The sequence below is a fragment of the Moraxella canis genome, assembly GCF_034424565.1.
Taxonomy (GTDB): Bacteria; Pseudomonadota; Gammaproteobacteria; order Pseudomonadales; family Moraxellaceae; genus Moraxella; species Moraxella canis.
This window is the reverse complement of sequence record NZ_CP139961.1, coordinates 346,029-403,699: the sequence shown is the minus strand read 5'-3', so window position 1 is coordinate 403,699 and position 57,671 is coordinate 346,029. Positions and strand designations below refer to the sequence as shown.

47 protein-coding genes (2 of these 47 cut by a window edge) are annotated in these 57,671 nt (G+C 46.6%); 28 read left to right on the top strand and 19 right to left on the bottom strand.

Annotated elements, in window-relative coordinates; translation table 11 throughout:
• The 4 genes from U0021_RS01730 to U0021_RS01715 form a co-directional block, all read left to right on the top strand.
• Positions 1–407 carry the final stretch of an FAD-dependent monooxygenase gene (locus U0021_RS01730; RefSeq protein WP_114800091.1) on the top strand. 850 nt of this gene lie to the left of the window's left edge, so the window shows 407 of its 1,257 coding nt (coding positions 851–1,257); the start codon falls outside the window, past its left edge; its stop codon occupies positions 405–407.
• A 40-nt stretch (positions 408–447) separates the two neighbouring features.
• Positions 448–825: a CidA/LrgA family protein gene (locus U0021_RS01725; RefSeq protein ID WP_078255648.1), complete on the top strand. Its 378-nt coding sequence runs from the start codon at positions 448–450 to the stop codon at positions 823–825.
• A 5-nt stretch (positions 826–830) separates the two neighbouring features.
• Positions 831–1,544 carry an LrgB family protein gene (locus U0021_RS01720; protein ID WP_114800090.1) on the top strand — a complete coding sequence of 238 codons (714 nt, stop codon included), beginning with the start codon at positions 831–833 and terminating at the stop codon, positions 1,542–1,544.
• A gap of 79 nt (positions 1,545–1,623) precedes the next feature.
• Positions 1,624–3,189, top strand: a complete 1,566-nt coding sequence (locus tag U0021_RS01715; RefSeq protein ID WP_114800089.1) for a Na/Pi cotransporter family protein — start codon at positions 1,624–1,626, stop codon at positions 3,187–3,189.
• Between the two features lie 48 nt (positions 3,190–3,237).
• Here U0021_RS01715 and U0021_RS01710 read toward each other — a convergent pair whose 3' ends face one another.
• Both U0021_RS01710 and U0021_RS01705 read right to left on the bottom strand, forming a co-directional pair.
• Positions 3,238–3,846 carry a 3'-5' exonuclease gene (locus U0021_RS01710; protein ID WP_049235716.1) on the bottom strand — a complete coding sequence of 203 codons (609 nt, stop codon included), beginning with the start codon at positions 3,844–3,846 and terminating at the stop codon, positions 3,238–3,240.
• Between the two features lie 8 nt (positions 3,847–3,854).
• On the bottom strand, positions 3,855–5,669 hold the full coding sequence (locus U0021_RS01705) for a DUF294 nucleotidyltransferase-like domain-containing protein (protein WP_114800088.1): 1,815 nt from the start codon (positions 5,667–5,669) through the stop codon (positions 3,855–3,857).
• A 209-nt stretch (positions 5,670–5,878) separates the two neighbouring features.
• Between U0021_RS01705 and dcd the strand changes: the two genes are divergently transcribed.
• The 3 genes from dcd to U0021_RS01690 all read left to right on the top strand — a co-directional run bounded on the left by dcd (position 5,879) and on the right by U0021_RS01690 (position 7,546).
• Complete coding sequence (gene dcd, locus U0021_RS01700) at positions 5,879–6,454, top strand: dCTP deaminase (RefSeq protein ID WP_078255651.1); 576 nt, start codon at positions 5,879–5,881, stop codon at positions 6,452–6,454.
• A 216-nt stretch (positions 6,455–6,670) separates the two neighbouring features.
• Positions 6,671–6,964 (top strand): polyhydroxyalkanoic acid system family protein, encoded by a 294-nt coding sequence (locus tag U0021_RS01695; protein ID WP_114800087.1) that lies wholly within the window; start codon positions 6,671–6,673, stop codon positions 6,962–6,964.
• Between the two features lie 30 nt (positions 6,965–6,994).
• On the top strand, positions 6,995–7,546 hold the full coding sequence (locus U0021_RS01690) for a DUF4126 domain-containing protein (protein ID WP_264756293.1): 552 nt from the start codon (positions 6,995–6,997) through the stop codon (positions 7,544–7,546).
• A gap of 55 nt (positions 7,547–7,601) precedes the next feature.
• On the opposite strand, the gene truD is transcribed toward U0021_RS01690, so the two are convergent.
• A complete protein-coding gene (gene truD / locus U0021_RS01685; RefSeq protein WP_114800085.1) occupies positions 7,602–8,687 on the bottom strand; it encodes a tRNA pseudouridine(13) synthase TruD in 1,086 nt (361 codons plus the stop codon).
• A 32-nt stretch (positions 8,688–8,719) separates the two neighbouring features.
• Positions 8,720–9,319, bottom strand: a complete 600-nt coding sequence (locus U0021_RS01680) for a DUF1543 domain-containing protein (protein ID WP_205276499.1) — start codon at positions 9,317–9,319, stop codon at positions 8,720–8,722.
• 189 nt (positions 9,320–9,508) lie between these two features.
• On the opposite strand from U0021_RS01680, the gene metH reads away from it, so the two are divergent.
• The gene (gene metH / locus U0021_RS01675) at positions 9,509–13,270 is read left to right on the top strand and encodes a methionine synthase (RefSeq protein ID WP_114800083.1); all 3,762 of its coding nucleotides are present in this window, start codon (positions 9,509–9,511) and stop codon (positions 13,268–13,270) included.
• A 94-nt stretch (positions 13,271–13,364) separates the two neighbouring features.
• Here metH and U0021_RS01670 read toward each other — a convergent pair whose 3' ends face one another.
• On the bottom strand, positions 13,365–14,819 hold the full coding sequence (locus U0021_RS01670) for an NAD(P)H-hydrate dehydratase (protein ID WP_114800082.1): 1,455 nt from the start codon (positions 14,817–14,819) through the stop codon (positions 13,365–13,367).
• Positions 14,820–14,840: 21 nt separating this feature from the next.
• Positions 14,841–15,566 (bottom strand): tRNA-(ms[2]io[6]A)-hydroxylase, encoded by a 726-nt coding sequence (miaE, locus tag U0021_RS01665; protein WP_407666569.1) that lies wholly within the window; start codon positions 15,564–15,566, stop codon positions 14,841–14,843.
• 667 nt (positions 15,567–16,233) lie between these two features.
• On the opposite strand from miaE, the gene U0021_RS01660 reads away from it, so the two are divergent.
• Positions 16,234–17,343, top strand: coding sequence for a porin (locus U0021_RS01660; protein WP_114800081.1), 1,110 nt, complete (start codon positions 16,234–16,236; stop codon positions 17,341–17,343).
• Between the two features lie 100 nt (positions 17,344–17,443).
• Here U0021_RS01660 and U0021_RS01655 read toward each other — a convergent pair whose 3' ends face one another.
• The 6 genes from U0021_RS01655 to rsmD form a co-directional block, all read right to left on the bottom strand.
• On the bottom strand, positions 17,444–18,106 hold the full coding sequence (locus U0021_RS01655; protein WP_114800080.1) for an alpha/beta fold hydrolase: 663 nt from the start codon (positions 18,104–18,106) through the stop codon (positions 17,444–17,446).
• A gap of 132 nt (positions 18,107–18,238) precedes the next feature.
• Entirely contained in the window at positions 18,239–18,460 is a 222-nt protein-coding gene (gene infA / locus U0021_RS01650) for a translation initiation factor IF-1 (protein WP_003657459.1), read from the bottom strand.
• Between the two features lie 112 nt (positions 18,461–18,572).
• On the bottom strand, positions 18,573–19,379 hold the full coding sequence (truA, locus tag U0021_RS01645) for a tRNA pseudouridine(38-40) synthase TruA (RefSeq protein ID WP_114800079.1): 807 nt from the start codon (positions 19,377–19,379) through the stop codon (positions 18,573–18,575).
• Entirely contained in the window at positions 19,376–20,365 is a 990-nt protein-coding gene (locus U0021_RS01640) for an asparaginase domain-containing protein (protein WP_114800078.1), read from the bottom strand. The genes truA and U0021_RS01640 overlap by 4 nt, the downstream gene beginning before the upstream one ends.
• A 150-nt stretch (positions 20,366–20,515) precedes the next feature.
• Complete coding sequence (gene asd, locus U0021_RS01635) at positions 20,516–21,637, bottom strand: aspartate-semialdehyde dehydrogenase (RefSeq protein ID WP_114800110.1); 1,122 nt, start codon at positions 21,635–21,637, stop codon at positions 20,516–20,518.
• 257 nt (positions 21,638–21,894) lie between these two features.
• Positions 21,895–22,512 carry a 16S rRNA (guanine(966)-N(2))-methyltransferase RsmD gene (gene rsmD, locus U0021_RS01630; protein ID WP_114800077.1) on the bottom strand — a complete coding sequence of 206 codons (618 nt, stop codon included), beginning with the start codon at positions 22,510–22,512 and terminating at the stop codon, positions 21,895–21,897.
• 206 nt (positions 22,513–22,718) lie between these two features.
• Between rsmD and U0021_RS01625 the strand changes: the two genes are divergently transcribed.
• The 6 genes from U0021_RS01625 (at position 22,719) to adk (ending at position 29,583) form a co-directional block, all read left to right on the top strand.
• Positions 22,719–24,041, top strand: coding sequence for a hypothetical protein (locus tag U0021_RS01625; RefSeq protein WP_078255663.1), 1,323 nt, complete (start codon positions 22,719–22,721; stop codon positions 24,039–24,041).
• Between the two features lie 236 nt (positions 24,042–24,277).
• A complete protein-coding gene (locus tag U0021_RS01620) occupies positions 24,278–26,287 on the top strand; it encodes a heme lyase CcmF/NrfE family subunit (RefSeq protein ID WP_114800076.1) in 2,010 nt (669 codons plus the stop codon).
• 2 nt (positions 26,288–26,289) lie between these two features.
• Positions 26,290–26,880: a DsbE family thiol:disulfide interchange protein gene (locus U0021_RS01615; RefSeq protein WP_078255665.1), complete on the top strand. Its 591-nt coding sequence runs from the start codon at positions 26,290–26,292 to the stop codon at positions 26,878–26,880.
• Positions 26,877–27,383 (top strand): cytochrome c-type biogenesis protein, encoded by a 507-nt coding sequence (locus U0021_RS01610; RefSeq protein ID WP_078255666.1) that lies wholly within the window; start codon positions 26,877–26,879, stop codon positions 27,381–27,383. Before U0021_RS01615 ends, U0021_RS01610 begins: the two co-directional genes overlap by 4 nt.
• Before the next feature lie 12 nt (positions 27,384–27,395).
• A complete protein-coding gene (gene ccmI / locus U0021_RS01605; protein WP_078255667.1) occupies positions 27,396–28,655 on the top strand; it encodes a c-type cytochrome biogenesis protein CcmI in 1,260 nt (419 codons plus the stop codon).
• 271 nt (positions 28,656–28,926) lie between these two features.
• Entirely contained in the window at positions 28,927–29,583 is a 657-nt protein-coding gene (adk, locus tag U0021_RS01600) for an adenylate kinase (protein WP_049235823.1), read from the top strand.
• 85 nt (positions 29,584–29,668) lie between these two features.
• Here the strand turns inward: adk and U0021_RS01595 are convergent, their stop codons facing one another.
• From U0021_RS01595 to U0021_RS01585, 3 genes are all read right to left on the bottom strand, one after another.
• A complete protein-coding gene (locus U0021_RS01595; RefSeq protein ID WP_114800075.1) occupies positions 29,669–31,834 on the bottom strand; it encodes a lipase family alpha/beta hydrolase in 2,166 nt (721 codons plus the stop codon).
• Positions 31,835–31,964: 130 nt separating this feature from the next.
• Positions 31,965–32,789: a tetratricopeptide repeat protein gene (locus tag U0021_RS01590; RefSeq protein WP_049235737.1), complete on the bottom strand. Its 825-nt coding sequence runs from the start codon at positions 32,787–32,789 to the stop codon at positions 31,965–31,967.
• A gap of 137 nt (positions 32,790–32,926) precedes the next feature.
• Positions 32,927–34,258, bottom strand: a complete 1,332-nt coding sequence (locus U0021_RS01585; RefSeq protein WP_114800074.1) for an MFS transporter — start codon at positions 34,256–34,258, stop codon at positions 32,927–32,929.
• A 116-nt stretch (positions 34,259–34,374) separates the two neighbouring features.
• Between U0021_RS01585 and U0021_RS01580 the strand changes: the two genes are divergently transcribed.
• Positions 34,375–37,137: an autotransporter assembly complex protein TamA gene (locus U0021_RS01580; protein ID WP_114800073.1), complete on the top strand. Its 2,763-nt coding sequence runs from the start codon at positions 34,375–34,377 to the stop codon at positions 37,135–37,137.
• A gap of 109 nt (positions 37,138–37,246) precedes the next feature.
• Entirely contained in the window at positions 37,247–42,271 is a 5,025-nt protein-coding gene (locus U0021_RS01575; RefSeq protein ID WP_114800072.1) for a translocation/assembly module TamB domain-containing protein, read from the top strand.
• 124 nt (positions 42,272–42,395) lie between these two features.
• Here the strand turns inward: U0021_RS01575 and hemP are convergent, their stop codons facing one another.
• A complete protein-coding gene (hemP, locus tag U0021_RS01570) occupies positions 42,396–42,557 on the bottom strand; it encodes a hemin uptake protein HemP (RefSeq protein ID WP_227507050.1) in 162 nt (53 codons plus the stop codon).
• Positions 42,558–42,826: 269 nt separating this feature from the next.
• Here hemP and U0021_RS01565 point away from each other — a divergent pair, with 269 nt between their 5' ends.
• From U0021_RS01565 to U0021_RS01555, 3 genes are all read left to right on the top strand, one after another.
• Positions 42,827–43,840 carry an NUDIX domain-containing protein gene (locus U0021_RS01565; protein WP_114800071.1) on the top strand — a complete coding sequence of 338 codons (1,014 nt, stop codon included), beginning with the start codon at positions 42,827–42,829 and terminating at the stop codon, positions 43,838–43,840.
• Positions 43,841–44,027: 187 nt separating this feature from the next.
• Positions 44,028–45,371 carry a glyceraldehyde-3-phosphate dehydrogenase gene (locus tag U0021_RS01560; protein ID WP_114800070.1) on the top strand — a complete coding sequence of 448 codons (1,344 nt, stop codon included), beginning with the start codon at positions 44,028–44,030 and terminating at the stop codon, positions 45,369–45,371.
• Positions 45,372–45,476: 105 nt separating this feature from the next.
• Positions 45,477–45,965 (top strand): DUF302 domain-containing protein, encoded by a 489-nt coding sequence (locus U0021_RS01555; RefSeq protein WP_114800069.1) that lies wholly within the window; start codon positions 45,477–45,479, stop codon positions 45,963–45,965.
• Positions 45,966–46,057: 92 nt separating this feature from the next.
• Here U0021_RS01555 and U0021_RS01550 read toward each other — a convergent pair whose 3' ends face one another.
• Positions 46,058–46,579 (bottom strand): GNAT family N-acetyltransferase, encoded by a 522-nt coding sequence (locus U0021_RS01550; RefSeq protein WP_114800068.1) that lies wholly within the window; start codon positions 46,577–46,579, stop codon positions 46,058–46,060.
• Between the two features lie 130 nt (positions 46,580–46,709).
• Here U0021_RS01550 and cgtA point away from each other — a divergent pair, with 130 nt between their 5' ends.
• The 3 genes from cgtA (at position 46,710) to hemE (ending at position 50,292) form a co-directional block, all read left to right on the top strand.
• Positions 46,710–47,924, top strand: a complete 1,215-nt coding sequence (gene cgtA, locus U0021_RS01545) for an Obg family GTPase CgtA (protein ID WP_114800067.1) — start codon at positions 46,710–46,712, stop codon at positions 47,922–47,924.
• A gap of 90 nt (positions 47,925–48,014) precedes the next feature.
• Positions 48,015–49,127, top strand: coding sequence for a glutamate 5-kinase (gene proB, locus U0021_RS01540; protein WP_407666567.1), 1,113 nt, complete (start codon positions 48,015–48,017; stop codon positions 49,125–49,127).
• A gap of 91 nt (positions 49,128–49,218) precedes the next feature.
• A complete protein-coding gene (hemE, locus tag U0021_RS01535; protein ID WP_114800065.1) occupies positions 49,219–50,292 on the top strand; it encodes a uroporphyrinogen decarboxylase in 1,074 nt (357 codons plus the stop codon).
• Between the two features lie 52 nt (positions 50,293–50,344).
• Here the strand turns inward: hemE and U0021_RS01530 are convergent, their stop codons facing one another.
• Positions 50,345–51,622, bottom strand: coding sequence for an O-acetylhomoserine aminocarboxypropyltransferase/cysteine synthase family protein (locus U0021_RS01530; RefSeq protein WP_114800064.1), 1,278 nt, complete (start codon positions 51,620–51,622; stop codon positions 50,345–50,347).
• 247 nt (positions 51,623–51,869) lie between these two features.
• On the opposite strand from U0021_RS01530, the gene argC reads away from it, so the two are divergent.
• The 5 genes from argC to U0021_RS01505 all read left to right on the top strand — a co-directional run bounded on the left by argC (position 51,870) and on the right by U0021_RS01505 (position 57,148).
• Entirely contained in the window at positions 51,870–52,952 is a 1,083-nt protein-coding gene (gene argC / locus U0021_RS01525; protein WP_114800063.1) for an N-acetyl-gamma-glutamyl-phosphate reductase, read from the top strand.
• Between the two features lie 184 nt (positions 52,953–53,136).
• Positions 53,137–54,435, top strand: a complete 1,299-nt coding sequence (locus U0021_RS01520) for a S1C family serine protease (protein ID WP_327037531.1) — start codon at positions 53,137–53,139, stop codon at positions 54,433–54,435.
• 223 nt (positions 54,436–54,658) lie between these two features.
• Positions 54,659–55,411, top strand: coding sequence for an ABC transporter permease (locus U0021_RS01515; protein ID WP_078255684.1), 753 nt, complete (start codon positions 54,659–54,661; stop codon positions 55,409–55,411).
• Between the two features lie 2 nt (positions 55,412–55,413).
• Complete coding sequence (locus U0021_RS01510; RefSeq protein ID WP_114801089.1) at positions 55,414–56,397, top strand: ABC transporter substrate-binding protein; 984 nt, start codon at positions 55,414–55,416, stop codon at positions 56,395–56,397.
• A 10-nt stretch (positions 56,398–56,407) separates the two neighbouring features.
• On the top strand, positions 56,408–57,148 hold the full coding sequence (locus tag U0021_RS01505; RefSeq protein WP_114801088.1) for an ABC transporter ATP-binding protein: 741 nt from the start codon (positions 56,408–56,410) through the stop codon (positions 57,146–57,148).
• Positions 57,149–57,246: 98 nt separating this feature from the next.
• Here U0021_RS01505 and U0021_RS01500 read toward each other — a convergent pair whose 3' ends face one another.
• A protein-coding gene (locus tag U0021_RS01500) for a septal ring lytic transglycosylase RlpA family protein (RefSeq protein ID WP_114801087.1) crosses the window boundary here: on the bottom strand, positions 57,247–57,671 show its 3' portion. It continues 145 nt past the right edge of the window; only the last 425 of its 570 coding nucleotides appear in the window; its start codon lies off the right edge, out of view — the gene reads right to left on this strand; its stop codon occupies positions 57,247–57,249.

The window sequence follows — 57,671 nt, the reverse complement described above, 5'->3', positions numbered from 1 at the left end:
CAGGCAAGCGCGGCGCCTATCCACTGACCAAAGTACTGGCGCATCGTCAGGTGTCGGGTCGCTTCGTCATCATGGGTAATGCTGCTCATACCCTGCATCCTGTGGCAGGTCAAGGATTTAATCTGTGCCTAAGAGATGCGTATGCACTGGCAAATATGCTGGCAAACGCAGTCGCCAAAGAAGGCAATCAGGTGGATTTGGGTCAATATGATCGCTTAATCCGTTATGAAAATGCTCGCCAAAAAGACCAAAAACGCGTCATCAAATTCTGCGATACCGTCGTTGGCAGCTTTTGTCACCCCAATCCTGTGATGAAGTTTGCGCGTAATGTGGGCTTGATTTGTTTTGATAAAGTGCCAGGCATCAAGCCTTTGGTGGCAACTTATGCCATGGGGCTTAAGTCTTGATTTTTATCAGCCATACAGCGATACAGTATAAGGATGTGTCATGGTCTTAAAAGCGATAATGATTGTATTTGGGTGCTTATTTTTGGGTCAGGTCATCGTGGGTTTATTTGATTTGCCGCTGCCGCCGAGTGTGATTGGGCTGATTTTGCTATTTTTGGCGCTGCAGACAGGATTGGTCAAGCTGACCACCATCGAAAAACTTGCCAAAGTATTGATGGATTATTTGGTGCTGCTTGTCGTGCCTGCTTGTATTTCCATCATGCAATATCTGGATATCATTCGTGATGATTTTTGGGTGCTGATCATCGGCGTGAGCGTCAGCACGATCTTGGTGCTGCTGACTTCGGCAGGCTCATATACTTGGCTAAGAAAGCGTCAAAAATCCCACGCTCAAGCCATCAAAAAACAAGGTAGATAAGTCTGATGAATCAATTGATGACGCTGTATCCGACGCTGTCTACCAGCCCATTTTTATTACTGATGCTTTTGATGGGGGTGTTTGAGCTATCAGTTTGGGCAAGAGCACGCCTTAATCAGCCTTTGATTAACCCGACTTTGGTGACCACCATTGTTGTTATCTTGATCTTAAAATTTGCTGATATTGAGTGGCAAGCGTTTGATAAAGCCAGTAGCTATATCACCTTTTGGCTTCAGCCTGTGGTGGTCTGTTTGGCGGTGCCTTTGTATATTCAGTGGCAAAAAATTCGTGCGCAGTGGCTGCCGATTTTGGTGTCTCAATTTGTAGCGAGTGTTGTGGGCATTGTCTCGGGCGTGTGGATCGTGCGGGCACTGGGCGGCAGTCATGACAGTATGATCGCGACGGCGGCGAAGTCTGTGACGATGCCGATTGCCATTGAAGTGACCGAAGCTTTGGGCGGGATCATTGGCATCACAGCGGCAACTGTACTGATTGCAGGCGTGGTGGGTCAGATTTTTGGTGTTTGGATACTTTATCGATCAGGCATGAGATTGCCGATGGGTATGGGGCTGTCGCTTGGTTCGGCATCACATGCGCTTGGCACAGTGCGCTCAATGCAGCTGGGCGGGCGTTATGTGGCTTATGCCACGCTGGGTTTGATTCTAAATGGCATTATGACGGCATTTTTGGCGCCGCTGCTGGTGCCTTGGCTGGTATAGTGCATATAAAACACTTTTTATTTTAAACCGAAAAGCAGTGCAACTGCCTTTGATTCTCATCCATAAACTTAAGAAAATTATGCAACAAATCATCATTCAGCTGTGTGGCGGGATTGGGCTATTTTTGCTTGGCATGAGTCTGATGACGGACAGCCTAAAGGCGATGGCGGGCGAAAGCTTGCGCGCATGGCTTGGGCGTTTTACTGGTTCGCCGACTAAGGCGATGCTATCGGGCATTGGCTTTACGCTGGTAGTGCAGTCGTCGACCGCCACCACTTTGGCAACCATTGGCTTTGTTAGTGCAGGCGTTTTGTCGTTTGCTCAAGCCATCGGCGTGATCATCGGCGCCAATATCGGTACGACCAGCACAGGCTGGATGGTGGCTTTGCTTGGGCTGAAATTTTCGGTATCGATGGTGGCTTTGCCGATGGTGGGCGTGGGCGCACTGATGAAGCTTTTGGGGCGTAATACCATGGGCTTGTTGGGGCTTGCGTTGGCGGGCTTTGGGCTTTTGTTCATTGGTATTGATTTTTTGCAAGAGTCGATGGCGGGCGTCGCCAATCAGGTGGACTTGGGCAGATTTTCAGGCGATACACTGCTTACTCAGCTGCTATTGGTGCTGGTTGGGATCATTATGACGATCCTGCTTCAGTCATCGAGTGCAGCGATTGCAGCGACTTTGGCTGCGCTGGCAGGCGGGGCGATTGACATGCCACAAGCACTGATTTTGGTGATTGGGCAAAATATTGGTACGGTGGCTACGGCGATATTGGCAGCCATCGGTGCGACAGTGAGTGCTAAGCGTACGGCAGCGGTGCATGTGGTATTTAACCTAGGGACGGCAGTGGTGGCGTTCTTTGTGCTGATGCCTGCGACTTTATGGCTGACCCAAAACTCGTTTTTGGCAACTTGGGATGATGTTTTGGTCATTGCCTTTTTTCATACGGCATTTAGTGCGATGGGTGCGCTGATTTTTATGCCATTTACGCATCAATTTCAACTGCTGCTTGAAAAATTGATCCCTGAAAAAATTGATGCAGGTCACACGCATTATCTGGATGATAGCTTATTTTCGGTGCCCGCTGTCGCCATCGGCGCTGCAAAACATGCGCTGTGTCAGACGACCGCCGAGACTTTTGAGCAATTCATCCAAGCCTGCCGTGGGCAAATCTTAGGCACTCAAATCAGCGTCGGCGCGCTCGATGACAGTCTGGCTCGGGTGGACGAGTATTTACAAAAGATGCCCGTGCCTCAGTCGCAAGCCGATCAAGAAAGGCTGATGGCACTTTTGCAGTTGGTGGTTTATATTCGTGTGATTCGTGATGATTTGCTCAATGGTGCTTATATTGATTTGTTGCGCACGGATTTAGAGGATCATTTGGTGCGTGCGGTGGATCAGTTTGAAGAGCTGACGGCATTTTTGTACAATATGCCAAAACTCTTGCCAAGCCAATTTGTGGACAGCTTCGTGGCGTTTGGCGATAATATGAAAGCCCAAAAAAATGATGTGCGTTTATCAATCATTGAGCAGTCCGCGCAGACGCAGCATCACGCCTCTGATGCGCTTGATATGATCGTGGCGCGACGATGGCTTGATAGACTCGTTAAGCACACCGCCAAGATGGTGATTTTGCTTGGTAAATGATTTGTGAATTAAATGAATTTTATTTTATTAAATTCTACCAAGTTTTAGCTATACTTTTCGATGCTTTAAGGCAAGGTACATCATCGCCACATTGATGGCGTCGTTCAAAGCATCATGCCTTGGTAAATCGGGTATCCCTAAGGATTTGACCATTCCTGCCATGGTCAAATCCACATAGCTGTCATAGTATTTATTTTTGGTTTCTTGGGCATGAAATAGCCGAGAGACTTCAATTTGTGGCTGTGGCAACTTGATACCAAGCATGGGTTTTAAAAACTTATTGACCATCGCCACATCATATTCCAAAAAATATCCCACAAGCGGTCGCCCGCCCACAAATTGTAAAAACTGCTCAATGGCATAGTCCACCTTGACGCCACCGCTCAAGTCCTTAGGTCTTAGCCCGTGAATGGTCACATTTGTTGCTTGCATCATGCCCTCAGGCTTGATTAAAATTTCAAAAGTTTCACTGGTTAAGATGCGATTGCCACGGATTTTGACGGCGCCGATGGAGATGATTTGAGCTTCGGAGACATTGAGACTGGTCGTCTCACAATCAAAGCTGACCAATTCATCAGGATGCGTGTCGTACAAAAATTCATAGCGCTTATCCTTGAGCTGACGGCGATAATATTGATGTATTAACTTGTCAAACATAATACGCCCTATGAATATTGCAGATTGAACTGACTGCTGACATGGTGCTTAAACCGCTTCACAACTTGCAAAGCATCTTTTAATAAATCTCGCTCAAGTGTGGATAAATTTTCAGTATCAATTTGGTTTGGGGTGAGTTCTTGGTTATGCTTGAGCGCTGATAGCCCGTTTTTTAGGCGTGTGTTCATCAGATATGCCAATGCCTCTGAGACATCTTGGCTAAGCTGTTTTTCGATCAAGCCCATCTGTGATAGCCGAGCGATGCGCTCAAAGGTGTTGGTTTCGTTGATTTTTGCCTTGAGCGCCAACGCACGCGCGCCATGCACCACAGGAAATGTCCCCATTTTTTTGATGTCCATTTTGTGCTTTTTTTGACCCAAAATCTGCGCAAAAAATCCGCGCCCATCTTCGTCAAACTGATTCACTGCCCGCGCAAAACTCATCAGCATCCCCACATCGCTGTCTAGATACACATTTAGGTGCGCGCGTACTTCATCAAGCAGTGTTTCGTCACCACTGACACATTTGGCATCCATAAAAATCGCCAAATTCATCATATGGTCAGGCGTCGGATTTTTGCACCAGTTGCCCACCGTCTGCTTAAATTCACTCACCGGCTGACACCATGATGGGTTATTGACCATAATTTTGCCTGGGCAGGGCGGATATCCAAATGCAGCCAAAATGTCAGAAAAGCGCTCGGCATAAGGTCGCACCATCTGCATATCAATGCCATCACGGACGATCAGGGCATTGTCTTGATCGGTCTTTAAAACTTGTTCACCTCGACCTTCAGAACCCATCACAACCAAACAAGAGTTTACCACAAGTTCCGCAGGCGCAATCATTCGCCACGCTTTTTCAAACAGGCGGCTATTGAGCACTTGCATCAGTTGGGCTAATTGTTTGGCTTGCATACCATTGGCGTAGAGTGCTGAGATGGTATGGTTCATTTGTGAAGCTACTTGGGTCAGATCATCTAGACTGGTTGCAACTTCTAATTTTTCGGCAATCAAATGGCTGTGATTGGATAAAAATGCTAAAATATCAATTTGTTCAAGCACGCCAATGGGATCACCGTTAGTGGTGACGACCACGCGCTGAATGCGATGATTCATCATTTTTAGTAGTGCACTGAACATAAAATCATCGGCATCAGCACAGATCAAATCAAAGCGTGCCCACAGATGCGTGGCATCATTGGGATTGAGCGTGTCTGATGAGTGAATGAAGGCATCACGAAATACCGACTCGGTCACTAAGCCGATTTTGCCATCATGATGGATGAGTAAGGATTTGGATTTGTTTGCTTGCATGGTTTTGGCAGCGTCGATCAAGCTGATCGAGCCATCATACAGCTCATCATACGAGCGATAAGCATCACGCACTTTGGCGGTGAATAGCCCCGCCAACTCATTTTCGCGGCGATTACCAGATTGATCTTTGAGCTTATCGGCGATATTGGCAAAAAAGTAAGCGCCAAATTCGCCATTTTCTTCGATGAGCGCACGGATGACAGTTTTGGGGATGGCGTATAATAAACTTTGCTCAACTGCAATAAAGCTGTGCCGATACGACTGCTCAAACAGCGCCCGTGTATCAAAACTGTCCGAAGGGTGATACAGTGCCAACACCTCGCCACTGGCATCAATTTCTTTGACCATGCCTTTGATGACGATATATAACGTATCAATGCTATCTTGCGCTTCAATGATGGCAGCATTGTCATCAAAAAACACAATATCTGTCGATTTTTCAAGTACTTGCCTTTGATGATTGGCAAGCGCATTATAAGGCGCGGTACTAAAATCAAAGCGATTCATTCAAGTTATCCTTTTGAGCAGTTTATCCCTAATCAATTCTTGATATATTAGCAGATATCAAGAATTTCACAAGCATCACACAACAAATTCCCGACAAAAACTGTGGATTAATTGGAAGGGTGCTTGGGCGGATTTGTTCAAATCAGCACTACAAAAGACGGGGTAAATACTCTATAATAAAAAGCAATTTAAACACATAAGAGTGAACAATGTCTATCAAATCAGATCGCTGGATTCGTCAAATGGCTGAAACTCATGGCATGATTGAGCCGTTTGAGCCCCATCAGGTGCGCTATAACGCTCAAGGTCAAAAGCTGGTCAGCTACGGCACCTCAAGCTATGGCTATGATGTACGCTGCGCCAATGAATTTAAGGTATTTACCAATGTACATTCTGCCATCGTTGATCCCAAAAACTTCGATGAGCGCAGTTTTATTGATATCATCGGTGATGAGTGTATCATTCCACCGAACTCATTTGCCTTGGCGCGGACGGTTGAGTACTTTCGTATTCCAAGAGATGTGTTGACCATTTGTTTGGGTAAATCCACCTATGCGCGCTGCGGCATTATCGTCAATGTCACGCCGCTTGAGCCTGAATGGGAAGGGCATGTCACCTTAGAATTTAGTAATACCACCAATTTGCCAGCGCGTATCTATGCTGGTGAAGGCGTGGCACAGATGCTGTTTTTCCAATCGGATGCTGATGATGTGTGCCAAACATCTTATAAAGATCGCGGCGGAAAATATCAAGGTCAAACAGGCGTCACCCTACCAAAAACCTAAACGGCTCACCAATCTGTCATGGGTGTGCAGGCTGTGTGATCAGTGGCACGCCCATTTTTTAGTTTTCATGTTAACAAAACTGCCAAACTGGCTTGGCGCAGCTTGCTGTGTTAGTTTTGAGCGTCTAGTAAGTTACAAAACGCCACCCAATCTTAAGATAAAATACGCTAAAATGACAAGTCAATTGAGTTTATTGACTAAGATAAAAGGTTATTTATGAGTGATATTTATTTTGAGCGTACGCACAGTTTGGATTTTGAGAGCGCGCGAGCTAAGGCGCAAGCATGGCTGCAAGAGGCGGAAAATGAGTTTGGTCTGAATATCAATTACATCAAAGGTGATGATAAAGACAGCGCAAGCATCAATAAAGCAGGTGTGGATGCTCAAGCGACTTTGGACGCTGATAAAATCACCTTTCAAGCCAAACTTGGACTGTTCGCCAAACCGCTAAAAGGTGTGATCAGTTCGGGAATCGAAGAAGGCTTGGATAAATATTTTCCTCAAAGCTAATTTGAGATAATCAATAAGGAAGGGATGAGCATGGAGATGATATTGAGCATCTGCTTGGGCATTGGGCTTGCGGCAAGCACGGGTTTTCGTGTGTTTGTGCCTTTGTTTGGGCTGTCTATTGCAGCGCATTTTGGCATCATCCCACTGAGTGATTCGTGGCAGTGGCTTGGCAGCCTCTCTGCCTTGGTCATCTTAGGCGTGGCGAGCATGGTCGAATCGATGGCTTATCTGATTCCATTTGTGGATAATCTGCTTGATACGATCGCGGTGCCTTTGGCAGGCGTGGCAGGTACTTTGGTTATGGCAAGTACTTTGACTGAATTTAGCCCTGCGATGACTTGGGCGCTTGCCATCGTCGCTGGCGGCGGTGCGGCAGCGACCATCAAGACCACCTCTGCTGCCACCAGAGCCGTATCGACCGCCACAACGGCAGGCAGCGCCAATCCTGCCATCGGCATGGCGGAAACGGGCGCGGCGATTGGGCTTTCGGCGGTGTCTATCTTATTTCCTGTGGTTGGGATGATGATCGCTGTGATCGGCATTATTGCGCTGATTTGGATCATGGTTCGTCTCAAGCGCTAATTTGCCAAATAATCCCAATCTCCGCACCAGGCGATGTATCTGACTTTTTATGATCCTAAGTGTGCTTGGAGTGATACTCTTGGACGATCATACGAATCACAACGGTAGCAAATGTACCCTTGGGTAGTCTAAATTCAAGGCACAGATCATCGCCTGATCGCTCCCAAGTCAGATCATGTACCATCAGACGAAGGGGGCGGTATGCTAATTTGGCACCAATTTTTATCAATCCTTGGCAAAGGGTTTGATAACGATCATCGTCAAGCAGCGTATCATAAAGCGCCCGAGCGGTATCGCGATCACGACGATCGCCAATGCCCATGAGTGGTGCGGTTGGGTGGATGTCGCACTGTTTGACGCGACTTTTGATCTCATCTGTCAGCGCATCTTGAAAAATTGAGCCTGTGCCTTCTAAATTAAACACATCGCCCAAGAGCGCCTGATTCCAGGTGCCATCAGCCACGCGCTTGCCAAGCAAGGCATTAAACAGCGCGCTTCTGGCGGCTGATATCATCAGCCCATCTTTTTCGGCAAGCTTTTTGTTGGGGCGATAGGGCTTATTGCTCATCAGCTGCTTTTCAAAAAAGCGATAAGCCTTATCAAGATTTTTACCCTCAATGCCAAAACGCTGCTCACCAAAATAATTCGGCACACCGCCAGATTTGATGCGCTTAAGCGTCTCATCTATGGCACTGATATCGCCTTCAAGATGACGCAGACGAATGGCGAAATGATTGTATTTGTGCGTGCCTCGGTTGAGTTTGCGATTGTGCCAAGTCAGTTTATTGAGTATGAAAGATTCGCCATCATTCAGATGTGCTTTGGTGAAATTTTCCAAAGAAATATCTGGCATGGTCTGACTGGGCAGGCGAATACTAAACCACTGATGCGTGACCGCGTGCCGATCTTTGAGCCCAGAGTAGCCGACATCTCGCGCAAGCACGCCTGCCCAAGTGGCAAGCAGTTTGGCGACATAAGCGGTGTTTAGATTGATCTTGGTGATGTGCAGCCATAGATGTTCGCCACTGCCTGAATGTTCGATGTCTAATATCTCAGTGACGATAAAGTCTTCAGGCATGCTTTTAAAATCAGCACTTAAGGCAGGCGGCTGCCAAGGCAGTGGTAAAGTTGTTGGGCTCATAACTCACTTTTTGGTTATTTATTGATATCAAACTAAATCAGATCTGAATCAAACAGCTTTTTTGGCAGATAGCCAATCACCATCTCATCATCTTTTGCTGCCTCATCGGCGGTGATGCGCAGCTGATACTGTGTCTTGAAGGCTTTGGGTAGCACATCAGCGACTCGGTGAATCTCATCAATATCCACGCCATATTTATCATCAATATGCGATGTGGCGCGCGTGCCTGTGATATCAAATTGTTGATAAAATTCTGATCGCTTGGCGATGGCGACCGCTTCCGACATGTTATTTGCGACGATGAGCAGTTTGTGATGAAATTCCTCAAAATGATTTGGCAAATAACCGCCCAAATTCACAAAATACAGCTGCTTATTATCACCGTCATCAAAAGCATCGCAAGGCTGATCGGTAGAATGCTGCGCACGCGGCACAACTTCGATGCGATAGCCATTGACAGCAGTGACCGCGCGATATGCATCCAGATGCCAAATGTCCGTGATCTCTGGCCACGCCTGCTCAAAATGCGGAATTAATGATTTGACATCATCAGCAATACCAAAGAAAACATCGTGTTGTTCGATCAAACGACCTTTGGGTGTCGCTCCAATTTTCAGCATAAAAAGTTTCACGGCAAAGTCCTTGGCGATATCCATCTAAAAGGCTAAGTATAGCATGATTTTGGCGATGCTTATAAGCATAACTAGCCATCGGTCGTGGCGGATTTTGGAGTGATTTAAGAGGGGTGGTATCTGCCCCATATTCACCAAGTCAGAATGGTGGTATAATACCTTCATTTTATTTTAGATTTTGGATGACTCATGAGTGTACAGAGCAGCACCAACACCACGCACAAACCGCACAATCCTGACAATTTTATCCTAACACCGCCTGATGATTTTCCTTATAAAGACATCCAAGCGGGGAATAAAGCGCGTCTGACGGACCTGCTAAAAACGCGGATGCTGTTTTTGGATGGGGCGATGGGCACCGAGATCCAAAATTATAAGCTGACCGAAAGCGACTACCGCGGCGCGCGCTTCGCTGATATCGCCAATGATGTGAAGGGTAATAACGATCTACTTGTACTCACGCAGCCTGACATCATCAGCGCCATCCACAAAAGCTATCTGGAGGCTGGCGCGGACATCATCGAGACCAACAGCTTTAATGGTACTCAAATCTCGATGGCTGACTATCGCATGGAGCATTTGGCGTATGAGATCAACAAGCAAGCAGCGCATCTGGCTCGCTTGGCGTGTGATGAATATAACGCCAAAACGCCAGATAAACCAAGGTTTGTGGCGGGCGTGATTGGTCCGACATCTCGCACCTGTTCTATCTCGCCAGATGTCAATGACCCTGCCTTTCGTAATGTTACCTTTGATGAGCTTGTGGATAATTATACCGAATCTGCATTGGCATTGATCGAAGGCGGTGCAGACATTTTGTTGATTGAGACAGTGTTTGATACCCTAAACGCTAAGGCAGCGATTTTTGCGGTGACAGGTGTGTTTGAGAAAATCGGCTTTGAGTTGCCGATTATGATCAGCGGCACGATTACCGATGCTTCTGGTCGCACGCTGTCAGGGCAGACGGCAGAAGCTTTTTATAATTCTGTACGCCATGCCAAGCCCATCTCGATCGGCTTTAACTGTGCCTTGGGGGCAGACGCCCTAAAGCCGCACATCAAATCACTGTCTGATGTGTGCGAAACCTTTGTGTCAGCGCACCCCAACGCAGGTTTACCGAACGAATTTGGCGAATATGACGAAACTGCCATTGAGACCGCCACCATGGTCCAAGGCTTCGCCAAATCAGGCATTGTCAATATCGTGGGCGGCTGCTGCGGCACGACGCCTGAACATATCCAAACGATTGTGGAGATGGTATCGCCTTATCCACCGCGTAAGCTGCCTGAGTATGTGCCTGCTTGTCGACTGTCGGGGCTTGAGCCGTTTAATATCACGCGTGATAGCTTATTTGTCAATGTCGGTGAGCGCACCAACGTCACAGGCTCCAAGAAGTTTTTAAGATTAATTAAAAACGAAGAATACAGCGAGGCTTTGGATGTGGCGCGCGACCAAGTCGAAGGCGGCGCCCAAATTGTGGACATCAACATGGATGAGGCGATGCTTGACTCAAAGCAGGCGATGATCCATTTTGTCAATCTCATCGCCTCTGAGCCTGACATTAGCCGTGTGCCTTTGATGATTGACTCCTCAAAATGGGACATCATCGAAGCAGGTCTAAAATGCACGCAAGGCAAGGCGGTCGTCAACTCCATCTCACTGAAAGAAGGCTATGATGAATTTGTCGAAAAAGCGCGCCTATGTATGCGATATGGTGCGGCGGTGATTGTCATGGCGTTTGATGAAGTGGGTCAAGCTGATACCGAAGCGCGTAAGATTGAGATTTGTCAGCGCTCTTATGATATTTTGGTGAACGAAGTGGGTTTCCCTAGCGAAGATATCATCTTTGACCCGAACATCTTTGCGGTGGCGACAGGCATCGAAGAGCACAGTAACTATGGCGTGGACTTCATTAATGCCACCAAGTGGATCACTGATAATCTGCCCAACGCCATGGTATCAGGCGGTGTGTCGAATGTGTCGTTCAGTTTCCGTGGTAATCCGATTCGTGAAGCGATTCATGCGGTGTTTTTGTATCACGCGATTAATAATGGCATGACGATGGGCATCGTCAATCCTGCCATGCTTGAGCTTTATGATGAGATTGAGCCAAGCGCACGCAATGCCATCGAAGATGTGATCTTAAACCGTAATAATGATAATAACGAAGCCACCGAAAAGCTTTTGGAGGTTGCTGAGCATTATCAGTCAGGCGATAAGAAAAAAGATGCCACTGCTGACTTGGCGTGGCGTGAGCTGCCTGTCGAAAAACGCATCGAGCACGCACTTGTCAAGGGTATCACCACATATATCAATGAAGACACCGAAGAGGCGCGCTTAAAATATCCGCGTCCTTTGGATGTCATCGAAGGTCCTTTGATGGATGGGATGAATGTGGTGGGTGATTTATTTGGGGCAGGAAAAATGTTCTTGCCACAGGTTGTCAAATCAGCGCGCGTCATGAAGCAAGCTGTCGCATGGCTAAACCCATATATCGAAGCTGAAAAAGTCGCCGGCGAAACCAAGGGTAAAGTACTGATGGCGACGGTCAAAGGCGATGTTCACGACATCGGCAAAAACATCGTGGGCGTGGTCTTGGGCTGTAATGGCTATGAAATCATCGATCTTGGCGTGATGGTGCCTTCAGAGAAGATTCTGCAAGTCGCCAAAGATGAAAAAGTGGACATCATCGGTCTGTCAGGGCTTATCACGCCAAGCCTAGATGAGATGGTCTATGTCGCCAAACAAATGCAAGAGCAAAACTTCCATCTGCCGCTACTCATTGGCGGTGCGACGACTTCTAAGGCGCACACTGCCGTCAAGATTGAGCCAAATTATCAAAATGATGTCGTCGTCTATGTGGCAGATGCCAGCCGTGCTGTCGGTGTGGCGACCACATTATTATCCAAGGATAAAAAGGCAGACTTTGTGGCGGACATACGCGCTGAATATACTGAAGTGCGCGAGCGTCTCGCCAATCGTAAGCCAAAAGGGGCGAAGCTTAGCTACGAGCAGTCCATCGCCGAAGGCTTTAAATATGACTGGGATAATTACGCACCGCCTGTACCAAACGCTACGGGGCAGATTATCTTTGATGATTATCCAATTGAGAATTTACTGCCCTACATTGACTGGACGCCGTTTTTTATTTCGTGGGGCTTGGTGGGCAAATACCCAAAAATCTTTGATGATGAGGTGGTCGGCGCAGAAGCCCAAGATTTATTTGCCAATGCCAATGCGATGATTGATAAGCTGATCAAAGAAAAACTCGTCACCGCCAAAGCCGTGCTACGCCTTGAAAAAGCCAAGCGCACCGCTGCCGATACGGTCACCGTGTACGACGATCATGGCAATGCTGCGCACCAGTTTGAGCACTTGCGCCAGCAGTCGGATAAAGTGACTGGCAAGCCAAATTATAGTCTAGCGGACTTTATCTCGCCCAATGGCGATGATTATTTGGGCGGCTTTACGGTGTCTATCTTTGGTGCTGAAGAATTGGCAAATGAATACAAAGCCAAGGGCGATGATTACAATGCCATTATGGTGCAGGCGGTGTGCGACCGCTTTGCCGAAAGCTTCGCTGAAAAACTCCACGAACTGGTGCGTAAAGAGTACTGGGGCTATCAAGCTGACGAAAACCTATCTAATGAAGAGCTGATCCGCGAAAAATATGTCGGCATCCGCCCCGCGCCAGGCTATCCGGCTTGCCCTGAGCACACCGAAAAAGGCAAGCTGTTTGACTGGCTAGACACCACGAATGCCATCGGCACTTACTTGACCGAAAGCTTCGCCATGTGGCCGCCGTCAAGCGTATCGGGCTTTTATTATAGTCATCCTGACAGTACTTATTTTAATGTCGGTAAAATCAGCACTGATCAGCTAGAAGACTATGCACGCCGTAAGGGCTGGGATATCAAGACTGCTGAAAAGTGGCTAAATCCCAATTTATAATCCATTAAACTAAATACTAACAAACCTTTGTCAAACTGATGATTTGGCAAAGGTTTTTTTGATTTGGTATGGTGTTTATGGGCTAATCATCAGATTAAATGGCGCTGGTTTTGAGCAGCTTGGCGGCGATACTACCCATTTCATTGACATCAGCACAGATGCTCTGTTGGCTCAGCATATCGCCGCTTTTGGCATGTAGGGCGACGATCTGAGCGCAGGGCAGGGCGGCATCTTGGGCGAGCAGACCTGCCATCATGCCAGACAGCACATCGCCCATGCCTGCAGTTGCCATGGCGGCGCTGCCGAGAGTGCAGATGCTGATATTGCCTGTGGCGTCAATGCTTAAAGAATTTGCCCCTTTGAGCACCCATTGACCGCCATAACGCAGCTGCAAGCGGCAGATGGCATCCATGCGATCAGCTTCAACTTGTGCAGCGCTGATGCCCAAAAGCCGCCCAGCTTCGGCATGGTGCGGCGTACCGATACAGTGATCAGGTAAGCGACGAGGCTGATCTGCCAGATGCCACAGCGCATCAGCATCGAGTACGGTCGGTATATGATGAGCCATGAGCGCCGCCAGCCATTCTTTGAAGATGCTCTGAGCCCACTCATCACGCCCAAGCCCCATGCCAAAGCATACCGCATTTATTCCAGATAGCCAAGCTTGATCAATCTGATCGATGCGCCCAAGCATCAGATTAGGGCTTCTGCTGATGATGGCGCTATGGTGATTGGGGTGCGTCATGACCGTTACCCGACCTGCACCGACTCGGATGGCGGCTTCAGCGCTCATCAAGGCAGCTCCGCCCATAAGCGCAGAGCCGCCGATGACCGCCACTGACCCAAAGCTACCCTTATGCAGATGACTGCTGCGCTGAGATCTGTCAGGCAGTCTGGGCAGCCGATCATCTGTCATGGCAATGGGAATCAGGTGCTCGTCTTTGGGGATCAAAGGGTGATTGATGAGATGCCCGACATGGCTTTTGGCATGACCCATAAATAATCCAGCTTTATAGCCCATCAGGCACAGTGTCATATCTGCCGTGACTGCGGAGGGCAGGGGCATGCCAGTATCAGGATGCAGCCCCGAAGGAAAATCGATGGCGATTTTGACACCTTTCATGGTATTAAATCGCTCGATGATAGCGCACCAGTCGGCATCAAGCGGACGCGTCAGACCATTGCCAAATAACGCATCGATATGCACATCCGCCTCATTAGGTGACTGCAGTAGAGGCACGCCAGCAGCCAGCGCACAGTCACAAGCACGCACCGCATCGGCGCTGACGGCAGGCAGGGCAGGGTAGATAGACACTTGATAATGCTCTGATAGATACACCCCAAGCAGATAACCATCACCGCCATTATTCCCAGCGCCGCACCAGATACAGACAGAGTCACCAGGCTTGAGATGGGTTTTTAGGGTATTAGCCATCGCCAGTGCTGCTTGCTGCATCAGCCCAAAGCTACTATTACCCAGCCCAAACCAGCGCTTCTCCCACTCTTTGATCGCATTGGCTGAATAGACAGGCGTTGGGAAATCATGCATGATGGACACCTCTAAACTAAGTTAGCTGACTTTGGCAGAGTGATCTTTGGATTGAGTGGCGATTGGTGGGACGCCATTTGCCATCAAAGTATCGCTTGGCGTGCCGCTATGAAACCGCAGCTCATCATCAGGCGACTGTATCAGCTCACGCTCAACGTCCCGAAAAAACGCCACGCGCTCATCAATGCTGTCATCTGTGATAGAACGAGCCAGCATTAAGTAATCTTCATAATGACGGCTTTCTGATTTGAGCAGATACTTATAATAGCGTGCCAACTTTTCATCTTCTATGACATCCGCCAGCGCCCCAAATCGCTCACAAGAACGCGCCTCAATGAACGCTCCAATGATCAGCACATCCACCATCGCAGCAGGCTCATGGGTGCGCTTGTGCTTCAAAAGCCCCTTGGCGTAGCGACCTGCGGGCAGATAATGCCAATCAATGCCACGCTCTTTCATCAATGACAGCACTTGCTCATAGTGTAGCATCTCTTCACGTACCAGCTGCGCTAAACGCTCTTGGAGTGTGCGATGAAATTCATAACGAAAAATGAGATTCATCGCCGTGCCTGCCGCTTTTTTCTCGCAGTTAGCATGGTCTTGGAGTAGTAATGGCAGATGCTCGCGCGCCAGGCTTAGCCAGCGCTCTGAAGTGCGACAGCCCAAAAACTCATGGATATGGCTAATGTCTGTCTTGGCGCGTGCGTGTGTGGTGATGACCGTCAAGTCATCTTCAGAAGTTATCATAGCGTCACTCATATCTTATTCAAACTCTCAAAATCAGCTTATTATATCATAGCTTGATCGCCCAAATGATCGCCAAATGCCCAAGCCCTACATTCAGATATGGGCAGTGATAAGATTTGGGTATTTGATCCAGTAGTTCATAAAATTTAGACTGGTAAGTCAATCCATCTAACCGTCACACTCATGTAACATTATTATGATAGATGCCCAAAATTCAGCTTACATATGTTTCATTTGTCAAGATTTTGAGATGAATAAGCCTGATTAAGTTGTAACAAATTTTTAAATTTTACACCATGAGTGAACCGAATTTTGGATAAAAATAGCATTTTTGGGTATATTTTTATGCTCATCTAAGCAGTTAAATTAAAAATCACAGAAATTTAATATTTCATAAATATAATAAATATCAATAACTTATAAAAATAATTGTAAATGTTACAAAACTTTTCATGTTTAAGGTATTGCAAAATATTTCAAAGTTGGTATCCTATAGTCACAGTATGAAGTTTGGTCGTCCGTATTGCTACAGTATGTAATTTTATGTTACTCTGTGCCATGATGGATTGCCATCATAGTTAGCGATACATCAGCATCCTGCCAGTGTATCTTTTTGACAAGTACTATTGTACTGGGCAACGACGCCCGATTTAAAGTGGAGAAACCCATGAAAAAACTAGTTCTAGCAACAGCAGTCGCTGCTCTGTCGATCACTGCTGCACAAGCTGCACCAACTGTATACGGTAAAGTGTTCCTAACGCTTGATCTTCAAGATGGCGATACTGATTATACGGTAGTAACCAATGCTACTGGTCAAAGAGCTACCGCCTCAGAAGACTGGGATGGTAATGCTACACGCAGTAAATTGAATTCAAACTCTTCACGTATTGGTTTCCGTGGTTCAGAAGCTTTGACTGCTAACACTGACCTAGTTTACCAACTAGAATACGGCGTAAAAGTTGATGACAACTCTCAACAGTTTAAATCACGCGATACTTACCTAGGTCTTTCTAACAAAGAATACGGTACCCTACTTGCTGGTCGTCTAAAGGCAATCGATGGACGCGTTGACTATGCAAACGTAACTCAAGGCGCTGTTATGGGTGGTGATAATGTTCTAGCTTCATTTGATGCCCCACGCGCAAACAACGCATTTGCTTATGTGTCACCAAACTACAATGGCGCAACATTCTCTGCCATGTATGTTATGGATGAATATAATAATGTTAACGCAACATTAGCCCCTTCAGGTTCAACTATTGATAGATTGAGCGACAAAGGTCATCTTGATAAGAAAGACTTAGAAACTGATGTCACTCGTGATGTATTTGGTGTCGCCGCTCAGTTTGAGCCAGCAGGTCAGCCATACCGCGCAGGTATCAGCTACATCCAAGCGGGCGATGCACTAAAAGCAATCCGTGTCAGCGGCGACTATCAGCTATCTGCAGCGACCAAAGTTGGTGCATTGTATCAAAACACCGACTATGATAGCGATAAGAAAGAAAATGCTGTCACTATCAGTGCTAAGCACGCTGTAAATCAAACCCCATGGTCAGTTTACGGTCAGCTTGATCTGGTTGATAACTACTACGGTTTTGATAATTCTGAGAAACAACGTTTTGTTGTTGGTGGTGAATATCGCTTTAACCGAGCAACCACTGGTCACATCTATGGTGCTTACTTAAACGAAGAAGTTGAAGTAAATGATGGTGTCTATACAGCAAATGTCGATACAACTGGTTATGGCATTGGCGCAGGTATCGAATACCGCTTCTAATCCTAGCCTAAAGCTAAAAAGCTCATCCTATGCGATGGGCTTTTTTATTTGATTTGTCACTCAGTGTTCAGATATTGAGCGCATTGAGACGCCAGACATCTCAGCGCCTAAAGGTACCATGATTTAAAAAATACGCGGTTTGGTTTGCGACAGCTTTATCTGTCAATAAGCCCGTATGACTGACAGGGAGTAGTAAATAGTCTGTGGCGTTATGTAAGACCGTTTCGGAGACGAACACGGTGCCATCATTTTGGCTATCAGATGTGCTCAGTCCATGCAAATGGCGGTGCAGCGTCAATAATGGCAATCCAAGCCCAAAAGGGCGATTGCCTGCGATGACACCAATTTCGACACCGTTTGGCAGTTGCGGACAGGTGCCATCGAGCGCGCCCAGATAGGATTGATTGACCAAGAGTCTGAGATATCTGTTGGCATAGTGAGCGGTCTGGCTGCCGCTGTGCGGTGTGCCAAGCGTGACACAGCGATGTACATGCCACTGCGGATAATGCGCCAAAAAATGCCGAATCACCAAACCACCCAAACTGTGCCCCACCAAATTGATGGGTTGGCTGCTGTTATGATGGCGGCTTAGATGCGCATTCAGACCTGCGCTGTGCGCCTGTATCGGCTCTAGCAGGCTGCGATAGCCATAGCGATAAGTCTCTAAGCCTGAGTCATCCAGTCGTTTGGCTAAGGGTTTCATGTACCAAGGGCTTAGGTGTAAGCCGTGGATAAGAATGGTTAAAGGTGTTTGTGTTTCCATGATATTAAGTGGTGATTAAACTGATCACATCTTATCAAATTTATCAGTCATTAAAAATGCCTAACACAAAACGCATACATTCCAAATAACAAAAAACCCAACCGATCGGTTGGGTTTGTAGCATCTGTCAGATCATTTACCACGATAGGTGATACGACCTTTGGTCAAGTCATAAGGTGTCATTTCGACTTTGACTTTATCGCCTGTCAAGATGCGGATATAGTGCTTTCTCATCTTGCCTGAAATGTGAGCGATGATCTCGTGCCCATTGTCTAGGCGGACTTTGAATAAAGTATTTGGCAAAGTGTCAATGACTTCGCCTTCAAATTCGATAATGTCGTCTTTTTTTGCCATAATCTTAAGTAATCAATAATAAATTTGACCTATTATACCTTTTTTTTGCCCAAAAATACAGCGCCAAATGGGGATTTTATATGATTTATCACTAGCGCACCTGATCAGAGCATCAGTCAGGCAAGTTTAGCCATAATGGCGTCAGTGGCATCTGCGGTAAAAGTGATTCAAAGCGTTCTGGATAATAGGCATTGATAAAATAAAGCCCATCGGCGGATGCAGTTGGCGGCGCCAAAGTGCGATCTTTGGCATGCATCAGATCCAAAAGAGCATCCGATGGCATCTCACCGCGTCCGATGGCAAATAAGGTGCCCATGATGTTGCGCACCATGTGATGCAAAAATCCATCGGCTTGGATATCTAGCACCAAGTAGCTGCCATGCCTAAATAAACTGGCATGGGTGACCGTGCGTACTGGCTGATTTGATTGGCAGGCAGCCGCCCGAAAGCTGCTAAAATCATGTGTGCCCACGATGGATTTACTGGCACAAATCATCGCATCGACATCAAGCGGCGCGTATTCATGGGCGACTTGGTGACGCAAGATGGCAGGGCGATAGGGCTGATTGAGTGTGATATAGCGATAGCGCCGAGCGATGGCACTAAAGCGAGCATGAAAATCTGATGGCATGGGCTGAATCCACCTTAGGGCAATGTCATCAGGCAGCATGCTATTGACGCCGCGCAGCCAGTTGTGGGCTGAGCGCTCAGCGTGTGTCACAAAATGCGCGATCATATTGCCAGCATGTACGCCGGCATCGGTACGCCCAGCAGCGATCAGCTCTATCGGCTCATTGGCGATGGTGGATAGAGCTTTTTCGATGACGGCTTGTACGCCGATGACTTCTTCTTGACGCTGCCAACCACGGTAGCGAGTGCCGATGAATTCGATACCGACAGCCAAAGTGTGTGTTTTCATAAGTATTTCCAATGCTGAGCGGTGAGCTTTTGGGAGACAGATAGCCAAAGTATTTGACCATAAATGGCAGGAATGGTCCATGAACCTGACGCCCAAACGCCATGATCATATTGCCATGCGCCTGCGGCATACTGGGCGCTTGTACCGCCATAGGCACACATGGTGGTGCAGATGATGGCAATGCCGCGATCTGTCAATTCCGCTAAAGCGTCGATGATGGCTTGGGACTTGGGCAGATTGCCGGCACCATAGCCAATCAAAATCACCGCGCAAGCATCAGCCGCCGCCAACAGCGCATCAGCCAGCGCATCAGGATCGTTAGGCAGGACATACACTGACCGAATCTTTACCGACTTGGCACGCTCAATTAATGAAGGTAATTGATGCAGCCGAGTGGTGGTATCAATCGATGGCAAGGATTGCTCGTTAAATATCGCCTCTGATCCCACAAAAGCATGATGTGCTTGGCTATGAATTTTTTGGGTGTTCTTGGCATCGAAGGTGTGATGAAAAAACTGTACAAACACGCCCTGATGCTTTGCTGCCACGGTGATTGACTCAGATAAATTATCCCAAGCGTCGCTGTCATAATTGATGGATAGCTCAGCCTGCTGCGGCAATAATAAAGGCTGCATACTGCCAGTAATCACTAGGCTTAAATCAGTCAATTCATCAAACGCACGTGCCAAAAAAGCTGCCAAAAAACTGAGCGTATCTGTGCCCGTGATCAGCACAAAGTTTCGATAACCATCTTGATAAGCAGTCAAAATCAGCTCATAAAATCCCACAAAATCAGATGGCGTCATAAAGCTTGAGTCTTTGATGATCTGATTATCCAAAATCTGCACATGATGATCGGCTGCACCAAGTAGATCGCCAAGCGTCGGCAAAAAAATCTTGGCAGGCAAAGGAGAAAGTGGTGTGCCGTGGCTGCCAAAGGTGCCGCCAGCATAGATGAGACAAATGGGTGATGGGGTGGGTGTCATAATATTAAGCTGTGCTAAGGTTGGTATTAAGTTAAATATACCCTACCAAGATGGGATAAATTTGCTCAATATTATAAATAAAACTACCCAATAAAGCCATAAAAAAGGTGCGCCAGTCATGACGCACCTTGATCAGTTGATCTGATAAACTCAGATACGACCTTGCAAAATAGCCAGCATACGGCGTAGTGGCTCAGCAGCGCCCCACAGCAGCTGATCACCCACGGTGAAGGCGGTTAGATACTCACCGCCCATATTCATCTTACGCAGGCGACCAACAGCAACATTGAGTGTCCCTGTCACAGCCACAGGAGTCAGGCGCTCCATACTCGCAGCTTTGTCATTTTCTACTACGTCCAGCCATGGATTATCACTGCTGCGAAGAGCATCTTCGATGTCTTGTAAAGGAATGTCTTGCTTTAGCTTGATGGTGAGTGCTTGGCTATGACAGCGCATGGCGCCGATGCGCACGCAGATGCCATCAATGTTGATGGTCTCATCGGCTGACTTACCTAGGATTTTGTTGGTTTCAGCTTGACCTTTCCATTCTTCGCGAGATTGACCATTTTCAAGTTGGCTATCGATGTAGGGGATGAGACTGCCTGCCAAGACAGCGCCAAAATGCTGCTTGGGGAAGTCATCGCTACGCTGTGTATCGGCGATGGTTCTATCGATCTCTAGGATGGCTGAAGCAGGATCGCCAAGCTGATCTGCCACCGAATCGCGTAATACGCCCATTCCGCTGATCAGTTCGCGCATATTATTAGCACCAGCGCCTGAAGCGGCTTGATAGGTCATGGCAGATACCCACTCAACCCAGCCGCGACGGAATAGCTCACCGATTGCCATTAGCATTAGGCTGACGGTGCAGTTACCACCGATAAAGTCTTTTTTGCCATCAGCCAGTGCTTGGTCGATGACATCGCGGTTCATTGGGTCTAGGATGATGATGGCGTCTTCTTCCATACGCAGGCTGCTCGCCGCATCAATCCAATAGCCTGTCCAGCCGCTTTGTCTTAGAGCGCTATGGACTTGCTTGGTGTAGTCTCCGCCTTGGCAGGTGATGATGGCGTCGCACAAAGACAGCTCTGACAGATCGGTGGCATCTTTGAGCGTACCGCCGTCTACACCATCAAACCGAGGTGCCGCGCCGCCAGCGTTACTGGTTGAGAAAAAAACTGGGCTGATGTGTTTAAAATCACCTTCTTCAACCATACGGCTCATAAGCACTGAGCCAACCATACCGCGCCAACCGACTAAGCCAACGACCATTTTTTCTGCCATTTTTGATACCTTTTATTGGTGAAAACGCTCAATCAAACCCATCTGATTGAACTAAAATAGAATTGATAACTATGCCTTTTTATCACCAAAAAATCAAGTCATTTTACGAGCTTTTGGGGACTTATTTTTTGGGTCTAAGATAACTTATATTTATACTACCATCAAGTCATGTCAGCTGCATGAACACGCCGCCTTGATAAAGCTGTGATCTGATAGCTATAAAAAAAACACTAAAGATCCAAAATCTATTTGATGGCATCTTTATCTTTTGGCATCAATAAATACGCCATTGCTTGCCCGACTTTGGTGGATTTTAGGGTGGTAAATTGCTCAAGCATCTTATCATCTAGCACCGCGTCAATCGGTTTGTCCGACTCAAGATAAATGGTGCTGTCCGCGTGGATCAGTTCACGATCAAGCAAGCTTTGTAAAATGGGCTGCCACAGATCTAGCGCATATGGCGGATCAATAAAGACGATGTCAAACTTATCTTTCATTGTCTTCAAAGCACTGATGGCATCGGCATGGAGGATGACCACCTGATCTGATCGCTTCAAAAGCTCGGCATTTTGCGTGAGCATACGAGCTTGGGCGGCGTGCGGTTCGATAAATGTAACTTGTTTGGCACCGCGCGATAAAGCTTCAAAGCCAAGGGCGCCACTACCTGCACAAGCATCCAAAACTTTGGCGTCGGTCAAATATCCAGTCAGCCAATTAAATATGGTTTCTTTGAGTCTGTCTGGCGTGGGTCTGAGCCCTTGTGCGTCCACAAACGACAAAAGCCTGCGCCTATGCTGACCGCCGATGATGCGCACTTGATTGGTTGGCTTGGCTTTGGTGGGTTTTTTGGCGGATGTTTTCATGACAAGGTATGACTATTTTGGGGTAATTTGATAAATTAAGACAAAATTCTGACTTTGCCCATCATTTTACTGTAAGTTTTGATTTTGCGATAGCGCAAATTGGGTGACTTTATCAGTTTAAATCAATCCAAATATTGCCAAAATATGATATAATGTTATGGTTTTGACTAAAAAAACCGACCCAATCAGCCCAAAGACCGATCATTATGTTTTCATCCATTTGGCAAGCTTTAAGTGAGCACCCTGAATTTATTGCGATGCTGACCATTCCGCCTGTGACAGCGTTTGTGACATGGGCGCATGTTTGGATGGCGCTTGAGATGCTGTTTCATCCGATTAGATTTTGGGGAATTCGCATTCCTAGGATGCCTTTTGGCTTAAAAGGCTTGGGCTGGCAGGGTATCGTGCCTGCCAAAGCCGGCAAAATCTCTGGGGTGATCGTTGATCAGACGCTCTCTAAGCTTGGCTCTTTGGATGAATTTTTTCAGGCGATGGAGCCTGAAGAGATGGCGGAGTTTATCACTGCCACTGTCGATAAAAACTTAGAAAATCTGATCGATGAAATCATGCTTGAGCGTTCGTACACGCTGTGGACGCACACGCCATACGCCATTCGACGCCGTATTTATGCCCATGTGCGCTCACGCTTGGCTGTGACGATGAAGTCTTTGGTGATGGATTTGACTTATAATGTCGAATCGCTTGTAGATATGCGCGAGATGATCGTCTCTAAGATGGAAAACGATCGAAAGCTCATGGTGGATATGTTTTTGCGCGTCGGCAAAAAAGAGATTAATTTTATTTGGAAAATCAGCGCACTGATTGGCTTTGGCTTTGGTGTGATTCAGATGGCGATTTTTTATTTTGTGCCGCAGCATTGGACGGTGCCTTTTTTTGCGATGATTTGGGGGGCTTTGACCAACTGGATCGCCATTTGGATGGTGTTTAATCCCGTTGAGCCAAAGACCGTTCCGTTCATTCGTCTGTTCCGCTATGAGATGGTTAATAACCAAAAACGCGTGGTGTGGATGCGCCCGCATTGGCACAAATATTCTTGGCAAGGCGGGTTTATGAAACGCCAAGACGAGGTGTCGAGTGTTTTTGCTGAAATTGTCGTCAATGAACTGGTCACGCTTGAAAATATCATGAATGAGATGATGTACGGCAGACGCGCCCATCAGACGCGCGAACTGGTCAAATCCCATCTGTACGGCATGCTAGAAGATCCTGTCGTCGCAACCACGCTCAAAGTGGGCATGGATGAGCGCAGTCTTGATAGCTTTAAAGATACCATTATTGATAAATCCATCGATGCGACGATGGTGCCGATCCGCGACCCAAAACTGAATGTCTCGCGCGCAAGCAAGATTTTTGGCTTGTTTGAAGGTCGTATCCGCGCACTGACTCCCAAAGAGTTTCAAAATTTATTAAGACCTGCTTTCCAAGAAGATGAGATTACCTTGATTATTCTGGGTGGTATCACAGGATTTTTGGCAGGTTGGCTGCATTTGGTGGTGGTGTTCTTCTAGGTAGATGCATGGATCCATTTCAATAAAACTGTACTTAATACTTAAATAATTAAGCGATGAAAGTATGAAACAGATACTATTTATGAACACTAAAAGCCTTATGAACACTAAAAGCCGCCCAAACCTTATGATTTTGAGAATGTTAAAGCGATGACTTAAATGCCGCTACAACCATTTAAACCATGTAACGATCATCATAGCCCTGCAAACTTTGCCCAGCAAATGAGTGTTTTATTATGCTAATAACAGAACTTGGATATTTTTCGCTACTGCTTGCTTTTGTGCTTGCGATCTTGCAAGCCATTTTACCTGCGATAGGAGTCATCAAGCATCAAGCGCAGTGGCAAAGACTTGCGCCAAGTCTTGCGATGGCGCAGTTTTTGGCGATGGTGGTGGCATTTTTGGGCTTGGTTGCAGGGTTTTTGTACAATGACTTTAGCTTAATTTATGTCGCTAAGCACTCAAACAGCTTGATGCCTTGGTACTATAAGCTGTCTGCGACTTGGGGTGGGCATGAAGGCTCGCTGCTGCTTTGGATGACGATTTTGGCGACTTGGTGTATGTTGGTGTCTGTGTTTAGTCGCGGGCTGCCACTGGATATGCGCGCGCGCGTGTTATCCATTTTGGGTGGTATTCAGGTGATGATGCTTGCGATGATGATTTTTACGTCATCGCCATTTGACCGCGTTTTGCCAAATTTACCTGTGGACGGCGCAGATCTTAATCCGCTTTTACAAGATCCAGGGTTGATATTCCACCCGCCGATGCTATATATGGGCTATGTGGGGCTTGCGGTGCCGTTTGCGTTTTGTATGGCGGCGCTGTGGGCAGGGCGATTGGATGCTGTTTGGACACGCTGGAGTCGTCCTTGGACTTTGATTGCTTGGGCATTTTTGACCTTGGGTATTGCGCTGGGTTCTTGGTGGGCTTATTATGAGCTGGGCTGGGGCGGCTGGTGGTTCTGGGATCCTGTCGAAAATGCCTCGCTTATGCCTTGGCTTGCGGCGACGGCGCTCATGCACTCACTTGCGGTAACCGAAAAGCGTGGCGTATTTAAGGCATGGACAATTATGCTTGCCATTTTTGCATTTGCGTTGTCTTTATTGGGGACTTTTTTGGTACGCTCTGGTGTCATCACTTCGGTGCATTCGTTTGCTGCTGATCCGACACGCGGCTTGGCGGTACTTGCGATTTTGGCGATTGTGATTGGCTTTGGCCTATTGATGTTTGCGCTGCGGGGTTGGAAGCTGACGGTGGAAAGTAGCTATCGTCTAAAATCGCGCGAAACCGTCCTTGTGATCAATAACTTAATTTTACTGGTCGCAACTTTGGTGGTGCTGCTAGGTACTTTGTATCCGATCATCGCTGACTTTTTCAAATTGGGTCAAGTCTCGGTCGGTCCTCCGTATTTTAATGCTTTGTTTGTGCCGCTGACTTGGCTTTTGCTTGGCTTTATGGGCGTGGGTGCTGTACTGCGCTATAAATATGATAGCCGTCCGCTGGCATCGACTCTGATGGCGTTTGCGGTCAGTGCACTGGTGCTGGGTTCGGTGCTGGCTTATATGGTGTCTCAATTAGCTGAAGAGCCATTTTTTGATTATAGTATTTATGTCTCTGGCATTTTATCGCTATGGGTGCTTTCGTTCATAGTTTTTGATATCAAAGATAAGCTTAAACACCACAAAGGCAGTGTGTTGTCAGGATTGGCTAAGCTTAGTCCGAGCTACTGGGGTATGCAAATTGCGCACATTGGCGTGATCGTCTGTGTGATGGGCGTGGCAGGCACCAGCAGTATGAGCATCGAAAAAGACGTGGCGATGACGGTGGGTGACAGCGTACACGTTCAAGGCTATGATTTTTATTTAGAAGAATTTCAGATGATTCAGGGGGCGAATTATGATGCCACTCAAGCCACTATCACCGTCAAGCAAAATGGCAAGCCTATTGCAGTGCTTTATCCCCAAAAACGTGATTATGTGGTGAGTATGATGCCAATGACCGAAGTAGGTATTCGACCAAGTCTTCTTAATGAAATGTATGTGGCGCTTGGCGAACCAATCAGCACCCAAGATGGTCAAGTGGATATGAATACTTGGGCAGTGCGCGTGTATGTCAAGCCTATGGTGCGCTGGATTTGGCTTGGCTCTATCATCATGGCGGTCGGTGCGTTGATTGCCATTTTGGATAAGCGTTATCGCTTTGCTAAGACCAGATCTGTTTTAAATAACACCGTCAAAGGAGTATAATTGTGGCTCAATCCAACAAACGCTTGATGCTTTTTATTATCCCGCTGATTATTTTTGCGGTTTTGGTGGTGATGTTTTTTGTGCGACTTGGCAAGCCAACCGAGATTAATACCAGTCGTTTGGTGGGCAATCCTTTGCCTGAATTTAGCCTGCCTTTACTTTCTGATACGACGCGCACGATGACCAAAGCCGATTTGCCAAAAACGCCCTTTATTCTCAATGTTTGGGGTTCTTGGTGTCCGACTTGTTATGTGGAACATCCTTTTTTATTGCAGCTGCATGAGCAGGGCGTGCCTATGGTTGGGGTGAATTATAAAGATGAGCTACCCGCGGCATTGGCTTATTTAAATGAACATAAAGATCCATTTATTTATTCTGTGCAAGATCTGTCAGGTCAGTATGCGCTTGATTTGGGTTTGATGGGCGCACCTGAAAGCTATGTGGTCGGGGCTGATGGTGTGGTATATAAGCACATTGTGGGCGAGATTGGCGAGATGAACTGGGCTGATATCCAAAGCTGCATGACGGCGGTGGGCGATGATCAGTTATCTGGTGATGATAAGATTCAAATTTGTAATAAGGATGCGTCATGAAAGTGCCTATTTTTGCGCTTATTTTAAGCATTGGCATGGCGATGACCGCCCAAGCCAGTTTTGAGGTGTATGAATTTGATTCACCTCAGCAAGAAGCACAGTATCGAGGGTTGATTGAGGAGCTGCGTTGCCCCAAATGCCAAAATCAAAATTTGGCAGGATCTGACGCACCGATCGCCCAAGACCTCAAACAAAAAACCTATGAGATGGTCAAAGATGGTCGCAGCGATACCGAGATTCGTAATTATATGTTTGAGCGTTATGGCGATTTTATCAGCTATAAACCGCCTGTGCGTCCTTCGACATGGATTTTGTGGTTTTTCCCGCCGATATTATTGATATTGCTAATTTTAGGTTGGATTTATAAAGCCAAAAAAGGACGTGTGCCAACCAGTGAGCCAGCAAGCGCACCTTTATCAGCCAGCGAAGAAGCAAAACTTGCCAAAATCTTGGCGCATCATCAAGATCGCGATCAAAACGGCTCCACCAAACCAAAAGAATAAGGCAAACATACCATGACACCCAGTTTAATATTGTTTTTTTCATTATGCGCGGTTTTGACGGTTTTGCTGTCTTTGGTGGTGATTTTGCCGTGGCTAAGAAGTCGTCCTGCGGCGGATAATCAGCTGATGGCAGTGAACGTGCAAGTCTTTGGCGAGCGCATCGCGGAGCTTGATGCTGATAAAGCAGCAGGCGCGATCGATGACGTGCATTATCAAGCGCAGATCACCGAGCTTAAGCGTCAGCTGCTTGATGCTCAGAAGACGGTAGAAGCCTATGCGCCTGTCGGTCTCAAGGGGCGTGCGATTGTCATGATTTGGATTCCGATATTGGCAGCGATTGCTTATCTGACTACTGCTGATCGCACGCCTGTCTTTACGCTTTGGCAAGCACAAGATACGGTGGGGCAGGTTGCGGATGATTTGCTGACTGGTAAGATTGATGTCCCTCCTGAATGGGCTGCCAAAGAATCGACGGCGCTCATCAGTGCCATGCAGACCAATGTCCATCGCCATGCTTATGATGCCGATCGTTGGATGCGCTTATCGGAGCTGTTTATGGTGCTTGAAGCGCAGCCACAAGCGCTTGAAGCATTGGCGCGCGCCAATCGTTTGCAGCCTGATAATGAAGAGATTGCGCTCACCTATGCACAGACCAATTTTTTTGTTAATGAAGGCAGAATGGATGCCAATACACGCAAAATCCTAACTGATATTCTTAGCAAAACACCCAATCATGAAGGCGCGATCATGTTGATGATCATGGGAGAGTCTCGCGCAGGTAATTATCCTGAAGCTAAGGCATGGATCGCAAGATTACGCTCTGGCATTGCCGCCCGCTCAGGCGATCACAGTGAAGCTTTGGCAAGTTTGGATAAATTGGTTGAAAACATCGATCGCCAGCAAGCTGCCGCTGCTCAAGGTGTCACGGTGGGTGTCAGCCTGTCGCCTGCGCTTGTGGATCAGCTAAGACCAGATGACGTGCTGTTTGTCTCTATCAGTGAGCAAGCAGGCGGTGCGCCTTATGCTGTCAAAAGATTGCCAGCCAGTGAGATCATGAGCCAGTCAGTCAGTGTGAAGCTTAGTGATATGGATGCCATGATGCCAACTCGCACCCTGTCAGCAGGGCGAGATGCAAGCGTGGTGCTGGTCGTCAATGCACGGATCAGTCATTCGGGTAATGCTGTCTCTGAGTCTGGGGATTTGGCTGCCAACCCCATTGTCCTAGATAAGCAAACCGAAGTATCTTTGACAATTTCTCAAATCGTACCATAACATATTTTTTAAGCCCAATATTGATAAAATATTGGGCTTATTGATGATAGCTATTTTGAAAGGCTTGGTCGGTATTTTTTTTACCAAAATACTCAAAAGGCCAGTGATGACAGTCTGTTGAATTGGTAAATACAAATATTCACAAAAACTTGTGATTTCATTGGATTTTGTGATAAAAAACTTGAACAATTCATCAATGTGCTTTATAGTACAGTCAGTTAACTAACAGCCGCTTGCCATCAGGCAGGCTTTATTTGGAGAATATATCATGATGCGCATTATTTTACTAGGTCCACCAGGTGCAGGCAAAGGTACGCAAGCTCAGCTAATGTCTAAGGAATTCAACATTCCTCAAATCTCAACTGGTGATATGCTGCGTGCAGCGATCAAGGCGGGTACTGAGCTTGGCAAACAGGCAAAAAGTGTCATGGATGCTGGGCAACTGGTTTCTGATGAGCTGATCATTAATTTGGTTAAAGAGCGCCTAGAAGAGCCAGATTGTGAAAATGGCTGTATTTTTGATGGATTCCCACGCACGATCCCTCAAGCTGAAGCCTTGGCAGATGCTGGCGTCGCCATTGATTATGTGATTGAAATCAGTGTCCCTGATGATGAAATCGTCAGCCGTATGTCAGGTCGCCGTGCGCATTTGGCATCAGGTCGCACCTATCATGTGATCTATAATCCTCCCAAAACGGCAGATGTGGATGATGTGACAGGCGAGCCTTTGGTTCAGCGCGATGATGACAAAGAAGAAGTGGTGCGTGATCGCCTATCGGTCTATCATGCTCAAACTGCAGCGTTGATTGGTCATTATCAAGAAGTTGCCAAATCAGGTGAAAACGCCCCTGAATATCATGACTTTGATGGAACAAAATCTATCGATACGGTTCGCGATGAGATTTTTGCTGTATTAAAATCTAAATAACACCAAGCAGCTTTAACAACAAAGCCCATCATTCACAGTTTTGATTATGGGCTTTGCTATATCTGTCAAATGAGCTTTAATCTGATCAGTGATCCAAATGCTCATGCAAAATCTTACGCAGCTGTACAATGGTTTTTGGGTTTTCGTGGATATTGTGCCTGCCTTCAATGATGATCTCTGAAGCTGCGCCCTCAAGATGCGAGCTGGCATAAGGCACAATGCCATCAGAAATGGCGCCGCCCACGGTGTCACTGGAGTTATTTTCAGAGTGGCTAATGCCAGTATTATTGCCGACGATGGTGTGATAGCGCACAGAGGGGCTGATCTGTACATCTTTAGTCAGTGCGACAAAAGATGAGCGATCCGACAGCTGACTTGCACCATTTTGTAGGTATAAGGAACCCAAAAAACTTTGCGATTGAACATCATCGGTCAGTGCTGCACCTAAAGATCTGGTAAAGTCAACGGGCAGCTTGATGATCCGCCGAGCAGCGCGAGTAAACCAACGATCTGCATAATCTGTTCCACGATGAGGTGCAGATAAGAAAACCGCCTCATCAATTTGTGGTAATGATGATAATTTTAGCCGCTCAGAAATGGCATGACGCTGATCTGAGGGTAAATCATTGATCAGTTTGAACTGCTCTTTATCATCCAGTGTGACCAGCGCATCGGTCAAATTGGTATCAGAAACCAGCATTCTAGATATCACACCGCCCATACTGTGCCCAATGAGCACGGCATTTTTGCTGGCTTGGTCTTGCCCGTGCGGATCGAGCTTGCTAAATGTATGGCGAATGAGCTCATGGATTTGATAGCGATTCTCCAAGATGGGCAAGTTGGTAGAATAAGCAATTTGCCAAACTTGATAATTTTGATTGAGCTTAGGATCTGTCATCAGGGTGTTGGTGAGATTGACCCAAGTGTCAGGGCTAGATGCCAAGCCGTGCAGCATGATGATCACTTTTTGATCGGGATCATATGGCTTTAGCATGAATAACTCGGGCAGGGCGACAGCGTCATGACGCGATATCATGTTCATCAGCGATACTTGTCTTAATTGGTTTTCTGCCAGCCATAAAGCATAGCCTGCTGAAAAATTTGCTGTCAAAGGATAGGATGTATCGCCGATCTCGATGTGAGTTTTATAACTGGGATTAAAAAAATACGCATGAAATTCATGTGATGACAGTACCTCATCGATGGTCTTGCCTGTAGGTTCGATGATGGCGGTGAGCTGAACATGCCCAACATTATGAATGCGATCATCTAAAGCTTTATTGGGTGCAAGATTTTTTAGATTGCGGGCACTGGCAGTATGTCGATCATTGATGGCGCCAACGAAACTAACACCAAGCCCTGAGCGTCTGGTATTAACATCCAAATCCACCAATCTAGAATCATAAGCAGAAATCACCTCAGAAAACAGCTCGCTGCTGCGTTCGTGCTTTTTGAGCTCGCTTGCCAAAAAGTCACGAGCGCCAACAGACATGTGCAGGGTATTTTGACCGCGGTCGTTGGTGCTGATACGGCTAATTCTCAGCTGATTGTAGACAGGCTCTAATTGCTCCGCCGATAACACATCTTGGAATTTGGCATCATAAAATGCGCCATTTTCCCTGAGATAAATTTGAGTGATCAAATCATTAATGGCAAGATGATACAAATCCAGCGTCCGAACATCTGACTCTCTGGGAATCACAGAAGGATTGCTGTCACCGCCTAAACTGTGATAAAACAAATAAGCATAGCTGTATTTGAGCGTCTGATAAAGCGCATCTCGATATTGGGCATGGCACTCAGTACGAGCTTTAAGCTTGCTTTCGACAGTGTCTTCACTGTTAGGCGAATTGGCATAATAAGGATCAATGGGCGGTCTGGCAAGCTCGATGCGGCAAGCGTCTTTGGCGATGAGATTTTCAGCATGTGTGTAATACAGCTCGCTAAATACAGACAGCTGTAAACGGTTGGGTGTTTCGATCAAAAAAATCGATCTTACATCATCAACACAGACTTCAAAATCCGCCATGCAGCTTTCTTGGGTATGACCTGACGAGACCAAAATGGATCGGGTTGCGGCGCTGACTGTACTACCTGTGACGATGCTGCTTCTGGTTTTTTCAAGAAGTTTGGCAGGCGTTTGTTTGGGCGGTGTCAGAGTGCTACAAGCGCTTAAAATAATCATTAAGCTGGCAGACAGCAAAAGCTTACCTGAGCTTGATTTGCTTGGTTTTACTGATAAAGTCTTCATGGATTTCTCTAGTGAGGCGTATGGCAGATCGTCAGTTGGATCAGCTAAAATCAGTCAAGGCTTTATCATAATAAAAAAAATCCGTACAATCAAGGGACTGTACGGAGGAATAACATGACTCACAAACTCATTATTTGATGGGCTTGACGTTGATGTCGTTATCTTTGATGTTCCAAATGTAGTAACCGCCATTGTCAACGATGCGAACTTGTTCAGCAATTTGCTCGTTATTTGGATGTTTGGCAGCCAAATCACGCAGACGCTTGAGTGCTGCTGAGCGATTGTCATTTAATAGGTCGGCTTGAGCGATACTTTGCTCAGCTTCGACATTGCCCATTGAGACGGCTTTATCCAAATATTTACGACCTTCTTTAAAGCCGCCAGACTCTGACAACATCATACCAAACAGATAGTTGGCTTCGTTGTCATTAGGTTTAAGCTGTAAGGCTTTTTGCATGTGATTGCCGGCACGAATAGTATAAGCAGTGCCTAAGTTAAGATTTCTTGCCATACCATTGAGCTTGGCAGCGCGAATGACCACATCAAATGATGCGTCAGGCGCAGCGGCATAAGGTTCAATCCAATCAGATAAATGCTTGATATTTTCTGAAGTGACATATTCAGCAGTGCGGCTTGGGAAATTGGTTGGATAATGACGAACATTAGGCGACACATCTTCAATGAATTCATCAATCAAAGTCACATCTAAGATGACTGTACCAGCTGTGTTGGCTTGGATTGTGACGGTAGGAATGTTTTTTACTTCAGTAACAGAGATATTTGGTGCAGGCAGACCCTTGATGACAGTTTGTAATAAGTCAGCGGTGCCAGCACGAGGCGTCAGGGTTTCTGTGATTTCGCCACGCATATTTGGGCTTTGATAAGTGGTATTGGCTGTGGCGACAGAGCCAAACATAACGCCACAAATTGATAAAGTCAGTGCTAATTTTTTCATAAAAACATCCATAAACTATAAATTATAACCCTGTGACGGGACGAAATTGATCAAATCATAGCAGATTTCATCCTGCTTCAGGGTAACGATTTACAAAAATTTGCATAAAATCTTACCCTTTTGTTGCAAATTGAAAATCAAGGCAAAATCGCCGTTTCATCCATATTGATTGGCAATGTGCGATCGTATTTTTTGAGTTTTAAGTATAAATAAATACCAAAGCCAAGATTTAATAGGGCGCTGATGGCAAACAGCTGCGGCAAGTTAAGTTTGATCACCGCCAAAATCAAAATGGCAAAAATCGCAGACACGACCATAAAGATTGCGTTAAAAATATTATTGGCGCCAACAATGCGTGAGCGATAATCAACGGGGGCGTAAGCTTGCATGGCGGTATATAGTGGAACGATATACACACCACCGCTAAAGCCTAATAAAAATAGCTCAGCAAACACCGCCCAAGTCTGCGAGTGGCGGATCAGCTCCATGACAGTATAAGGCTCAACCGGCACCGGCAAAGACAGCTGATTTAGTGACACATAAAGCGCCATCGCAAAGACTGATAATCCCGCTAATCCATACGGCAGAAGCCTAAAGCTGACTTGGTTTTTGGTGAGTGTTTTACAAAGTAGCGATCCAATGGCGATACCGACAGAAAACAAGGTCAATAAAAAGATCACCACCGATTCATCACCATGTAACAAAACTTTGGTGACTTCTGGCGTCTGTGTCAAAAACGTCGCGCCATAAAACCAAAACCAACTGTTACCGATGATGATAAAAAACAAAAGCGGTAAGCCATAAAGATATTTGATGATATCAAAACTGGTGCGTGCAATATTCCAATCAATCTGCAAATCTTGTGCGTGCACTTGAGTTTTGGGGATTTGGCGCGCCGCCAAATATCCTAGTATCGCCACAAAAATCGTCACGACCGCCAGCCAGTATTCAGATAAATACAGCTGAGTCAGCACGCCTGCGAGCATCATCCCTGTCAAAATGGCAAGACTGGTACTGGTTTGAAATAATCCATTGGCAGCGACGATCTCATCACGCTGCATGGTTTCGGGCAAGTAAGCGTATTTGATCGGACCAAAAAAGGTGGACTGAGTACCCATCATAAACAAGCAAAAAAACAGCAAGCTGTATATTTCGTAAATAAACCCGACCGCCGCAATCATCATAATGATGATTTCAATCAGCTTGATACGCCGAGTCAAAAACGATTTTTCATATTTATCTGCAATTTGACCCGCCAATGCCGAGAATAAAAAATACGGCAGAATAAATAACAAGGCAGCCAAGTTATTTAATAAACTGACTTCCACGCCAAGTTTCATCGCTGCTGAGTAGGTGAGTACCAATATCAATGCTTGTTTAAAGACATTGTCGTTAAATGCCCCAAAAAATTGGGTAAAAAACATCGAAGTAAACACCGGACGGCGAAATAATCTCAGCTGACTTGCCATAATATTTGATATCTAAAAGCTTGTTGTAAATGGAGGTTTGGGTGTATTTGGGCTTTAATCGTCTGTAAACTCTGTTATAATAACAGCAATTTGCTATTTTATCTTGAGTTTTTTGTATGTCAAAGTCGGTTTTATTGACCAATCGGATATTTGCGCCTGTCTCCTTGGCGGCATGCCTGCCGTTTGTTATGATGCAGGCTTTGGCACAGCAAAATGATTCTGACACCACCCTCACCACTCATGCAGCGGCTCAAGATGCTGCCGATGAAGTAGTGGCGAATGTTCCCATGCCTGCCTTGCTGACGCCAGAGCAGATACAAGCGCGACTGAACGCAGCGAGTCTTAATACTCCTGTCAGACCACAAGCTTTGGATGCTGTGAAGGTGGATCATCAAGCGCCTGTATCACGCATCGGCGATCAATCACCTCCACTGGGGCTGGATATGGTGGCGATCGAAGATACCGCACCGCTGAGCTCAGAGGAATTATTTGCCCAAGAATCTGATGAGACGGGCATCAATCCTGAGGATTATATTCCTGAATATCAAGGCAAGCAGCCTGATACTGAAGTGATAGTACCACAGACGCTAGAGCCTGAGCAGCCAGGGTTAATAAAGCGTCTTTATGCCCGTCTATTTAATGATGGCGTCAGCAAAGTACCTAGGCTTAAGGCGACATTTTATCAGTCATCACAATCAGGCGAAATCACCGCCATTCAGTCATCGGATCAAAAAACAGAGCCGTATGCCAATATTAAGGCAGCGCTTGAAGATGTCACCCAAGAGTCGGTGATGGATTTGAGTGGATCGATAGCGCGACTAAGACAAACTGCTTTAGCTGCGGCGCGTGCCGTTGGCTACTATGATGTTGATTTATCAATCATAAGAAACAGTGTTGGGGAAGTGGATGTCGTCATCTACAGTCTGGGCGAGCCTGTTCGTATTGATTATCGAGCGGTCGAGGTGCGCGGTGAGGGCGCTGATGATGCAGCATTTGCTGAAGTGTCAGATGAAGTGCCGCTGCAGACGGGCGATGTCTTTCACCATGGACAATACGAAACCAAAAAATATCTCATCGAAAATACCAGTGCTGAACATGGCTATTTTGATGGACGATGGTTGGATCATTCGGTTGATGTGATCTTACCAGATAACATCGCCGATGTTAGCTTGATTTATGACACAGGCACGCAGTATCGCTTTGATGATGTGGTTTTCTTTACCATTGATCCTGAAACCAATCAATTGACAACCGATCCAGATAAATTGCCAGTCAAACGAAAATTGCTTGAACAGCTACTGACCTTTAATATGGGAGAGGCTTATAATTTGCAGGCGGTGCGCGCACTTTCTAATGATTTGCTTGCCACGCGCTATTTTAATATGGTTAATACTGAGATTGTCTTTCCAGAGCGCGAACAAACCCAAAACGATCAAGTCAGCTTTGAGCGGTCTTCAGGCAGCCGCGCCGAACAAGAACAAATCGATGACAGCACGCTCGAACCTGTCATCGAGACAGTGGAGCTGGCAGATGGTACGCTGGTAGATATCTCACCGATCGAGTTTAGTACATCCAGTCTGATTCAAGATAAATTGGATTTGGTGACTGCCAAGGCACGCCGTCTGCACGAGATGCCTGATGATAGGGTGCTTGCCATCAATAATGACGATCGTATCAATCGCTCCATTTTGGGCAGAATCAGTGATGCTGTCTCCGCTGTGGCACGCGCCATTTTACCTGATGAATCCGAAAGCGATACGATAGATTTATCCGAGCGCGCCGCATTGGCAAATCGTAAAACGCCTACTGATGTCTATCAAAGTAAAAAAGTGCCGCTGTATGTCTTTGTGGCGAGCGATAAACCGCGCGATGCACAGATTGGTGTGGGCTGGGGATCAGACACAGGTACCCGAGTGGTCACTAAGTTTGAGCATAATTTGGTGAATCGTGATGGCTATCAAGCAGGTGCTGAGCTAAGAGTGTCTGAAGATAAAAAAGGGATTGGACTGTATGCCACCAGACCGCTTAGCCATCCTTTGAATGACAAGCTAAGAGCAAGCTTGGGTTATGAAGAAGAAGTGTTTGGACAATCCACAAATGGCTTTGATTTGTCATCACGGACGCTAGAGCAGGGTATTAGCCGCAATATCATTCAGCCTGGCGGCTGGAATCGCACTTATTCGCTGCGCTACCGACTGGACGAGCTAGAAACACAAGCGCCGCCAGATACTTGGCAGGATTTACCTGTCAATTTTGTGGGTGGAAAGCCAACCCAAGAAGCGTTATTGGCAGGCGTGGCTGTCCATAAAACCGTCGCCGACGATCCAGTCAACCCGATGCGTGGATATCGTCAGCAGTACTCTTTGGAAGTCGGCTCTGACAGTGTTGTTTCTGATGCCAATATGGCGATTGCCAGAGCGGGTATCAGCGGAGTTTATAGTTTTGGTGATAATGCATATGGCAGCAATCGGGCGCATCAGCTGATCGGTGGTCTACAAGCAGGATATATCTGGTCGGATAATTTTGATAATGTGCCATATCGCTTACGGTTTTTTGCTGGCGGTGATCAAAGCATCCGCGGCTATGACTATAACAGTTTATCGCCCAAATCGGATAAAGGCTATCTGACAGGTGGTCAAGTCTTGGCGGTCGGTACAGCTGAATATAACTATGAATTTATGAAAGATCTACGCTTAGCGGTCTTTAGCGATATTGGTAATGCCTATGATAAGGGCTTTAATAATGACACCAAGATTGGCGCAGGTGTCGGTGTACGCTGGGCATCCCCTGTGGGTCAGGTGCGTGTTGATGTGGCAACTGGCGTTAAAGAAGAAGGCAACCCCATCAAGCTACATTTCTTTATTGGCACACCATTTTAATTAGGCTTATTTTAATATATGATATTCACCCACTCATCGGTGTGAATTGATAATTTTAACCATTTGTGGTTAAATGGCGCATTGGTAATCAGATGTCTAAAGGCAGTGCATGACTCATCAGGATAATTCAAAAAACTCATCCTCAGCAGAAAAAGCAGTTTCTGCTGACGCTGCCGCGCCTACCAAAACGCAGCCCACACCACCAAACCCACCCACGCCCAAGCCGCGTTGGCTGATCTATCTGATTCGCTTAATTATCGGAGCGATTATTGCTACTTTATTGTTGTTGGTTGTGCTATTTGCCATGACTAACAGCGAAGCAGGCTCAAAGTTTTTAATCGAAAAAATCGCGCTAGAGACTGGTACTGAGCTTAAGTATAGCGAAGGCTCAATTCGCCGCGGCGTATGGGTGCAAGATGTCAAAATCGCTCAAGGCGAAGACATTACCGTCACCGTCAACCGCGCCTATGTGCAGCTTGGGTGGCGTGCGCTGTTTGCTCGTCAAGTGCATTTGGTGAATCCTGATATCGACAAGGTGCGCGTCACGAATACCAAGCCGTCAACGGGTGAACCTTTTGACTATGCGACCATCAGCTTGCCGGTGACGCTTGAGCTTGAAAATGCCAAAGTCAATGAAATCATCTATGATCAAGCGGGCTCTGAGCCTGTGGTGCTGCACCATATCGCATTTGACCACGCCTTATGGGTGGATTCAAAGGTTGAACTTGATAATGCCATGCTTAGCTATGGTGATGATATTGATGTCAGCCGTGCGACGGGTGAAATTGATTTGACGGGTAATTATCCGCTGTCACTGTCAGCAGATGTCCATGTCTCGGCACTGGATGGTGCTTATTTTGATACTTTGGCAGTAAAAGCAGGCGGCAGTCTAAAGCGTACCGTTGGCACGCTGACCAGTAAGTACAATCAGCATGATGTGACGGGCAGCTTTATCGCTCAAGGACTGGATAAAAACTCGCCTTTTAGTGCGCGCTTGGATTTTGATGAAGTACTGCTGCCTTATGCTGACAGTCAAAATATTTTACTTCAAAATGGTACCATTATCGCTGATGGTGTCATCTCAAATATTGAGCTGCGCATTAACACTGATTTGTTTGCCAAAGATATCCCCGATGGGCACTATCATGGTCGCGGCATCATTCGCGGCAGTGTGATGGATATTCCGTATCTCCAGGCGGATACACCCAGTGGCACTTTGGTTGCAGCAGGCAGTATGAACTGGTCTGATGGCTATGAGCTTGATGCAACCATCTCAGCAGACGGCTATCGCATTCGTGAAGTCATGCCAAGCGACTATCGCGACTATGACGCTTATTTGCCTCAAGTTTTGACAGGAACGCTTGGGGTCAAATATACGCTATTGGATAAAGATAGTAATGACACCCGATTTGAATTTGATCTCAATCAAAAAGATGGCGAGCGCATTCAAGCCACACTTGCCCAAAATCAAACAATCAATCGCGCACCTTGGCGCATTGAAGCAACTTGGGCAAATCTGATTCGTCATGACGTCCCACAAATTGGCGAAATCCATAGCCGCTCAGGTCAGGCGTCGGTTCGTTTGGAAGAAGGGCGTACTTATATCGACGCGACCGCTGATATTATCAAGCTCAATGCTGCCCCAAGTGGACTGTATCGCGTGCAGGCGAATATTGAGCAAAATCAGCGCCTGTATTTGACAGATTTTGAATATCAAGGCGTGATGGGTGAGCTCAGCGGTACTGGTAGGGTTGATTTTGCTACTGCCCAAAGACCGCTTGCATGGCAGCTTGACTTAACCGCCAATCCAGTCAGACCCAACGCCTATTTTCAAACACCAGATCAGACACCGTTTGAGCGAATTTCAGGCAGACTCATCGCTTCAGGGCGCCTGCGCGAGGTGGGCGATGTTTCGATTCATGATATCAAGGTGGATGACAGTGATTTGATTGCCTTATTAAATGACGGCAAGCAAGTACATCTGACAGGTCAAGGCACCAGTGAGCTTAGGCTGCAAGGTGGCGAGATTCGGCACCTTAAAGCAAGTTTTGATGGTCAGCTTAACCAAGATATCTTGCCGCAGCTGGCTCGCTCAAGCATTGGGCTAGATGTTGAGGGCAGTCTTAATGATTTGACCATTACGCGCGCGCTCATGATTAATGATTCAGGCAAAGTGTCGCTTGCAGGTCGCCTTGGATTGGATGATGGTATTGCCTGGGATATCAAGGGGCGATTGGATGAGGTGGATACCGCCGCTTTCGTTGATGATGAAAATTTAATCGCCATCATCACAGGCGATCTTGCTACATCGGGTAGATATCGTGACGGAGCGCTGGGCGATGTGGCGCTCACCTTTGATGGTCAAGTGCTCAATAACTCAATCCCAAATGGTAATCTAAGTATTGACGCGACAGGCTCAGGCAGCCGCTTTATGGTCAATCATCTAAGACATGATGGCGAAGCAGGCGCACTGAATGCTAAAGGCTGGGTGGATATCAGTCAAGGTGCCGCATGGCAGCTAGAAGCTGATATGAGTTCACTGAACTTGGGCGCGTTTATCCAGTCGCTTGAGACCGACTTAAACGGCACAATTCAGCTTGCGGGCAGTTGGCAAGAGGCTCGCCAAATCATTGATATAGGCAATCTGGATATCACAGGCAGCTACAATAATCAGCCGCTCATCGCCTCAGGCAGTCTCTACGCTGAGCTTGCACTGCCCAAGGATCTTGCTGGATATATCGAAAGTATCAAGCAGGCAAGCCGTCCGCCAACTTCATCTGATGAGCTATTGGCATTAAGAAATCGTATTGATGACAATGCACGTCAAACCCAAAATATCATCCGTAAGCTAGACGCTGATAATTTACAAGTTCGCATTGGTAACAATCATCTGACCATGTCGGGTGATGAAAGACAGCTGACCACCAGTGTCAATGTGGTTGATCTTGGTCAGTTGATCAATACCGCAAGCGGTGCCATTCAAGGCGGTGTGATTGTGATGAATGATCACCATGCCTTGCCAACGCTATATATCGATGCCAGTGTCTCCGCGCTTAGGCTTGCCAATATCACCATTCAAAATGCCCAAGCCATCGGTAAAATCGTCAATCTAGGTAATAGCGAAAGCCAGCTTTTGGTTCAAGGCGATGACATCATCGTGATGGGCCGCGTTATCAAATCGGCTCGAATTGATTTTAGTGGTACAGAAGCCAATCATATTTTGTCTATCTCGACCAAAAGCGGTGATATCGAAGCATCTACGCGCATTGATGGGGCGTTTAATCGCAGTAATATGCGCTACAGCGGGGTATTGTCAGATGGCTTTGTGAATAGCAGGTTTGGCGAAATGTCGCAGCGTCAGCCGACCGAGTTTGCTTATGGATTGGGCGATGGTAGTCTACAAGTGGCGGCGCATTGTTGGCAGTCAACACATATCCAGGATGATGGCGTGGGCGTCATTTGTTTACAGGACACATTAAGCTATACACCAGAATCGGGGAATGTCAATCTTATTATCCAAAATCTTGACACCCAAGTGCTGTCAGCGGCTCTGCCAAGTGATATTCGCTGGCAATCGATGCTCAATGGCCGCATAAAAGCACAGTGGCAGCCAGGCCGGGCACCTTTGGTTGATGCTGTGCTGTACTCTGATGATGGCACGATTGGCTTGACCCAAGAAGATACCGGCTATGTCGAGATGCCGTATCAGCGCGCATCTGTGATTGCCAAAAGTGTGGAGAAAGGCTTAAAAGTTAGAACTGATGTTTTAGGTGCAGCAGGTCGTGGTTATGCCGACGTGATTATCGATCCTAATCAAGCAGATAAGCCCATTTCTGGTGCGCTTGTCATGAATGATCTGAACTTGGCAGTATTGCGACCATTTTTCCCAAGTATTCAGGTGCTCAGTGGTAAAGCAAGCCTAGCTGGCGGCTTGGGTGGGACACTGTCTCGACCACTGTTTTATGGCAATGCCAACTTAGAAGATGGCGCACTTTCTATCGTGGGCGTACCGTTGCCGATCTCTGATGTCGATGCCACTATGAGTATTCGTGGAACTTATGCATCACTTGATGGCAGCTTTGTGGGTGGTGAGGGTCATGGCGTACTCTATGGCGAGATGGACTGGGCAGAAGAGCTGCACGCTCGTTTGGGTGTTTTTGGTGAAAATCTCACCGTCAGTCAGCCACCGCTTGTGACTGCCCAAATCAGTCCTGAATTAGAAGTGATGATCAGACCTTTCCAAAAATTTGTCGAGGTCAAAGGCGTAGTGAGCATCCCATCAGCGACCATTCGCCCACCAGAGGCAACCGCTGATATCGTGACCGAATCTCCAGATGTTTCAGTGCTTGACCGACGCATCACAGGTAATGTTGACCAAATCTTAGCCAGAGCTGAGCCTTGGGATATTAATGCAAATATCGGTATTGATTTGGGTAATAATATTGAATTTCGAGGTTTTGGGGCGGTCGTGCCTTTGGCGGGCGCATTGCATCTGACACAGTCAGGTCAAGGTGCGATGCAAGCGCTTGGAGTGATTCAAGTGTCTGAGCGCACCAAAATTGATGTCATCGGTCAGAACTTAGATTTAAATTATGCCCAAATTCGCTTTGATGGCGATATGCTCAATCCGCGCCTGTCCATCGAAGGCGAAAAACAAATCGAAGGTCAGACCGTGGGCGTGCGCATCCGTGGTACGGCATCTGATCCTGATATCACGGTGTTTAATGATGCAGGTCTGGGTGAGCATCAGGCGATGAATGCGCTCATTACAGGGCGTATTGATGAATCCAGTGATTTGGGTATTACCGAGCAGGGCTTCCGCTCTCAGGTGACCAACCATTTGGCTGCGGCAGGACTCAGCCTTGGTTTGTCAGGTACGCGCGATTTGACCAATCAAATTGGGCAGGCTTTCGGTTTTCAGAGCTTGACCATTGATGCTTCGGGCAGCTCAGATGATACCAATGTCAATGTCACTGGCTATATCACGCCAGATTTATATTTGCGTTATGGCGTGGGCGTATTTAATGCCGAATCCACGCTATCTATGCGCTATCAGCTGACACGCCGAGTTTATATCGAAGCCACCAGCGCCGCCGAAAACATGGTGGATGTGATTTATCGCTGGAAGTTTTAAGCAAGTTATCCAGATTTACCCAATACCTGAGCGCCAAAAACCCAACAAGCACCACTTGTGATGACAAGTGATGCCTGCTGGGTTGGAGAAAGATGGTTTATTTAAATATGATAAATCAGCGTGTTTATTTGGTCAAAATCAATCGATTGTTTCGAGTGAGGCGCAGTCGATATTCTTCACCTTGATGTTCGATGCGCACTTCCTTGGTCATGGCGAACAGATTTTGAGAATATAAGGTTGGTAAGCGAATGCTATCACGATTGGTGAAATAACGAGCGATATTCATAGTCATGGCGATTTTCCTTGTGTTGACGGGTGATGGGTGGTTATCCCAAGCCGTATGCTAAACTATTAACTTGTAAAACGCACCTGTGTGCCGGCATGATTGCCGTAAAATGATAACCCTTGTTTAATATTGAATGATATTTGTTTTTAAACAATAATAATTATCATTTGTGATTATGATAACAGGTTTTTGATAAATTGCAAATATAAATGATAAAAATTGATAAAATGAATCAAAAAAATTTTTAAGTGATTGAAATATCAAGCATTATGAAATCAATTCCTAACAAGACCGATCCGCTAACTGTTCATGTTGCAGTGGCTGTATTAAGATATGGCGATGAATTTTTATTAGCTCGGCGCTCACTCCATCAGCACCTGGGCGGCAAATTAGAATTCGTTGGGGGTAAAATTCAGGCAGATGAATCGCCTGCTTTGGCGGTCGTGCGTGAAGTTCATGAAGAAATTGGACTTAAGTTAAATACCGACCAGTTGGTTTTTATGGGTAAAATCGCTCATGACTATGCGGATAAATCTGTCTGTCTGCACATTTATCAAGCCTGCTTAACCGATTGCCAATATGGCGATTTTCGCCATCGGAGTGTGGGGCTTGAAAATCAAAGCTTGTATTGGTTTAAACAAGATGAAATCATCGCTAGGGCACATGAGCTGCCCGATGCCAATGCGCGTATCTTAGATTGGCTAAGCTTGCCAAAAGTATTATATATCAGCCATGCGCTGAGTGAATTTGGCGAGATGGAAAAATTTGCCAATTATTATATCCAGCATCTGCCTAAGGGGGCGTGTTTTTATTTACGCCCTTGTATCGGTGCGCATGAGATCACACAGCTATTGGCACTGATGACAGAGTCGCGCGCAGATTTAAGGCTTGTCGTTGGGTGGTCTGTTTATCATGCGTATCATCAGCAGGGCACAGATGTCAAAGACTTGATGGTGAAATTAACGCATGCTGAACTGGATCAATTTGGCGCGCATGATCTGCCTGCTGACCTGCCGATTTGGGTGGGGGTTCATGATGAAAAAGAAGCGCGCGCTGTCAATCAGCTAAACAAAAGCCATCGCGTCTTGGCGGCACTGATTTCACCAGTGCGCCCAACCGCCACACATCCTGAGACACCAGCGCTTGGTTGGGAGGGGTTTTGGCACTTAGCGCAGCTTTGTGATGTTCCAAGTTTTGCTTTGGGCGGCATGCGGCTATCAGATTTACAAAGCGCCAAAGATCATGGTGCGATCGGCATCGCAGGGATCCGTGGTGTGATTTAACGGACTGGTGCAGCGAATGTGATCAAAGGTGGCTTTGACTGATCACTGTGATGATATTTACAGTGCAAATAGCCCTATTTCAAAAATGAATTAACATTGCTAAGTTTTGAATATTCATTTATAATTCTAGTGTTTGTGATCAATTGAATCTTAATTAATTTGACGAAAATACCGTAAGGAAAATACCATGTCAAACCTTTATTCTACTCACTTATCATCTCGTAAAACCCAAGAGTCTCAAGCGGTTGAATTGCTTGTTGCGTTGAATGCCTTGGCTAATAACCAAGTGGCTGTGACTTTCTTGGGTGAGCGCGCGTCTTTGGATGTGGCGGCACTGATTGCTTTGCATGATAATCATGGCGTGGCGCTGGCTGATACTTTGGCGCTGGCTAAGGCTTTGGTTGACAATGGCTTATCAAATACATCGCTTGATATCGCACACGCGGTTAAAGCACAAAAATCAGCCAATGATTTTAGCAGCGGCAGCCAAGCCAAAGCGACTGATGTGGTGTTGTACGGTTTTGGTCGCATTGGTCGTATCTTGGCGCGTCTATTAATGAGTCGTCCTGCATCAGACACAGGCTTACAGCTTAAAGCCATCGTTGTGCGTCCAGCGGGCGAGGGCGATTTGGCTAAGCGTGCATCGCTACTAGAGCGCGATTCGGTGCATGGTTGGTTTAATGGCTCTGTGCAAGTTGATACCGCAAATAACGGCATGATCGTCAATGGTCGCTTTATTAAAGTGATCTATGCTTCTGATCCATCAGAGGTAGATTATACAGCACATGATATTAATGATGCGATCGTCATCGATAATACAGGTAAATGGAAAGATGAAGAGGGTCTTGGTAAGCACCTAGCATCTAAAGGCGTTAAAAAAGTGCTTTTGACTGCACCTGCTAAGGGCGAGATCAAGAACGTGGTATATGGTGTCAACCATGACACCATCGGCGATGACACCATCGTATCAGCTGCCAGCTGTACTACCAATGCCATCACGCCAACATTGAAAGTGTTGCATGATGAATACGGCATTATAAATGGTCATATGGAGACAATCCACGCATTCACCAATGACCAAAACTTGGTAGATAACCACCATAAAGCTGATCGCCGTGGACGCGCTGCCCCATTGAACATGGTGATGACTAGCACAGGCGCTGCATCAGCAGTCTCAAAAGCCATCCCTGAGCTTAAAGGCAAGCTGTCAGGTAACGCCATCCGTGTACCAACACCGAATGTTTCATTGGCGATTTTAAACCTAAACTTCGAAAAGTCAGTCGGTGATGCTGACGCCATCAACGCCTTTATCCAATCAAAAGCCCAAAGTGAGCAATGGCAAGCACAGATTGATTATTCAGATTCCCCTGAAGCGGTCTCAACCGACTTTGTGGGCTCTGAAAAAGTGGCAATCTTTGATGCCAAAGCAACCATCGCTGCCGATAATCGCGCGACGCTGTATGTTTGGTACGATAATGAAATGGGTTATAGCACCCAAGTGATCCGCGTGGCTGAAGAGATGGCAAAATAACTGAGCTTATTTTGCTTAATCAAAAGCTCATCAGCTTAGTAGGTTGATGGGTTTTTATATTTTCATCATGGACAAGCTGTTTAATAGATCAAGGAGATTAAGGTTATGAAAAAACGATCAATTGCTTTGGTGGCTGCTATATTATCGCTCAGCGCTTGCCATATGACACCAAAATCTATTCAAACTCATCAGGTTAGCCCCATGACGACAAATCAACCCACCAAAACCTTAACCAGCCGCCATAATTTTGATGATACAGTAGTGCGGCTAACCGATACCATCACCCAAAAAGGCATGACCATCTTTGCGGTCATTGATCACCAAGCTGCTGCCCAAAAAGCAGGGCTAACCATGCAGTCTGCTAAAGTAATTATTTTTGGGAATCCAAAAGCAGGCACGCCGCTGATGGTCAAAGACCCTTCATTTGCCCTAAAGCTTCCCCTAAAAGTGCTTGTTACCGAAGTGGCAGGGCAAACTCAAGTGGCTTTCTTGACCACCGAAGCGCTTATCGCTGATAGCCAAATTAACTATGATGAAGTCGCCAACACTTTGGCAGGTGCCGAAAAGCTGATCCAAACTGTGGTAACGCAATAAAAACAGCCTATGATTACCAATTGACTATCAATGTCATGAGCTTTTGTTTGATTCATCGCCGATAATGATGACTTACACAACTTGACAGTTGGCTAAAGCGCAATCCAATATCGACGAGTAATTTTGTCATTGGCGCTTAGCTTATCTGCCAAAATGCCGCCTTGATTTTCAATGACTTTGGCTGATGCCAAGTTGGTATCATCGCAGGTGATCAGCACCTGTGTTAAGCCTTTTTCTTGGCAATGTGTTAGGGCAAGCTTAAGCATTTGACTGGCGATGCCCTGTCCCCAATGGTCTGGATGGGTGCTATAGCCGATGTGTCCGCCTTGCGCTTTTAAAAAGTCATTCAGCTCATACCGTACATTGATGATGCCAAGCACTCGCCCAAGCTCATCCACGCCCAAAAAAGAAGCATCCGCCACTTTAAAAAACGCTTGATTGGGCGCAGGCGTGCCTGCAGGTGCATGAGCAAAATCTAGCCAATCTTCATAACGATCAAACAGCGAAAGCGATGCGCCATGCAGCACCAAGCCCTTGTCATCAAAGGCTTTGGCGAGCGCTAAAACCTGAGCTTTATGCTCAAGCGTGGGCGAGGTAAGAGTAATGGTCGGCATAACAGTGTCCTAAAATTAATTATGATCAGCCCTATTTTATCGCAGAAATGATTTTGCGTTTTGTTATTTTTCAATCATGGGGCAATTTGTGCTACAATATTCACCAATTAACTAAAATTTGAGCAAAATTATGCGTTTTATTGATGAGGCTGTAATCAGTGTCAAGGCAGGTGATGGCGGCAACGGGATAGTCAGCTTTCGCCGTGAAAAATTTGTTCCCAAAGGCGGACCTGACGGTGGCGATGGCGGAAAAGGTGGTGATGTCTATGCCATCGCTGATGACAATACCAATACCTTGGTGGATTATCGCTACACTCGTAAGTTTGAGGCGCGCCGTGGCGAAAACGGCGGCAGTAAAAACTGTTCGGGCAAGGGTGCTGATGATGTGTATTTGGCAGTGCCGATTGGAACGACGATTATTGACACCGATTTGGATGTGGTGATTGGAGATTTGACCGAAAAGGGTCATAAAATCTTAATCGCCAAAGGGGGTGATGGTGGCTTTGGTAACACCCGCTTTAAATCATCAACCAACCAAGCTCCGCGTAAAGCCACTCCAGGCTTTCCAGGCGAAGCCAAAAATATCAAGCTTGAGCTTAAGGTCGTCGCGGATGTCGGTTTGATCGGCTTACCCAATGCAGGCAAATCTACCTTTATTCGCCAAGTCTCTGCCGCTCGTCCTAAGGTTGCCGATTATCCGTTTACGACGCTTGTCCCAAACTTGGGCGTGGTGGATGTGGGGTCGCACCAGTCTTTTGTGATGGCGGATATTCCAGGTTTGATCGAAGGGGCGTCCGACGGTGCGGGTCTTGGCATTCGGTTCTTAAAGCATGTGGCGCGTACCCGTCGCTTGCTGCACATCGTCGATGTCAAGCCGATTGATGGCTCAGATCCTGCGGCAAATGCCGAAATCATCTTAAATGAATTGGCGAAGTTTTCACATGAATTATCACAGCTGCCGCAAATTTTGGTATTAAATAAAATTGACCAAATCCCTGAAGAAGAACACAATGCCGTTTGTACTGATATCGTGGCGCGTCTTGGTTGGACAGGCATGGTGTTTCGTACTTCGACTTTGACTGGCGAGGGTGTGGAAGCGGTCAAGCATCATCTAATGCAAGCGATCGAGGATGAGCGAGAGCGCGAGCTTGAAGATCCGATGTTCGCCGAAGAGCAGGCGGCTCGTTTTGCACGCCTAGAAGAAGAAGTGCGCCATAATACCGAGATTCAAAAAGAAGCTTATCGCGCTATGCGTAAAGCACAGCGTGAGGGTCGCACGGGCGATGACGATGATGATTGGAATGATGACGATTATGATGTCGCAGTCGAGTATGCGCCCTATTAATAGTGAGCTTTTATCATAGATTTTTAGGTTTTATCAGCGTTTTATGGATGCGTCTTTAGCATCCAACTGCTTTTTTGTTTGAGAAGTGTCTTGAAAACTAAATTACGCCGTGTCGTCGTCAAAATCGGTTCATCTTTATTGACTAATAATGGTCGCGGACTGGATCGCACCGCCATTTATGAGTGGGCGCGCCAAATCTCGATTCTGCACGCCAAAGGTATTGAAGTGGTTTTGGTGTCTAGTGGGGCTGTGGCAGAAGGTGTGGTACGCATGAATTTGCCTGAACGCCCAAAAAAGCTAGAAGCCTTACAAGCCTGTGCCTCAATTGGTCAAATGGGGCTCATTGAAACTTGGTGGCAAGCCCTGATCCAAAAAGGCGTTCAGTCTTCGCAAGTGCTTTTGACGCATGATGATTTGGCGAACCGCTCACGCTATTTAAATATCTCTCAAACCATCGCTCAGCTACTAGACTGGGGTGTGGTGCCTGTCATCAATGAAAATGACACCATCAGTTTTGATGAGATCAAATTTGGTGATAATGACAGCTTAGGTGCGATGGCAGCAGCGATGGTTCATGCTGATTTTTATATCATTTTGACCGATCAAGATGGCGTGTTTACCGATAATCCTAGAATTAACCCAAATGCAACGCTCATCAGTCAAGAGCGCGCCATGGCGGATTATTTGTTTGAGGTGGCGGGTGATGGCGGCAAATGGGGCAGCGGCGGCATGCTTACCAAGATTCGAGCCGCACGCTTGGCGGCGATGGGTCAATGCCAAACCGTCATTGCTAACGGCAAAGTCGATGATGTGATCATCCGCTTGGCGGCAGGTGAGCGTATCGGCACACGCCTGACAACTGACAGTAAAGATAAGCTGATCGCGCGCAAGCAGTGGCTGGCGGCTCATATCCGCATGGCAGGTACTTTGATTGTGGATGAGGGCGCTAAAGCTGCCATCACCACCAACCACAAAAGCTTGCTACCGATTGGTGTGGTTGAGGTTCATGGTGTATTTGATGATGGCGATGTGGTTGAGATTGTGGATAAAAACAAAACTCGTATCGCTGTTGGTCAAGTGGGTTTTTCGTCAACAGATGCCAAAAAAATCGTCCAAAAAAAATCTACCGAGATTCCCAAAATCCTGCATGGCGTTGACGAAAAATCCGTCATGGTACACCGTGATGATATGGCAATTTTATGACTTTATAAAATAAAACAGACAGTGATTTTTTGACTTAAATGATTTGACAAATTCAGTCAGTCAAACCCAAAACAAATTGATAGAGATAGTTATGACAGTACAGTTTGCCCCCCTAAAAAACGACCGCCTACTACGAGCGCTCAAATTCTTGCCTGTGGATACGACGCCTGTATGGATGATGCGTCAAGCAGGGCGTTATTTACCAGAATATAAAGAAGTGCGTGCGCAGGCGGGTGATTTTTTGAGCCTATGTAAGGATACCGATAAGGCAACCGAAGTCACTTTGCAGCCTTTACGCCGATTTGAGTTGGATGCCGCCATCTTGTTTAGTGATATCTTGACCATTCCAGATGCGTTTGATTTGGGTTTGTACTTTGCTGAAGGTGAAGGTCCAAAGCTGACCAAAACGGTGCGTACAGAAGCGCAGATTGCCGCTTTGCCAAAGATTGACATGAACTCATCGCTTGATTATGTCATGAAAGCGGTGACAAGCATTCGCACGGCGCTCAATGGTCAGGTGCCTTTGTTTGGTTTTAGTGGCAGTCCGTGGACGTTGGCGACTTATATGGTGGAGGGCGGCTCTAGTCGTGATTTTCGTCACACCAAGCATATGATGTATGCCACACCTGAGCTTTTACACGCACTGCTTGCTAAGATTGCGGATGCAGTGGTGGATTATTTGGGTGCGCAGATTGTGGCAGGTGCGCAGATTGTGCAGATTTTTGACAGTTGGGGCGGTGCGCTTGGTCATCGCCAGTTTGCTGAATTTAGTCATGCTTATAATCGCGATATCGTGGCACGCCTAAAAGCCATCCATCCTGATGTGCCTGTGGTCTTATTCACCAAAGGTGGTGGGCTTTGGCTTGATGTTCAGGCAGACAGCCAAGCCGATGCACTGGGACTTGATTGGACAATGCCTTTGGATAAGGCGCGCCATACTTTGCACGCCTTAAATGTCAAAAAGGCGCTGCAAGGTAACTTGGATCCGACCACGATTTTTGGTTCATCTGAGATGATACGCAGTGAGGTTCGCCGTATGCTTGATGATGCTTATGTACTTGATAAAACAGGTTATGTTGCCAATTTTGGGCATGGCATCACGCAGTGGTCAAATCCTGAACATGCCAAAGTATTTATTGATGCGGTGCACGATTATCAGATTTGATCACCTATACCAAAATCCCCTAAGTATATCACTTAGGGGATTTTATTGATCATTATACTTGCTCTAAGGCTTGCTCTAAATCAGCAATCAAGTCATCAATATGCTCAATGCCAATAGAGAGTCTGACCATATCATCGCTGACGCCAGCCGCTTTAAGTTCATCATCACTGAGCTGGCGGTGTGTGGTGGTTGCCGGGTGGCAGGCTAGGCTCTTGGCATCACCGATGTTTACCAAGCGAGTGATTAGTTGCAGGGCATCAATAAAGCGCGTGCCGCCACTACGACCGTCCTTAACACCAAAAGATAAAATCGCCGAAGGCTTGCCGTCCAGATATTTATTCGCCAAATCGTGCTGTGGATGGGTGGAGAGACCAGCATAATTTACCCAACTCACTTTGGGGTGTTCTTGTAGATATTTGGCGACTGCTAAGGCGTTTTGGGTGTGGCGCTCCATGCGCAGGCTCAAGGTTTCTAAGCCTTGTAAGATCAAAAAGGCGTTCATCGGACTGATGGCGGCGCCAGTATTGCGTAGTGGTACGACTCTAGCACGCGCGATGTAGGCAGCCGCACCCAGCGCCTCGACATAATTGACGCCGTGATAGCTTGGGTCGGGTGTATTTAGCGATTTGAATCGCTCAGGATAATCACCCCAAGCAAATTTACCGCTATCAATGATGGCACCGCCGACACTTGTACCGTGACCACCGATATATTTGGTCAAAGAATGAATGACGATATCTGCGCCATGCTCAAAAGGCTTTAGTAGCACTGGTGTAGCGACGGTATTATCGACGACCACAGGCACGCCATATTCATGAGCAATATTCGCCACAGCTTCTAAGTCCACAATATTTCCCAAAGGATTACCGATAGACTCCAAAAAGACAAGCTTGGTTTTGTCGTCTATTTTATCACGCAGACTTTCGGGATGATTACCATCAAAAAAGCGAACTTGGATACCCTGTTTTGGCAAGGTATGAGCAAATAAATTATAAGTCCCGCCATACAGCTGTGACACCGAGACGATATTATCTCCTGCTTCAGCAATGGTTTGGATGGCATAAGTAATGGCAGACATACCAGAAGCAAGCGCAAGTGCGCCAATACCGCCTTCAAGGGCTGCGATGCGCTCCTCAAGCACTGCGGTGGTTGGGTTCATGATGCGCGTATAGATATTGCCTTGCACCTTCAGATCAAATAAATCCGCGCCATGCTGCGTATTATCAAAGGCATAAGAAGTGGTCTGATAAATCGGCACCGCCACAGATTTGGTGGTCGGCTCAGGATGATAGCCTGCATGAATGGCTAAGGTTTCGTCACGATAACTCATGTTTTGCTCCTTGTTTGATAAACTTTTAGATATTATTAATTGGTTGTGATATGTTTATAAAAATAAAAATAATCAATAAGGCTTGATTGTATCACAAATTTATGACGCATACTTATCAATCAATACTCAATTTATGCAGTCATTATTCATTTAAAATAATCGATCCATCTTTGATCAGTGATTTGCAATTCAGGCGTGTTTCAGCTAAGATGACAAATTAATTTTTAATAGTTTAAGGGGTGGAGTCATGCGCGCGATTGGGCAAACAATCAACATCGGCATCGTTGGTGGAACAGGCTATACAGGCGTCGAGCTTCTTAGAATCTTAAGTCGTCATCCGAACGCAAGTATTCAGTATTTAACTTCAAGAAGTGAAGCAGGGCGCGCTGTCAGTGAGATTTTCCCAAGCTTGCGCGGCGTGTGCGATGTGGTCTTCAGTGACATGACGGACGCTGTCATGGATCAGATGGCAAAGGCGTGTGATTTGGTATTTTTTGCGACGCCGCATGGGGTTGCGATGGCGCATACTCCCAAGCTTGTGGCAGCGGGCGTCAAAGTCATTGATTTGGGTGCGGATTTTCGTTTGCAGTCGCTTGATGATTTTGAAGCGTGGTATGGCATGGCGCACACTTGCCCAGAGATTTTATCACAGTCGGTTTATGGCTTACCGGAGGTCAATCGCAAGCACATCGCTGCTGCTCAAGTAATCGCCAATCCAGGCTGCTACCCGACGACGGCAATTTTGGGTCTTAAGCCAGTGATTGACGCCATGAATACCCATGCTGACGCCCTGATTGATGGACGCATCATCATAGATGCCAAATCGGGGATCTCAGGTGCAGGCAGACAAGGTAAGCTGTCGATCAGCTATGCTGAAACGGCAGATAATTTTAGTGCCTATGGTGTGACAGGACATCGTCATACGCCAGAGATCGCGCAAGGCGTGAATGAGATTTTATCAGCAAAATTCCCAGTCAAAATCCGTTTTGTACCGCATCTGGTGCCTATGATTCGCGGTATGCTGAGCACCATTCATGTTCCTTTGAGTGATCAGGGTGCAGCTTTGAATTGGCAGGAGATTTTTGAGCGCGCTTATCAAGATGACTATTTTATTGATGTGCTACCAAAAGGCGTATTCCCTGATACGCGTTCGGCTCGAGCATCTAATAAGCTGCGTATCAGTATTCATCACGATTTGGATGTCTTAACGATCATCGTGGTGCAAGACAATCTGGTCAAAGGTGCGGCAGGGCAAGCGGTACAAAATATGAACATCATGTTTGGTTTTGATGAGACGACAGGTCTGGATCTGGTGCCAGTGACGCCTTGATTAGGGCGCATTATTGATCAGCGGCTTGTGCAGATGATATATTTACTCTGATAGGTTGCCAAACTGTGGTGAATTTTATTAGCATTATTCAACAGCGCTCAAATAAATGGGTAATATTTGTGTGCTAAAATCTCGCCGTGATCCCACCCAACACCCAATAAAGCATAATTTTTTAAAGGTATATATGCAGACAAATACGCGTTTTCATCATCAGTCAGGCATCGGCGTTTTACTGATTGTTTCATGGCTTTTATTGGCTGTATTTGCGGTTATTATTGGCTATTTGGTGATGAATCCAGGCGTGGTAACCAAGCCATCAGAACAGATGCCTGCCGTGAGTGCGCCCAATGAACAGGAGTGGCAGCCCACCATCGCTGATGACAGTACAAGAGTACATCCTGACACACCAGCCCCTATTGCTTCATATCATGAGGCGGTGAGCCGAGCTGCTCAATCCGTGGTGAATATCTACACCACCCAAAGTGAGCGCAGCCAAGTTTATTCAAACGATCCTGTATTGCAGCAGTTTTTGGAGCGTTATTATGGCGGCGTGCCGCACCAGGGCACTAATCTGGGTTCGGGCGTGGTGGTGTCTAGCGAGGGGTATATCGTCACTAACCACCATGTGATTAAGGGTGCTGACGAGATCACGGTAGCATTTAATGATGGCCGTAAAGCACATGCTACCGTCATCGGCAGTGATGAAGACAGTGATTTGGCGGTGATTCAAGTTGAGCTTGATAATCTTGTGCCAATGGCATTTCGCGCCGAGCCGATTCGTGTGGGCGATGTGTCACTGGCAATCGGCAATCCCTTTGGCGTTGGTCAAACAGTCACCCAAGGCATCATTTCTGCGACAGGGCGCGCTGGCATCGGCGTGAGTAGTTTTGAAGATTTCATCCAAACAGATGCAGCAATCAATCCAGGGAATTCCGGCGGCGCTTTGGTCGATGCTAATGGTGCCTTGATTGGAATTAATACGGCAATTTATTCGCGGTCTGGCGGCTCGATGGGTATTGGTTTTGCCATTCCTAATCAAATCGTCCAGCAGATCATGACATCGCTCATCACCACAGGTAAAGTGAGCCGCGGCTGGATGGGTATCGAGATGGCGCGAATGACAGATGATCCCACCAGTATCGAGAGCAGCTCAAGTGTCGTCGTCCATCAAGTTTGGCAAAACAGCCCAGCAGAGCGTGCGGGCTTAAAAGCTGGCGATCAGATAGTGCGTATCGATGATGTACAAATATCCAATGCCAATGAGCTGATCGGTATCGTCGCGCGTAAGGCACCTGGCAGTCAGATGACTGTTGAGATCATACGCGACCAAATACCGATGACCTTGCAGGTAGTATTATCCGAGCGACCCAGCTCAGAAACGCTCAGCCAAGCTGCGCAAAACCCACCCGATCAGTCAAGACAAAGCGCGCAGATTGAAAGGCTCTTTCAGGAGTTAGAATCCCTAAGAAACGCCCAGCGATGATATGGCTTAACCTTGGTAAAGATAGCTTGCCAAGGTTTAATTTTAAAAACCGTGGCGTTGGGCTTGTCTGCTTTTTTGCTATCATCAGCTTTTGCCGTGTGAGATCAGTAGATGGATAGGCAAGCAGCTTTGATAAGTGTTTTGGTCAGCATTAAGAATTAAGTTTTCACAGTTGGGCGGGTGTGCTAAAATAACGCATTATCTTACTTTATGTAGCCCAATTATGCGTCATGTGATCACACTGATTCGCCAATACAGCTTAGTGCTGATCATTTTAGCGCTTTGGCAACTCGTGGTGGCAGTCGGCGTGCTGCCAGATTATCTTTTGCCAAGTCCTTGGCAAATCCTAAAGGCGCTCATCGATGATGCCAATCTGTTGGCACATCATGCCAAATATACTTTAGCCACCGCCTTTATCGGGACTATCATTGGTTTGGCATTAAGTTTTGTGCTGTCGATTCTAATGGATTTGTCGCGCGGTTTTCGCCAAAGTGTGTATCCGCTGATACTGCTAAATCAAACCATTCCGACCATCGCTATCGCGCCGCTTTTGGTCATTTGGCTTGGCTATGGTATCTTGCCCAAGGTGGTTTTGGTGGTGTTGTCGGTGTTTTTTCCGATGACCATTGCGCTGCTTGATGGCTATCGCTCTGTCAGTGCAGATGAGCTGAATTTATTTCGCTCTATGAAAGCCAATGCCTATCAAACTTATCGTCATCTTAAGATTCCCTCGGCAATGGGATATTTTTTTACAGGTTTGAAAGTTGCGCTCAGCTATGCCCTGATTTCGGCGGTGGTGGCAGAATGGCTTGGGGGCTATCATGGGTTGGGTGTGTATATGACCCGAGTGCGTAAGTCCTATGAGCTTGACAATATGTTTGCCGTGATTTTTTTGATCAGTTTTTTGACATTGGCGCTGATCGCACTGGTCAAATGGCTGGAGCGTCGCGCGCTTGATTATCAATATAAGGAATAATAATGAAAATGTTCAGTTTTCGACCACTGGTTGGTGTGACTTTGGCAGCTGTTTTGGGCTTGTCATTGAATGCGTGCTCAAAAGATCAATCAGGCAATGAGCCAAAGCTTCAAGAGCTGATCATTGCGCTAGACTGGGTGCCAAATACCAATCATACAGGGCTGTATGTCGCACTTGATCAAGGTTATTTCAAGGAAGCGGGTTTTGATGCCAAGATCGTACAGCCAAGCGAAGACAGCACGTCAACCTTGGTTGCAAATAAACGCGCAGATTTTGGCGTTTATTTTCAGCCGAACATGGTTAAGCGCCTGAATAAAGGCGAGCCAATCACGGCTGTGGCGGCGATCACTCAGCACAGTAGTGCAGGTCTGCTATCGCTAGCCGAGCTTGGCGCAGGTACACCCCAAGATTTGCAGGGCAAACGCTACTCAACATGGGAAGATCCTGTCGATGATGCCGTGGTTGAGCAGGTTGTCGGTGCACCGCTGAATAAGATCCCTGGCGAATCCACCGACGCGACGACTGCACTACGCATGAATCAGTTTGACTACATCATGGCGTATTATAGCTGGGATGGCATTCATGCTGGCATCAAGGGTGTGGATACGAACTTTTTTTATTTAAAAGACGCTGATCCAGTTTTTGATTATTATGCGCCTTTATTAATTGCAAATAATGACGCTTTAAAAAACAACCCAGAAAAGTACAAAAAAGCCTTGGCAGCGATCAAACAAGGCTATCTCTATGCCGCTCACCATCCAGATGAAAGCGCCGACATCTTAGTTAAGCATGCTCCAGAGATTAATGTAGAACTTGCCAAAAAAAGCCAAGCGTATATCTCGCCGCAATATCTTGACGAGCAAGGCGATTGGGGGCGATTTGACTATGATCGCTGGGATCGGTTTTTTAACTGGGTTTATCAAAAAGGCTTGATGGATGAATTCACACCAAAAGCAGGCGTGACCAATGATTATTTGACCCAGTAATATATCGCTCATGCACCCAAAGCTTGAATTCAAAAACATCGGTCACGCTTTCACCACGAAGGTAAAGACGCCATTATTTGATGGTCTGAATCTTAAAGTCGCCCAAGGCAGTGTGGTCAGCATCGTCGGTGCAAGTGGCGTCGGTAAAAGCACGCTATTTAATATCGCCGCTGGCCTGATCCATCCCAAATATGGGCAAGTGATGATCGATGGCAACGATGTTACAGGCGTAGCTGGGCATGTGGGCTATATGCTTCAAAAAGACTTATTACTGCCCTATAAGACGGTGTATGATAACATCGCTCTGCCATTGGTGCTATCGCACAAAACCAAGCAAGAGATCGCAGCGCACATTCAGCCGAATTTGGCGATTTTTGGGCTAGATGGACTGGTAGCAAAATATCCCAATCAGCTGTCTGGTGGTCAGCGCCAAAGGGCAGCTTTGCTTCGCACTTATCTGTCTAACAGCGAACTGATGCTGCTTGATGAGCCATTTTCTGCCTTGGATTTTGTGACCAAGGCGGATATGCATGAGTGGTTTGGACAGTTTCGCCAAGTCAATCAGCTGACTTGTCTGATCATCACGCATGATATTGATGAAGCGATTTATTTGTCGGATGAAGTTTATGTATTAAAAGGGGCGCCGGCGGTGTTTACGCACCACTTTTTGATCCCTAAGCAGCAAGACTTTTATCAATCCACCGAATACTTAACCCTAAAACAGCAAATTTTAACCGCCATTCGGTATTAAGCATGTCTTTTGGGTAAGTTATCATTTAACTTTTGCCAAATCAACATCAAAAAACCGGCTGAAGTAGCCGGTTTTAGGTATCTATATCGCTTAGATGATCAGTCAATACGCTCAATGGTCACATTGCCAACATTGCCAGTCATGCCAATGGCTTGTGCAGCACCATAAGACAAATCAAGCACACGATTGGTCTTAGGGCGATCATTGATTTTGACTACCACAGATTTACCATTATCGCGATTGGTCACTCTGACATAGCAGTTCATTGGTAGGCTGCTGTGCGCTGCGGTTAGGGCATTCATATCAAAAGTCTCACCGCTGGCGGTTTTACGACCATGAAACTGACGACCATACCAAGAAGCGATGCCATTTTGCTTGAACTTATTGACAGTGCTTGAAGCGACAGCTGTCAAGCGATCAAGCACAGGAACGTCTTCATCAGCTTTTTTGGATTTGGCAGATTGAGCAATCATTGGACTGTTAAGCGCCAAAGACGCAGGCTGACGCGCTGACTTGACCAAGC

What these genes read in the sequence shown, in the direction of transcription:
- hemP (WP_227507050.1), bottom strand. Translation starts at nt 42,557, where the DNA reads ATGAATATCGCTCGTTATTTCACCAATCGTGATAGCATTCGCTTACCA.
- U0021_RS01690 (WP_264756293.1), top strand. Translation starts at nt 6,995, where the DNA reads ATGGAGATGATATTGAGCATCTGCTTGGGCATTGGGCTTGCGGCAAGC.
- metH (WP_114800083.1), top strand. Translation starts at nt 9,509, where the DNA reads ATGAGTGTACAGAGCAGCACCAACACCACGCACAAACCGCACAATCCT.
- U0021_RS01515 (WP_078255684.1), top strand. Translation starts at nt 54,659, where the DNA reads ATGCGTCATGTGATCACACTGATTCGCCAATACAGCTTAGTGCTGATC.
- U0021_RS01660 (WP_114800081.1), top strand. Translation starts at nt 16,234, where the DNA reads ATGAAAAAACTAGTTCTAGCAACAGCAGTCGCTGCTCTGTCGATCACT.
- U0021_RS01715 (WP_114800089.1), top strand. Translation starts at nt 1,624, where the DNA reads ATGCAACAAATCATCATTCAGCTGTGTGGCGGGATTGGGCTATTTTTG.
- U0021_RS01580 (WP_114800073.1), top strand. Translation starts at nt 34,375, where the DNA reads ATGTCAAAGTCGGTTTTATTGACCAATCGGATATTTGCGCCTGTCTCC.
- U0021_RS01655 (WP_114800080.1), bottom strand. Translation starts at nt 18,106, where the DNA reads ATGGAAACACAAACACCTTTAACCATTCTTATCCACGGCTTACACCTA.
- dcd (WP_078255651.1), top strand. Translation starts at nt 5,879, where the DNA reads ATGTCTATCAAATCAGATCGCTGGATTCGTCAAATGGCTGAAACTCAT.
- cgtA (WP_114800067.1), top strand. Translation starts at nt 46,710, where the DNA reads ATGCGTTTTATTGATGAGGCTGTAATCAGTGTCAAGGCAGGTGATGGC.
- miaE (WP_407666569.1), bottom strand. Translation starts at nt 15,566, where the DNA reads ATGATAACTTCTGAAGATGACTTGACGGTCATCACCACACACGCACGC.
- U0021_RS01585 (WP_114800074.1), bottom strand. Translation starts at nt 34,258, where the DNA reads ATGGCAAGTCAGCTGAGATTATTTCGCCGTCCGGTGTTTACTTCGATG.
- U0021_RS01565 (WP_114800071.1), top strand. Translation starts at nt 42,827, where the DNA reads ATGAAATCAATTCCTAACAAGACCGATCCGCTAACTGTTCATGTTGCA.
- U0021_RS01530 (WP_114800064.1), bottom strand. Translation starts at nt 51,622, where the DNA reads ATGAGTTATCGTGACGAAACCTTAGCCATTCATGCAGGCTATCATCCT.
- U0021_RS01575 (WP_114800072.1), top strand. Translation starts at nt 37,247, where the DNA reads ATGACTCATCAGGATAATTCAAAAAACTCATCCTCAGCAGAAAAAGCA.
- U0021_RS01720 (WP_114800090.1), top strand. Translation starts at nt 831, where the DNA reads ATGAATCAATTGATGACGCTGTATCCGACGCTGTCTACCAGCCCATTT.
- U0021_RS01640 (WP_114800078.1), bottom strand. Translation starts at nt 20,365, where the DNA reads ATGACACCCACCCCATCACCCATTTGTCTCATCTATGCTGGCGGCACC.
- U0021_RS01670 (WP_114800082.1), bottom strand. Translation starts at nt 14,819, where the DNA reads ATGCATGATTTCCCAACGCCTGTCTATTCAGCCAATGCGATCAAAGAG.
- U0021_RS01595 (WP_114800075.1), bottom strand. Translation starts at nt 31,834, where the DNA reads ATGAAGACTTTATCAGTAAAACCAAGCAAATCAAGCTCAGGTAAGCTT.
- infA (WP_003657459.1), bottom strand. Translation starts at nt 18,460, where the DNA reads ATGGCAAAAAAAGACGACATTATCGAATTTGAAGGCGAAGTCATTGAC.
- U0021_RS01520 (WP_327037531.1), top strand. Translation starts at nt 53,137, where the DNA reads ATGCAGACAAATACGCGTTTTCATCATCAGTCAGGCATCGGCGTTTTA.
- U0021_RS01710 (WP_049235716.1), bottom strand. Translation starts at nt 3,846, where the DNA reads ATGTTTGACAAGTTAATACATCAATATTATCGCCGTCAGCTCAAGGAT.
- asd (WP_114800110.1), bottom strand. Translation starts at nt 21,637, where the DNA reads ATGGTCGTTGGCTTAGTCGGTTGGCGCGGTATGGTTGGCTCAGTGCTT.
- truD (WP_114800085.1), bottom strand. Translation starts at nt 8,687, where the DNA reads ATGAGCCCAACAACTTTACCACTGCCTTGGCAGCCGCCTGCCTTAAGT.
- U0021_RS01550 (WP_114800068.1), bottom strand. Translation starts at nt 46,579, where the DNA reads ATGCCGACCATTACTCTTACCTCGCCCACGCTTGAGCATAAAGCTCAG.
- U0021_RS01555 (WP_114800069.1), top strand. Translation starts at nt 45,477, where the DNA reads ATGAAAAAACGATCAATTGCTTTGGTGGCTGCTATATTATCGCTCAGC.
- argC (WP_114800063.1), top strand. Translation starts at nt 51,870, where the DNA reads ATGCGCGCGATTGGGCAAACAATCAACATCGGCATCGTTGGTGGAACA.
- U0021_RS01705 (WP_114800088.1), bottom strand. Translation starts at nt 5,669, where the DNA reads ATGAATCGCTTTGATTTTAGTACCGCGCCTTATAATGCGCTTGCCAAT.
- U0021_RS01625 (WP_078255663.1), top strand. Translation starts at nt 22,719, where the DNA reads ATGTTTTCATCCATTTGGCAAGCTTTAAGTGAGCACCCTGAATTTATT.
- U0021_RS01620 (WP_114800076.1), top strand. Translation starts at nt 24,278, where the DNA reads ATGCTAATAACAGAACTTGGATATTTTTCGCTACTGCTTGCTTTTGTG.
- adk (WP_049235823.1), top strand. Translation starts at nt 28,927, where the DNA reads ATGCGCATTATTTTACTAGGTCCACCAGGTGCAGGCAAAGGTACGCAA.
- U0021_RS01505 (WP_114801088.1), top strand. Translation starts at nt 56,408, where the DNA reads ATGCACCCAAAGCTTGAATTCAAAAACATCGGTCACGCTTTCACCACG.
- U0021_RS01510 (WP_114801089.1), top strand. Translation starts at nt 55,414, where the DNA reads ATGAAAATGTTCAGTTTTCGACCACTGGTTGGTGTGACTTTGGCAGCT.
- U0021_RS01695 (WP_114800087.1), top strand. Translation starts at nt 6,671, where the DNA reads ATGAGTGATATTTATTTTGAGCGTACGCACAGTTTGGATTTTGAGAGC.
- hemE (WP_114800065.1), top strand. Translation starts at nt 49,219, where the DNA reads ATGACAGTACAGTTTGCCCCCCTAAAAAACGACCGCCTACTACGAGCG.
- U0021_RS01560 (WP_114800070.1), top strand. Translation starts at nt 44,028, where the DNA reads ATGTCAAACCTTTATTCTACTCACTTATCATCTCGTAAAACCCAAGAG.
- truA (WP_114800079.1), bottom strand. Translation starts at nt 19,379, where the DNA reads ATGAAAACACACACTTTGGCTGTCGGTATCGAATTCATCGGCACTCGC.
- U0021_RS01725 (WP_078255648.1), top strand. Translation starts at nt 448, where the DNA reads ATGGTCTTAAAAGCGATAATGATTGTATTTGGGTGCTTATTTTTGGGT.
- U0021_RS01610 (WP_078255666.1), top strand. Translation starts at nt 26,877, where the DNA reads ATGAAAGTGCCTATTTTTGCGCTTATTTTAAGCATTGGCATGGCGATG.
- U0021_RS01590 (WP_049235737.1), bottom strand. Translation starts at nt 32,789, where the DNA reads ATGAAAAAATTAGCACTGACTTTATCAATTTGTGGCGTTATGTTTGGC.
- rsmD (WP_114800077.1), bottom strand. Translation starts at nt 22,512, where the DNA reads ATGAAAACATCCGCCAAAAAACCCACCAAAGCCAAGCCAACCAATCAA.
- ccmI (WP_078255667.1), top strand. Translation starts at nt 27,396, where the DNA reads ATGACACCCAGTTTAATATTGTTTTTTTCATTATGCGCGGTTTTGACG.